This window comes from Streptomyces rishiriensis, from assembly GCF_003112535.1.
Lineage (GTDB): Bacteria > Actinomycetota > Actinomycetes > Streptomycetales > Streptomycetaceae > Streptomyces > Streptomyces rishiriensis.
Genome location: NZ_BEWA01000028.1, coordinates 1 through 55548 on the forward strand (window position 1 = coordinate 1; position 55548 = coordinate 55548).

Sequence of the window (55548 nt, forward strand, 5' to 3'; positions counted from 1 at the left end):
TTTCGGGGTCCCCGTTCCGGGGTCGTTTAGGGTTCAGGCATGCGCTACGACCTGGTGATCTTCGACAACGACGGTGTCCTCGTGGACAGTGAGCCGATCTCCAACAGGCTGTTGGCCGCCTATCTCACCGAGCTGGGGCATCCGACGTCCTACGAGGACTCGATCCGGGAGTACATGGGCTCCGCGATGCACCGGATCCACGACCTGGTCCAGGAGCGCACGGGGCAGCGCCTGCCGGCGGAGTTCGACGACACGTTCCACCGGCGGGTGTTCGCGGCCTTCGAGCGGGAGCTGGAGCCCGTTCCCGGGGCGGTGGACGTCCTGGCGAAGCTGGCCGCGGACGGAGTGCCGTACTGCGTCGCTTCCTCGGGGAGCCATGAGCGGATCCGGGTGGGGCATCGCAAGACCGGGCTGGACCGCTGGTTCGGGGAGGACCGCGTCTTCAGCTCGCAGGACGTGGGGAAGGGGAAGCCGGCCCCCGATCTGTTCCTGTACGCGGCCGAGCGGATGGGGGTGTCGCCGGAGCGCTGTGTGGTCGTCGAGGACAGTCCGCTGGGCGTGCAGGCGGCTGTGGCGGCGGGGATGGACGTGTACGGGTTCACCGCGATGACGCCTGCCGCGAGGCTCGCGGGGGCCACCCAACTCTTCTCGGAGCTGGGTCAGTTGGCTGACCTGCTGGTCTGACGGGCGGTACCCCCGCGCACTGACAACTGTCATGCATAGCTCCGGACGATCGTTTCTACCGGGGGACCCCTCCCGGCGGCGAAGCTGTGGGCATGACGACGAACCAGCACAAGAAGCTGAACGCCTTCGCCCCGCTCATCGTGGACGTGGCGGTGCCGCTCGGGTCGTACTACCTGTTCAAGGGCGCGTTCGGGATGAGCACGTTCGCCGCTCTCGCCTGGAGCAGCGTGGTGCCGGCCGGGCGCACGATGTGGAGCGCGCTGAGGGAGCGGGCGGTCAACGGTCTCGCCGGGCTCATCCTCGTCGTCAACGTCGTGGGTCTGGTGCTGAGCTTCGTCTCCGGTGACCCGCGGTTGATGCTGGCCAAGGACAGCGGCGTCAGCAGCACCGTCGGGATCGGGATCCTGGTCTCCGTGGTGCTGGGGCGGCCGATGATGACGGCCGGACTGAAGCCGTTCCTGGTGAAGAGCGACGCGGTCCGCGAGGCGGCCTGGGCGCGGCTGGAGAGCGGTGCGGCGGCCGCGTCGGCGGACTTCCGCAGGCGCGAGCGGGCCTTCTCGCTGGTGTGGGGTGCGGTGCTGCTCGCCGAGTGCGCGGTGCGGATCGTCGGCGCGTACACGGTGCCGGTGGACACCATGGTGTGGCTGGGGTCGGTGGTCATGGTGGTGGCGATGGGACTGGCGGTCGTGGTCGGCGGGGCGCTGGGCGCCGGTCCGATGGAGGCGATCGTCTCCGCGGAGGCGAGGGGCGGGGAGCCGGTGGAGGCCGGGGCCGAGGTGCTGGAGGTCGCCCTCGCCCGGTGACGCCGGCAAAGCTGAGGAGAACTCATCTTTGGCTGGATCTACCCACGAGTACCTCGGGGCCCTACGCTCGCCGCCATGACAGATGTGCTGCGGCGCGGTAGGGCCTCCTTGGCGTTCAGTTTCTTCGCGCAGGGGGCCGCGTTCGCTCTGCTGGTGACCCGGATCCCGGCCATCCAGGACCGGTACGGCGTCTCGGACGCGCTGTTGCCCGCCTTCCTCGCGGCCGTGCCGGTGCTGGCCGGAGTGGGGAGCGTGACGACCGAGCAACTGGTGAAGCGGATACCGCCGAGTCTGCTGCTGCGCTGGTCCCAGCCGGTGGTGCTGCTGGCCCTGGTGGGGGTCGGGGCGGGGCGCGGGATGGCGGAGCTGGGGGCCGCGCTGGCGGTGTTCGGGCTGGCCGTGGGGGCGCTGGACGCCTCGATGAACATGCTCGGGGTGAGTCTGCAGCGGACGTACGGGCGCAGCATCATGCTCAGTTTCCATGCCGTGTACAGCCTGGGCGGCATCGTGGGGGCCTCGCTGGCGTGGGCGGGGGCGCACTGGCATCTCGCGCTGTGGGTGTCGTATCTGCCGGTGGTGGCGGTGTTGCTGCCGGTCGCTCTGGTGGGGAGCCGTTGGTACGTCGACGGTGACGGGGACTCCGGTGCGGGGGACGGGGCCGGCGAGGACGGGAGGGCGGAGGGCGGCGGCTCGGGTGTCGTCTTCAAGATGCTGCTGCCGCTGTGTCTGGTGATGTCCTTCGCGTACATCGGGGACTCGACGGTCTCCAACTGGAGCGCGAAGTATCTGCAGGACGTGCTGGGGAGTTCGGAGCAGCTGGCGACCGTCCCGTACAACGTCTACATGGTGACCACGCTGCTCGGGCGGGCCATCGGGGACTTCGGGGTGCGGCGGTTCGGGGCGGCGGCCGTGGTGCGGGTGGGGGCGCTGGTGGCGGCCGGCGGGTTCGCGGTGGTGGCGGGTGCGCCCGGGGCGTGGGTGGGGATGCTGGGGTTCACGTTCGTGGGGCTGGGGCTGTGTGTGCTGGTGCCGCAGACGTTCGCGGCGGCGGGGCGGTTGTTCCCGGGGGCCTCGGATGCGGCGATCGCGCGGCTGAACATCTTCAACTACGTCGGCTTCCTGGTCGGTTCGCCGTTGGTGGGGGCGCTGGGGGACGCGTGGAGCTACCGGGGCGCGATGGCGGTGCCGATGGTGTTGGTGCTGGTGACGTTGGTGTACGCCCGGTCGTTCGCCGCTCAACCGGACCGATACGGTGTCGGGCATGAGCGGCCGCGCACAGCTGATGTGGGACGAGGCAGTAACGGGCTATGACTTCGGGCCCGAGCATCCGATGGATCCGGTCAGGCTGGATCTGACCAGGAGGCTCGTGGGCGCCCTGGGACTCGACCGGGCGCTGGACGTCGTCGCGGCGAAGCCCGCCGGGGAGTCGACGTTGCGGCTCGTGCACCGGGAGGACTACGTCGACGCGGTGAAGGCGGCGTCGGCGGATCCCGGGGCGGCGGACCAGGCCTACGGGCTGGGGACGCTGGACGATCCGGCGTTCGCGGGGATGCACGAGGTGTCGGCTCTGATCGCCGGGCTGTCCGTCGGGGCCGCGGAGGCCGTGTGGCGCGGGGACGTGCTGCACGCGGTGAACTTCTCGGGCGGGCTGCATCACGCGATGCCGGGCGGCGCTTCGGGGTTCTGCGTCTACAACGACGCGTCGCTGGCGATCGCCCGGCTGCTGGAGCTGGGGGCCGAGCGGGTCGCGTACGTGGACGTGGACGTGCATCACGGGGACGGGGTGCAGGCGGCGTTCTGGGACGATCCGCGGGTGCTGACGATCTCGCTGCACGAGCATCCTCGGACGTTGTTCCCGCAGACGGGCTGGCCGGAGGAGACCGGTGGGGACGCGGCGCGGGGTTCGGCGGTGAACGTGGCGCTGCCGGCGGGGACCGGGGACGCGGGGTGGCTGCGGGCGTTCCACGCGGTGGTGCCGGAGCTGATCGCCGATTTCCGTCCGGATGTGCTGGTGACGCAGCACGGGGCCGACACGCACTTCGAGGATCCGCTGGCTCATCTCGCGGTCTCCCTCGACGCGCAGCGGGCCGTGCAGGTGGCCTGCCACGAGCTGGCGCACGGGTACGCGGGGGGGAAGTGGGTCGCGCTGGGCGGGGGCGGCTACGCGGTGGTGGAGGTGGTGCCGCGGTCCTGGGCGCATCTGGTGGCGGTGGCGGCGGGGACGCCGGTCGCGCCGGAGACGGTGATCCCGGAGGGATGGCGGCAGGAGGTCTTCGCTCGTACGCGGCAGTTGGGGCCGATGCGGATGACCGACGGGCGGTGGCCCGTGCGGTGGGCGGAGTGGGAGGCGGGGTACGACCCGGCTGACCGGCTGGACCAGGCCGTGCTGGCCACCCGGCGGGCGGTGTTCCCCCTGCGGGGGCTGCTGGCGTAGGACTGCTTACGCCAACCGTGCGGTGTCGGCCGGGTTTCTGCCCCCGGACCGCTCGTCGTCGGGCAGCATCGCTTCGTGTGGAGTACCGCGGCCCTTCGGGCGCATCTGCTCGCTGCGGGACTGGCCGGGGTGGTGGCCACCACCCGGGAGGAGAGCCTGCGCAGCTACCGGCTCTTCGCCGCCCGGGACCCGCGGGCGCTGCTCGGGCTCGATCCGGAACGGAGTTGGGGGCAGCGGGATCTGATCGCGTTGATGGCGGACAGGTGCGGGGTTTCGGCCGATCCGGAGTGCGTCTCGGGGCATGATGTGATCGATCCCGGACGAACGCTGGCCGCCCTGGACGCTTTCGCGGATCGACTCGCCGCGGTCGCCCAGCGTGGCGCCCGGGTGCTTCTCGGCACCGGGCATCCGCATCGGCTGCTGGGGTTCTACGCCGCTCTCGCGGACGCTTTGTCGACGGCAGGATGTGATGTCCTCACCCCGGCGCAGGGTCACTGTGTCGACATAACGACCCGGTTCGGCCTACGCACGCACCGTCTCGCGTACGTACGGGGCGTCGCTGTCGTCCGGGAGGCCGGGGTCGAACGCGCCGGTTGTGCGACCGGTGTGCACAGCCATTCTCCGCTGCCGGTTCGGGTGGCGCTCGCGGCGGCGGCGGAAGACGGCGGACGGCTCCCCGAGCTCGTGATCGGGGACCACGGGTGGGTCTGCGGGGCAGGTCAGCTGGGGTTCGAAGCCATCGGGCTGGCGGACACCGACGACCCCGCGCCGTTCGTCGGGGAGGCCGAGGGGACCGTGTCCGTGGCCGTTCCACTTGATGACGCCGTGCGATCCGCTTACTACCGGCCGCTGACCCGCTACGTACTCAATCGAGCGTGTCTGTCCGAGTAGGCCGCTGATGGGTGCACCTCTTCCCCACTCGCATCACCCGCCCCTACATTGGGGAGTGAGCACGCAGCGACGAAGAGTCACCGGAAGGGGAAGCCGGTGGCCGTCGAGTCGAGTGCGGAAGGTTCAGGTGTGTCATGGCTGCAGCTGGCGAGAGGCCTCTGAACGAGGTTCAGTTCCTTACCGTGGCGGAAGTCGCCTCGGTGATGCGAGTGTCGAAGATGACCGTGTACCGACTGGTGCACAGCGGTCATCTGCCCGCGATCCGGGTGGGGCGGTCCTTCCGCGTCCCCGAGCAAGCGGTTCACGAGTACCTCCGCGAGAGCTATGTGGGGGTGGAAACCGCCTGACGGCCGGGCCTGTCCGCAGGGCAGGCCGCAGGGCGGAGGGGTCCGGCCGCAGGGCCGTCCCGGGCCCCTCCGGTCCCTCGATTACGACCTCAGCGCTCGGGCGGGTAGGCTAGCCCCTCGTAGGTCGTATGGGCCCATGGCGCCCAGCACCGAGTGATGAGAAGTGAGCGAGGGTAGTCGTGGGCTCTGTTATCAAGAAGCGGCGCAAGCGGATGGCCAAGAAGAAGCACCGCAAGCTGCTCAAGCGCACGCGCGTTCAGCGTCGCAACAAGAAGTAGAACGTACTTACTTCTTCGCGACGCGAGCCGCGTAAGCGTCGTGTGGCCCCCCACCGTGTTATCGGTGGGGGGCCACACGTATGTCCGGGCCGCGTGCGCCCGGCTGAACGCCGTGCGTATGCCTGGACGTGCAGCGTGGCCGGTCCGGTCGTACGACCGGAGGTTCCCGTCACCTCGGGCATCGGCCGGTCACCACAGCGCAATATCGACCCGCTAAGTTGGCCCGCAGACGGGGAACGCGGCAGGGTAGCCAGGGCGGTTCCAGGACGGAAGGAAGGCGCTGATCTTGGGAAAGGTCGTGCTCGTTACCGGAGTGGCCCGTCAGCTCGGGGGCCGGTTCGTACGACGGATCCAGCGTGACCCACAGGTCGACCGGGTCGTCGCCGTGGACGCGGTACCCCCCGAGCACCATCTGGGCGGCGCCGACTTCATCCAGGCCGACATCCGTCAGCCGACCATCGCGCGGGTGCTCGCCGAGACCGGCGCCGACACGGTCGTCCATCTGGACGTGACGGGCACCGCGTTGGGCGGCGGCAGCCGGACCACGGTCAAGGAGACCAACGTCATCGGCACCATGCAGCTGCTCGGCGCCTGCCAGAAGTCGCCGAGCGTGAAGCGGCTGGTCGTCAAGTCCAGCACCAACGTCTACGGGTCCGCGCCGCGTGATCCCGCCGTGTTCACCGAGACCACGTCCGCGAAGTCGCTGCCCAGCGGGGGCTTCGCCAAGGACGCCGTCGAGGTGGAGGGCTATGTGCGCGGGTTCGCCCGGCGGCGGCCCGACGTCGCCGTGTGCGTGCTGCGGTTCGCCAACATCCTCGGGCCCACCGCCGAGACGCCGCTCGCCGCGTACTTCTCGCTGCCCGTGCTGCCCACCGTGTTCGGTTACGACCCCCGGCTGCAGTTCGTGCACGAGGACGACGTCATCGAGGTGCTGCGGATCGGCTCGCACGAGCCGGAGCGGGGCACGCTCAACAGCGGCACCTTCAACATCGCCGGGGACGGGGTGCTGTTGCTGTCGCAGTGCTCCCGGCGGCTCGGGCGGCCCACCGTGCCGCTGCTGCTGCCCGCCGTCACCTGGGCGGGCTCCCTGGTGCGTACGCTGGGCATGACGGACTTCTCGCCCGAGCAGATCCGGCTGCTCACCCATGGCCGGGTCGTGTCGACGGTCCAGATGCGCGAGACGCTGGGGTTCCTGCCGCGTTACACCACGGCCGGGACGTTCGAGGACTTCGCGCGCAGCCACGGGCCCGGGCTGTTGCCGCCCGAGGCCGTCGCCGGGGCCGTCGACCGGATCGCCGCGCTGCCGCTGCCGGGCGGCGGCCACGCCCCGGCCCACCCCCCGACGCCGAGCGCCAACTGAGGAGCGCATCAACGATGGCGGACGCCAAGGTCATTCCGTTCGACGACGACCGGTCCCGGGGGAGCGCCGTGACGCGGCCGCCCCGGCGCCGGGGGGCGGCGAGCCGGCGCAAGAACGGCGAGCCCGCGCCGGTCCGGGAGATCGGCGAGGCCGGGGAGGTCCAGCCCCTGCCCGCCAGGGCGGCGGGGCAGGATGATGCTGTGGTGACGGGTGAGGAACAGGGGCGCCAGGACGGGGGCGGCGGTGGCCTGGAGCGGCGGATCGCGGGCGGCCTGTCCTTCCTGCGCCGGCGCCTCACCGGCGACTACGAGGTCGACGACTTCGGCTACGACGAGGAGCTCACCGACCAGGTCCTGATGTCCCTGCTGCGGCCGGTGTACGAGAAGTACTTCCGGGTCGAGGTGAAGGGCGTCGAGAACATCCCGGCCGAGGGCGGTGCGCTGATCGTCGCCAACCACTCCGGGACGCTGCCGTTGGACGGGCTGATGATGCAGGTCGCCGTCCACGACCACCACCCGGCGGGCCGGCATCTGCGGCTGCTGGCGGCCGACCTCGTGTTCGTGCTGCCGGTGGTCAACGAGCTGGCCCGCAAGCTCGGTCACACCCTGGCCTGTGCCGAGGACGCCGAACGGCTGCTGGGCCAGGGCGAGCTGGTCGGGGTGATGCCGGAGGGGTTCAAGGGCATCGGGAAGCCGTTCAGCGAGCGGTACAAGCTGCAGCGGTTCGGCCGGGGCGGCTTCGTCTCCACCGCGCTGCGCCAGGGCGCTCCGATCATCCCCTGCTCGATCGTCGGGGCGGAGGAGATCTACCCGATGATCGGCAACGCCAAGACCCTGGCGCGGGTGCTGGGTTTCCCGTACTTCCCGCTGACGCCGACGTTCCCCTGGCTGGGCCCGCTGGGTGCGATCCCGCTCCCGACCAAGTGGACGATCCAGTTCGGCGAGCCGATCCCGACGGACGGCTTCCCCCCGGAGGCGGCCGAGGATCCGATGCTGATGTTCAACCTGACGGACCAGGTCCGCGAACAGATCCAGCACACGCTGTACAAACTGCTCGTGCAGCGGCGGTCGGTGTTCTTCTGAGCGCTTTCCCCCGGTTCCGGGGTGGTCCCGGCGCACGGCGGTGGGGGCGTTCCTCCTGAAGAGGAACGCCCCCACCGCCGTGGAGCTCGCTAGCCCGCGTCCTCGCTGTCGATGCCCAGGCCCGGGAGCAGGCCGGGCAGGAGGGGCGGGAGGGTGACGTCCGGCCGGGTGCTGGGAGTGCTGGTCGGGGCGGTGCTGCCGTTGTCCTTCGGGGGGTCGAGCAGGCCGCCGGTGTCGCCGCCGAGCAGGCCGTCGTCGTCTCCGGTGGCGCCGGAGGAGGACTTGCCGGGGGTGCCGGGCGTGGTGCCGCCGCCCGCGGACGACTCCTTGCCCGGGCCGGCGCCGGGGGTGGTCGAGCGGCCGGTCTCCGAGGCGCCGGTGGACGCCGGGCCGGAGCCGTGGCGGGCGCTGCCGCTCGGGGCGGGCGGCTGCGGCAGCAGGGACTGCAGCGGCGCGACCTCCTCGTCTATGGCTTCGAAGACCGACGAGACCTGCTGACTGACGTCGCCGAGCTGGACCGGCAGGCGGTCGCGCAGGGCGCCCCAGGCCTCGCGGTGCGAGCGGGTGAACGCGTCGAGAGCCTGGATGGGGCCCAGGGAGTGGGGATCGCGTTGGTACGCCTCGTGGAGGAGGCGGTGGCCTTCCGTCGCGTCGTGCTGCATGCCGTTCAGGGCGCGGCGGATCTCGCCGAGGGACTCGTGGTCGAGGTCGCCGCTGCGGCCCCGTTCCATGAGGCGGCGGGCTTCGCTGAGCCGGGTGGAGGCCTGGTCGAGGTAGGTGCGACCGCGTTCGTCGTCACCGTCGGCCAGGTAGTTGAGTTTGAAGTCCTCGATGCCGCGCTTCAGTCCGTAGAGCCCGTCGCCGGGAAGGGCGTCGGAGCTGGCCGCGGCGACGCCGCCGAAGGCGCCGGCCGCGACGCCGACGCTGAGGCCGCCCGCGGTGAGGCCCTTGGCCAGACGGGAACGCGGTCGCAGTTTGCCCAGGGGACCGGCCCGGTGTGTGCCCTTCGCCCGGTGGGAGCGCGGCTCCGGCACCGAGGGTCCCGCCGCTTCGCCTCCCGCGGTGCCCGCCTGCAGCATGGCCTCCATGGCGGCGACCAACTGGGCCCGCTGGACGACCTTGACCTCGGGGTCGAGTTCCGGCTTGGGCAGCTCGGCGAGACTCGTGGCGAGGGCCAGAATGCGGCCCTGCTCGGTCTGGTCCGCAGCGGCCGGCGTCGGCGGTGATCCTTCGGTCTGCTCGGCCGCCGTGTCCTGGTCGGAATGCTCCTCCAGGGCCTGGGCGAAGGCGTTCGCCCGCCGGTGTGCCGATACGTTCGCGATCACAGGCGGCACCTCCTCTCGTCATGACGGTCGACTCCCGGGGGGTCCTGAGGGTTGCACGCCCTCGGCCGGTTCCACACGATCGAGTGATCGGGGTCGGCCGGGACGTGACCACAGGGAGCCTGTATCCCGCACAACGACTGGCGCGGCACTTGGGTTACGGACGGCGGATGATGGGATCGGGAAGTCAACGGACTTTCACTGAAAGTGAGTTGGGGATGGCTGACGGTAGGCCGCCGACGGGTCGGGTCAGCGGGCGTCTTCCGGCAGGAGGCGGGCGAGGGTGCGGACGGCCCGGTACTGCAGCGTCTTGATGGCGCCCTCGTTCTTGCCCATCACGCGAGCGGTCTCGGCGACGGAGAGGCCCTGCAGGAACCGGAGTGTCACGCACTCCTGCTGCTGGGGGTTGAGTCGGCGCACCGCGTCCAGCAGTGCGGCGTTGGAGAGGGACTCCAGGACGGAGTCCTCGGGTGAGCGCTCGACCTCGTTGGCGTCGAGCATCTCGCCGGTGGTCACTTCCAGCCGGAAGCGGCTCGACTTGAAGTGGTCGGCGACGAGGTTGCGGGCGATGGTGACGAGCCAGGCGCCGAAGTCGCGGCCCTGCCAGGTGAACGTCCCGATGCGGCGCAGGGCGCGCAGGAACGTCTCGCTGGTGAGGTCCTCGGCTGTCGCCTTGCCGCCCACCCGGTAGTAGATGTAGCGGTACACGGTGTCGCTGTACTGGTCGTACAGCCGCCCGAAGGCGTCGGCCTCGCCGGCCTGTGCGCGTTCGACGAGATCCATCATCCGGGCGCTGTCGCTGTCGGCGGCCGGTCGGCGGGTGGCGGTGGGCGCGCCGGTCGCGCGTCCTCTTCTGCCGACCGCGGCGCTGCCTTCCGCCAGTGCATAGCACGGGCCCGCCGGAGTGGCGGCGGCGAAGGCGGGGACGGCGTACGCGGTGGGGACGAAGCCGCGCAACAGGTCCTGGACCGTAGCGACCGTTGCGCGCAGCGTAGCCAGGCCCGAGGTGTCAACCCCGACGTGTGGGTACACGGGACTCCCAGAGGCAGAGCTTCCATCACGTGCAGTGCGGAACCTTTCACCCGTCGTAGCGACGGGAGGGGTGCCGGATTGCGTCTGAGGAGAATAACGCTTCGTACAGGCCCTGCTACACCGAGTTGCTCAAATCATCGATTACGTCGCTTCTGTGGCCTATTGGCGCTCGATCAAGTTACGCAGGATGACCGATTGATGATCGGAAGGGTTCGAGTTTCGGGTCGGTCCGGGGCGGGTTGTGGCTGTCCGCGGACAACAGGACTGCGTGTGGGGTTACGGGGGTACGACCGTTGGATTGGCCGGGTTTCCTCGTGGGTGTGGAGTGTCGTCGGGCGGCATGACGGAGCGGCCGGGCGATTGTCGTACCGCCGCGGCCGCTGTCCTCGCGCCTTCGCGCCTTCGCGCCTCGCTGTCCTCGTGCTTTCGGGCCTTCGTGCCGTCGCGTAGTGCGCCGTCGGGCCTTCGCGCCGTCGGTTCTCGCGCCCGCGTGGGGCCGGCCCCTACCGCCGTCGCCGGTGCAGGGCGATGGCCGCCGCGGTGCCGCCCGCGACCGCTCCCACGCCCGCCGCCGCCGGGATGCCGACCTTCGCCGCCTTGCGGCCCGTGCGGTAGTCGCGCAGCCGCCAGTCGAGGGTGTGCGCGTGCCTGCGCAGCTTGGCGTCGGGGTTGATGGCGTAGGGGTGGCCGACCAGGGACAGCATCGGGATGTCGTTGTGGGAGTCGCTGTAGGCGGCGCAGCGCGAGAGGTCCAGGTTCTCCGCGGCCGCCAGCGCGCGCACCGCCTCCGCCTTCGCGGGCCCGTGCAGCGGCTCGCCGACCAGCTTGCCGGTGTAGACGCCGTCGACGGACTCCGCGACGGTGCCCAGCGCGCCGGTGAGGCCGAGGCGGCGGGCGATCACCTGGGCGATCTCCACCGGGGCGGCCGTGACCAGCCACACCTTCTGGCCGGCGTCGAGGTGCGCCTGGGCGAGGGCGCGGGTGCCCGGCCAGATGCGCTCGGCCATGTACTCGTCGTAGATCTCCTCGCCGATCGACATCAGCTCGGAGACGCGGTGGCCCTGCACGATGGACAGCGCCGAGTCGCGGGCCTCCTGCATGTGCTCGGGGTCCTCGACGCCGGCCAGCCGGAACCAGGCCTGCTGCCAGGCGAAGCGGACCAGGTCGCGGGTCTCGAAGAACTTCCGTTTGTAGAGGCCGCGGCCGAAGTGGAAGAGCGCCGCGCCCTGCATGACGGTGTTGTCGAGGTCGAAGAAGGCGGCGGCCATCGCGTCGCCGTGCACCGGGAACTGCGGTTCCCGGGGGGAGACGTCCAGGGCGTCCTGGGAGTCCAGGGCCTGGGTGGACTTGCGGGCTGCCTCCGCCGAGGCCTCGCCTGCCAACACGCTCCGCGCCGTGGCGGAGCGCCTACGGGGAGTGAGCCATCCTAGAGCGGCCATGGCGTGAGCATAGCCATTCTGTGCGGTGGTTCCGGATCCGAGAGGTTCGAAGGGTGTGAACTCTCCGCGGCCCTGCCGTGAAAGAAGGGCGAGAATGGCGGCATGAGTCCCCTCTTTCGACGTAAGGCCGGCCCGGGCGGGCGGTCGGTCACGCTGATCCGCAAGTCCGGCTGCCATCTGTGCGACGACGCGGAGCGTGTCGTCGACAAGGTCTGCGGGGAACTCGGCGTGCCCTGGGAGCAGAAGGACATCGCCGACGACCGGGAACTGTACGACCGGTACTGGGAGCAGATCCCCGTCGTCCTCGTGGACGGCAGGCAGCACACCTTCTGGCGGGTGGACGAGGACCGGCTGCGCAGGGAGCTGACCGGCCGATGAACTGACTGATCAGTACAAGGACACGCCGAACGTCGCTTAGGATCGATGGCGGTTCGGTCTCGGGGGCGGGATTCACGAGGAGAGTGGCGGTTTTGCCCCCTGGAATGACGCGCGTGACCCCGGTCACGTTGGCCGGGCAAATCGGACACCATCTTTGTGCACGCGTTCACAAAGACATAGCCTGCTGTCGACGGGGCGGTCTGGGAACGTACGACCGCCCACAGCCCCGCTCTACCCGCAGGAGCACCGTGGCAACTGGCCGAACTCACCGACCGGCGACCCGTAGCCGAGGGATTCCCGAGGCCACCGTCGCCCGCCTTCCGCTGTACCTTCGCGCGCTGACCGCACTGTCGGAGCGCTCGGTGCCCACGGTCTCCTCCGAGGAGCTCGCGGCCGCGGCGGGAGTCAACTCCGCCAAGCTGCGCAAGGACTTCTCCTACCTCGGTTCCTACGGGACGCGGGGCGTCGGCTACGACGTCGAGTACCTCGTCTACCAGATCTCCCGTGAGCTGGGGCTCACCCAGGACTGGCCGGTCGTGATCGTCGGCATCGGAAACCTCGGCGCGGCGCTCGCCAACTACGGCGGTTTCGCCTCGCGCGGCTTCCGGGTCGCGGCGCTCATCGACGCCGACCCGGCCATGGCCGGCAAGCAGGTCGCCGGGATCGCCGTCCAGCACAGCGACGGCCTGGAGAAGATCATCTCCGACAACGGCGTCTCCATCGGCGTCATCACCACCCCGCCGTCCGTCGCCCAGCAGGTCTGCGACCGGCTCGTGGCCGCCGGCGTCACCTCCATCCTGAACTTCGCGCCGACCGTGCTGTCCGTGCCCGACGGTGTCGACGTGCGCAAGGTCGACCTCTCCATCGAGCTGCAGATCCTCGCCTTCCACGAGCAGCGCAAGGCAGGCGAGGAGGCCGCTCTGAACGAGGCCGCCCTCGCCGCGCCCGCCGGCCGTGGCGACTCCACCGACCAGGGACCCGACGGGGACGTGCCCGCCGTGATGCCGGCATGAGTCTCCTCGTCGTCGGGCTGAGCCACCGCAGCGCCCCCGTGAGCGTGCTGGAGCGGGCGTCGCTGTCCACGGACGCCCAGGCCAAGCTGCTCCAGGACACCGTCGCCGCCGAACCGGCCGCCGAGGCCGCCGTCCTGGCCACCTGCAACCGGATCGAGCTGTACGCCGACGTGGACAAGTTCCACGCGGGCGTCGCCGAGCTGTCCACGCTGCTCGCCCAGCACAGCGGGGTCGGCCTGGAGGAGCTCACTCCCTATCTCTACGTGCACTACGAGGACCGTGCCGTCCACCACTTCTTCTCGGTGGCCTGCGGGCTGGACTCCATGGTCGTGGGCGAGGGCCAGATCCTCGGGCAGATCAAGGACTCGCTGGCGCGGGCGCAGGAGCTGCACACCGCCGGACGGCTGCTGAACGACCTGTTCCAGCAGGCCCTGCGGGTCGGCAAGCGCGCCCACTCCGAGACCGGCATCGACCGCGCCGGGCAGTCCCTGGTCACCTTCGGCCTGGAGCAGCTGGCCGCGGGCGAGGACGTGCGGGGCTGGGCACGGGGCAAGCGCGCCCTGGTGATCGGCGCGGGATCCATGTCCTCACTGGCCGCCGCGACCCTGGCGCGCGCCGGGGTCGCCGAGGTCGTCGTCGCCAACCGCACCCTCGACCGCGCCGAGCGGCTGGCCCAGATACTGGCCGAGGCCGACGGTGGGCACGTGTCGGCCCGCGCGGTACCGATGGAGTCGGTGCCGGCCGAGCTGACACGTGCCGACGTGGCCGTCTCCTGTACCGGGGCGACGGGCCTGGTCCTGACCGCGGAGTCGGTCGCTTCGGCGGTCGAGGGCCGCACCGGCGCGCCCGCCGCCTTCGACGAGGGGGACGCGCCGACGGACGTACGGCCGCTGCCGCCCACCTCCCTCGGCAGCGACGACAACTGTCCTCTCGACCTGGCCGCCGTGCAGCAGTCCGGCGTGCGGCAGACGGGGTTCTCCGTGATCGGGGAGGCCGCCGTCGCCGGGATGGACGCGGCCACGCTGGAGCAGCACGCCGCCTGGGTCGACAACGCCACCGTCGACCGGCGGCTCGCCGGCCGGCGCGGCCCCGAGGCCGACGCCGAGCTGATCGTCGCGCTCGCCGCGACCGCCGCGACCGTGGGACGCATCCCCGAGCGGCGCGTCCCCGAGCAGGTCGCCCCGCTCGTGCGGCCGCAGCCCGTGCTCTTCCTGCTCGACCTCGCGATGCCGCGGGACGTCGACGCGGCCGCCCACCGGCTGGCCGGAGTACGACTGGTCGACATCGAGTCGCTCTCCGAGGCCTCCGCCGACGCGCCCATGGCCGCCGACGTCGACCAGGTGCGGCGGATCGTCGCCGACGAGGTCGCGGCCTTCGGCGCGGCACAGCGGGCCGCGCACATCACGCCGACCGTGGTCGCGCTGCGTGCCATGGCCGCCGACGTCGTGGCCGGCGAGATCGCCCGGCTCGACGGGCGGCTGCCCGGCCTGGACGACAAGCACCGCGCCGAGATCACGCAGACCGTGAAGCGCGTCGTCGACAAGCTGTTGCACGCGCCGACCGTGCGGGTCAAGCAGCTCGCCGCCGAACCCGGCGGCGCCGGGTACGCGGACGCGCTGCGGACTCTGTTCGACCTCGACCAGGAGACGGTGGCCGCCGTGTCCCGGGCCGAGGACAGCACCGAGAAGACATCAGAGAACCGAGGGCCGGCATGAGCGGCATGAGTACGAAGGCACTGAGACTGGGGACCAGGCGGAGCAAGCTCGCCATGGCCCAGTCCGGGCAGGTGGCGGACGCCGTGAGCCAGGTGACCGGACGGCCCGTGGAGCTCGTCGAGATCACCACCTACGGTGACGTCTCCCGTGAGCACCTCGCGCAGATCGGCGGCACGGGCGTCTTCGTGACCGCGCTGCGCGACGCGCTGGCCCAGGGCGAGATCGACTTCGCGGTTCACTCGCTGAAGGACCTCCCCACCACGCAGCCCGAGGACCTGGTCCTGGCCGCGATACCCGTGCGCGAGGACCCCCGGGACGTGATCGTCGCCCGGGACGCGCTGAAGTTCGCCGACCTGCCGCGCGGGGCGCGCATCGGCACGGGCTCGCCGCGCCGCATGGCGCAGCTGAACGCGTACGCGCGCAGCCACGGGCTGGACATACACGCCGTGCCGATACGCGGGAACGTCGACACCCGCATCCGGTACGTGCACGACGGCGAGCTGGACGCGGTGGTGCTGGCCGCGGCCGGCCTGAGCCGCATCGGCCGCCTCGACGAGGTCACCGACTTCCTGTCGATAGACACGGTTCTGCCCGCTCCCGGCCAGGGAGCACTGGCGATCGAATGCGCCGCGCACGACGCAGCGCTGATCGCCGCCCTCGGTGAGCTCGACGACCCCTTCACCCGGGTCGCCGTGACCGCCGAACGGTCCCTGCTCGCCGCCCTGGAGGCCGGCTGCAGCGCCCCTGTGGGCGCGCTGGCCGACCTTCCCCCGCTCTCGGCTCCGCTCGAGCGGGGAAGCGCCCGGGGCGACGGGCAGATTGTCAACGAAATGCGCCTGCGGGGCGTCGTCGGGACCACCGACGGCTCTCGCATGGTGCAGCTGTCCACCACCGGTCCCGTGCCCGAGACGCACGACGGGGCAATGGCGCTCGGTCGCGAACTCGCCGCCGAGATGCTCGCCCAGGGCGCGGCCGGTCTGATGGGGGAGCAAGCACAGTGAGCCCCACCGCCCTTCCAGCCGCTGGCCTCGAACACGGGCACGTCACCTTCCTGGGTGCCGGACCCGGGGATCCGGGACTGCTGACTCTGCGCGCCGTGGAGGCGCTGGCGCACGCGGACGTCCTCGTCGCCGAGCACGAGGTGCTCGACGTCGTACGGACGCACGCCAGGCCAGGCGTCGCCGTCGTGAACGCGGAAGCGGGTCCTTCGTCGGACCCTCTCCCGGGCACGGGCACGCCGTTCCCCACGGTCGTTGACGGCACGTCAACAACCGCTGAGGCACCCGCTGTGCGCGATGCCGCACATCTTGTCATGGAGGCCGCGCGGGGCGGCAGGCGGGTCGTCCGTGCGGTGTCCGGAGACCCCGGACTCGACGCGTACGCGGCGGAGGAGATGCTCGCGTGCGCCGCCGCCGGCGTTCCCTTCGAGGTCGTGCCCGGTGTCGCGGCCGCCGTCGGCGTGCCCGCGTACGCCGGTGTGCCCCTGCGCGACGCGCAGGGCGCCGACGTCCGCTTCGTCGACGCGCGCACCGCCTCGGACCGCTGCTGGACCGAGGTCGGCGCGTCCGACGGGACGGTCGTGGTGTCGACGACCCTGGACTCCGTGGCCTCGGCCGCCGGAGAGCTGGTCTCCGCGGGCCGCAAGCCCGACACCCCGATGACGGTCACCGTGGCCGGCACGACGACCCGGCAGCGGACCTGGTCGGCGACGCTCGGCACGATCGCGCAGACCCTGAAGCAGGCGAAGGTGCTGCCCTCGCCCGAGGGCGGCCGGCCCGTGATAGTCGTGGTCGGCGAGCGTTCCGCCCCCGCCCAGCGCGACCAGCTGGCGTGGTTCGAGTCCAAGCCGCTGTTCGGCTGGAAGGTGCTCGTGCCGCGCACGAAGGAGCAGGCGGTGTCGCTCTCCGACCAGCTGCGGTCCTACGGGGCCGTGCCGCACGAGGTGCCGACGATCGCCGTCGAGCCGCCGCGCACGCCCCAGCAGATGGAGCGCGCGGTCAAGGGCCTGGTGACGGGCCGCTACGAGTGGATCGCCTTCACGTCCGTCAACGCCGTGAAGGCGGTGCGGGAGAAGTTCGAGGAGTACGGGCTCGACGCGCGTGCCTTCGCCGGCATCAAGGTCGCGGCGGTGGGCGAGCAGACGGCGAAGGCGCTGGTCGCCTTCGGCGTGAAGCCCGACCTCGTGCCGAGCGGCGAGCAGTCGGCCGCCGGGCTGCTGGAGGACTGGCCGCCCTACGACCCGGTCTTCGACCCGATCGACCGGGTGTTCCTGCCGCGCGCCGACATCGCCACCGAGACCCTGGTCGCCGGCCTCATCGAGCTGGGCTGGGAGGTCGACGACGTCACCGCCTACCGGACGGTGCGGGCCTCGCCGCCGCCGGCCGAGACGCGGGAGGCGATCAAGGGCGGTGGCTTCGACGCCGTGCTCTTCACGTCGTCGTCCACGGTGCGCAACCTGGTCGGCATCGCCGGCAAGCCGCACAACGTCACGGTGATCGCCTGCATCGGCCCGGCGACCGCCAAGACGGCGGAGGAGCACGGGCTGCGGGTCGACGTCATGGCCCCCGAGCCGTCCGTGCTCAAGCTGGCCGAGGCCCTGGCCGACTTCGGCCTGCGCCGCCGGGCGGCCGCGCAGGAGGCCGGAGACCCGGTGACCCGGCCGAGCGAGCGGCGACCGGGAGCCCGGCGGCGGCGCGCGACGTAGTCGCCGCTCGCTGCCCGTCCCGAGGGCGCTCGCCTCGGGGGCACGTTGCGCGCCCCGTCGTCTCCGTGGGAGACGGCGGGGCGTTCTTCTTGAGCGAAGGCGGGGACTGGAGCAGAAGTTTCGACTGGCGGACGGGATCACCGTGCCCTACGACACCCCGGCGGAGAGCCTCGCCTGGATCTCCGGCCGTGCTTCCGTCCGGGGCGGACGAGCGGGAGCCCGGCCAGCGGTGGCGTCAGTGGTCGGACGCGTACGGCAGGAAGGCCGTCCAGGCGGTGGGGGCCAGGGTGAGCCGAGGGCCTTGGGGGTCCTTGGAGTCGCGGACCAGGATGCGGGCGGGGGCCGCGGCCACTTCCACGCAGTCGGGGCCGTCAGGCGTGCTGTAGCTGCTCTTTATCCACTCCAGAGCCGGTCCGTCTTCCCTTGCAGGCTTGCGGATCATGTCTCTCCCAGCACAGTCTCGATGAAGGCCAGCGACTCCCGAGGAGCGAGAGCCTGTGCCCGGATGATCCCATAGCGAATATCCAGGATCTGAACCTCCTTGGGGTCGGTGATCACCCGGCTGATGAGCTGGACCTCGTTGTGCCCCACAGTGCTTCCGTCCCGCAACCTGAGCAGTCTGAACGACCCGGCCAAACCGGCGTTGTCCTCGCGTTCCAGCGGCAGCACTTGCAGGTCGACGTTGCTCAACCGGCCCACGTTCAGCAGGTGTTCGAGCTGCCTGCGCATCACCATTCTGCCGCCGATGGGACGGCGCAGCGTCGATTCGCACTGCACGAAGCTGAAGACACGCAGTGGTGCCTGCCCGCCGACGATGTCCTGTCGGGCCAAACGGGCCGCCACGTGTTGCTCAAGCTCGTCGTCGGAGAACGGAGGACGGCGCGTGGCGACCGATGCTCGAATGTACTCCTCGGTCTGCAACAACCCGTGAATCACCGAGTTGTTGTACGCGCACAGCTCGACCGCCTCCGCCTCCAGCCTCTTCAGGTCCCGTACCTTCTTCGGGTACCGGACCTCCGCGAGGTCCTCCTTCAGCGCCGCGATCCTGCCGCCCGCCGACAGGACCTCGTCCGCGCGGTCCAGGTACTCGGGCCGGGGAATCCGCCGTCCCCGTTCCACCGACGAGACCTGCTCCTCGCCGTATCCGATGGCCGCGCCGAACTCGGCCTGGGTGAGGCCGGCCGACTCCCGCCACAGCTTCAGCTGGCGCTGGACGGTCCTCATGACCGCCCCGGCTTCCTCGTCGGCCTCTGGTCCCGCGTCCCACTCGTTCACGTCCGCCGTCCTCCCCGCCGCGCCCTTTTCGGTCCAACCCCGGATGCCTGCGTCCCGTCACCCCGTACGGCCCGGACGGAACCGGACGCCACACGGACAGACGCCGTCCGCACGGGCCGCCTTTCTTCACAGGTTACGTACGAATGGACACGCTGGGTGACGTGAATCAGCAAACCGTGCGCGCACCGCTCCACCAGTTCTCCGTACCGCTCTCCGCCACCCGGCGCGGCGCCCGTCTCGCCCGCCTCCTCGCGGCCGAGCAACTCAGCTCCTGGGGAGCGCCGTTGGATCCGGCCCGGATCGTCGTCGCCGAACTCGCCGCGAATGCCGTCCTGCACGGCCGTGTCCCCGGCCGGAGCTTCCGCCTCACGCTCTCCGTCGTCAGGGCCGGGACCTTGCGCATCGAGGTCGCGGACACCCGGGGGGATCACCTGCCTGCCCCGGCCCGAGCGGGCGGCGACGTCCTCGCGGAGTCCGGCTACGGTCTGCTGCTCGTCGAGGAGTTGGCCGACCGGTGGGGTGTGCGGTGCGGGCCGGTGCCGTGCAAGACCGTGTGGGCGGAACTGGATTTCGACCCATGCCGGTGAACTCCGCACCGGAGCCCGGAAACACGGGACCCGGTGGGGTGAAGGCCGGTGCTGCTGGCCGTAAAAGACTCAAGAAACCGGGGAAAAAACCCTTCCAACCAAACCAAACCCCGTGTTTGTCACTCGGGTGGGTGAAACGGGTCGCTGTGGCTGGCGTAGGGGTCGTCCCGCCGTGCACGCTCGGCACGAACGACCCCACACATAAATCGGCCCCCGCCGGGACTGCAATTCCCAGTGCGAGGGCCTGACCATCCAGGAAGAGAGCAAGTCTTCCCCATGGCTGCCACGAAGCCTATCGCTGCCCCGGGCCCGACGTCGGGCGTTCGGCGGAACGCCACCCGCTCCGGTGTCACCCACGTACGTGCGTACCAGTCGAGCCATTACACGATCATCGGCAACCACCTCGCCCAGCACCGGGCGTTGTCCCTGGTCGCGATCGGACTGGCCGTCCACACCCTGTCGCTGCCGCAGGGCGCTCCCGTCGACATCCGCAGCCTCGCCGACCGCTTCCCGGAAGGGCGGGACCGTATCGCCTTCGGGCTGCGGGAGCTGGAGGCGCACGGCTATCTGGAGCGGGTGAGGGAACGCACGGACGGGGGCCGTTTCGTCACACGGACGTACGCCCACAACGCTCCGGCGCTCACCCGGAGGCGGGCGGAGGCGGCCGAGGTACAGGAGGAGCCGGCCGTTCCCGCCGTAACCGTCGCGTCCATCACCCCGGTCGTGTCCGTGGCCCCTGCCGTGCCGGTCACGACCGTGGACGCCGTAGGGGTCGAGGCGGCAGGCGACCCCGTCGCCGAAGAGGCTCCTTCGCCGCCGTCCGACGTCTCTGAGCGGGAACCGCTCATGAGCGGGCACCGCGACAAGGCCTTCGCCCTGCTCGCGGGCCTGCGCCGCATCGACGACCGCTTCACGCTCTCCCGGAAGGACGTGGAGAGCCTCACGCCCGCCGTCGTCGGCTGGTTCGACAACGGCGCCTCCCGGGCCGCCGTGATCCACGCCATGACCGCCGACGTTCCCGTCCTTTTGAAGTCTCCCGCCGGATTCCTCGCCCACCGGCTCCGGGAAGGTCTCCCGCCGCCCCTGTCGGCGCTTCCGCCGTACGCCGATCTTCCCGGTGACCCGCCAACCGCCGCCGCGTCGATCCCGCCGAACCCCTGGTCGGATCCATGGACTGACTGCGAAGGCGGCTGCACGCGCGTATTCCGGGAGTCCGCGCCCGTCAAGTGCTGTCGGGACTGCCGTGCGCGCAGAGTGGCAGCGTCTTTGAAGTCGCCGGTTCGCACCGTCTGAGTTTCGCGCAGCCGCAATCGCAGCCACCGGTCCCCGACTCCCCTCCCCCCCCCCGAGGAGACAACCCATGCCCGAGGACACGAGCCACTCCGCCTACGCGCGCGTGTACAGAGTCCTGCTCGACGCGGCCGACGACCTCGAGACCTTGAAGCAGGAGGGCGCGGAGGTCGGCGTGGAGCCCCACGCCGGTGCCGCGCTGATGGCGGTCAGGCTCGCCGCGGCCGTGCTGTTCCCCGCCGTGCCCTGTCAGACTCCGCCCTGGTCCCAGGACACCGACCGGTTGCTGGACCTGTGCGTCAACTGGCGTGACGCGGCCTTCGAGGTGGGTGAGTTCGCGCCGGAGGCCGACCTGCGTCTCGTGCAGGGCGGAGAGGACCGGTGAGGGCCGACGGGGCGTCGGCAAAGGGGCTGCCGGGGCGGGCGTAGCGTAGGAGCCATGTCGAAGTACGGATCCTTTCCCGGTACGCGTCCTCGGCGGCTGCGCACCACCCCCGTGATGCGGCGCATGGTCGCGGAGACCCGGCTGCACCCGGCCGACTTCATCCTCCCCGCGTTCGTGCGGGAGGACGTGAGCGAGCCGGTGCCGATCCAGGCCATGCCGGGCGTCGTCCAGCACACGCGGGACAGTCTGAAGAAGGCCGCGCTGGAGGCCGTCGAGGCCGGGATCTCCGGGATCATGCTGTTCGGCGTGCCCGAGGAGTCCAAGAAGGACGCGCTGGGGACGCAGGGGACCGACCCGGACGGCATCCTCCAGGTCGCCATCCGCGACGTGCGCGCCGAGGTCGGGGACGACCTCCTCGTCATGTCCGACCTGTGCCTGGACGAGACCGCCTCTCACGGGCACTGCGGCGTGCTGGACGACCAAGGGCGCGTCGACAACGACGCCACCCTGGAGCGGTACGCCGAGATGGCGCAGGTGCAGGCCGACGCCGGAGCCCATGTGGTGGGGCCCAGCGGGATGATGGACGGGCAGATCGGGGTCATCCGGGACGCGCTCGACCAGATCGGGCGCGAGGACGTGGCGATCCTCGCCTACACCGCCAAGTACTCCTCCGCGTTCTACGGGCCGTTCCGCGAGGCCGTCGGGTCCTCGCTCAAGGGCGACCGCAAGACCTACCAGCAGGACCCGGCCAACTTCCGAGAGTCGATGCGCGAGCTCGCGCTCGACCTGGAGGAGGGCGCGGACATGGTCATGGTCAAGCCGGCCGGCCCCTACCTCGACATCCTCGCCCGGGTCGCCGACGCCGTGGACGTGCCGGTCGTCGCGTACCAGATCTCCGGCGAGTACTCGATGGTCGAGGCGGCCGCCGAGAAGGGCTGGGTCGACCGCGACCGGGCGATCTTCGAGACGCTGACCGGCATCAAGCGGGCCGGGGCGCGGAGCATCCTCACCTACTGGGCCACCGAGGCGGCCCAAAAGCTGCGGTAGCGCGCGGGCCGACGCCGACGCCGGCACTGTTCCGCACGGGCGGCGACGGCGGTCCCCGGCTACGCGTGCGTGTGCGCAGGCTTCGCGGCGGCGCCGGTCAGGGTGCCGGCCCTCGACGGGCCCTCGTCGCGCAGGCCCTGCCCGTCGTGGCAAGCGGTGAGGGCGAGCACCGCGACGAGGGTCAGCGCGGCGCCCGCGAGCAGACGGGCCCTGCTCCGGACACCGCGGCGGACACCACCGCGGACGGGGCGGGTGGGCAGAGCGAGGAGAGCGGCGGGAGTGGGGCGCGTGGACATGGGGCAAGCCTGTGTCGTGCAGCCGCCCTCCTTCCACAGTCCTCGGGAAAGCCGGGACGACCTGCCGGTCCCATAGCCTCTGACCTGTGGAAACAGTGGCCTCGTGGGACGCTGTTCGGGACGCGGCACGGGACGGCCGCCCGGTCGGGGAGCCGCCCGCCGGAGCGATGTCCACATGCCGAAAAGGCCGGTGTACACACCATCCATGTCTCTAGGGTGCGGTCATGACGCCCGCATCCGCACCCACGCCCGCGCCCGCCTCCCCGCCCTCAGACGCGCCCGCAGCCGCCTCCCCGTCCGCAGGCGCGCCCGCATCCGCGCTCCCGCCGCTCGCCGCCCGCGCCCGGTCGGTCGGCGGCTCGCCCGTGCGGGACATCCTCGCCGTCACCGCCCGCCCCGGGGTGATCAACTTCGCGGGCGGGCTGCCCGCGCCGGAGCTGTTCGACCGCGAGGGCGTCGCCGCCGCGTTCCGGCACGTGCTGGAGGAGGCCCCGGCCCGCGCCCTGCAGTACTCCACCACCGAGGGCGCACCGGTGCTGCGGGAGCGGCTGGCCACGCGGACGACGGCCCGCGGACTGCCCACCAACGCCGACGACCTCCTCGTCACCACGGGTTCCCAGCAGGCGCTGTCCCTGCTGGCGACCGCTCTCCTCGACCCCGGCGACACCGTCCTCGTCGAGGAGCCCTGCTACCTGGCCGCCCTGCAGGTCTTCGGCCTTGCGGGAGCGAGGGTCCTCGCCGTGCCCGGAGACGCGGACGGCCCGGACCCCGAGGCACTCGCGGACCTGGTGGTCCGTGAGCGGCCCAAGCTCCTCTACACCGTCCCCACCTTCCAGAACCCCACCGGCCGTACCCTCCCCGCCGAGCGCCGCGCCGCCGTCGCCCGCGTCGCCGCCCGGCACGGGCTGTGGATCGTCGAGGACGATCCCTACGGCGAACTCCGCTATGAGGGGGAGCGCGTCCCCTGGATCGCCGCCCACCCCGACGCCGGCGACCGCACGGTGCTGCTCGGCTCCTTCTCCAAGGTCATGGCTCCCGGGATCCGGCTGGGCTGGCTGCGGGCTCCCGCCCCGCTGCGGCGGGCCTGCGCGATCGCCAAACAGGCCGCCGACCTGCACACGCCGACCGTCAACCAGCTCGCCGCCGCCCGCTACCTCGCCGTCCAGGACCTCGACGCGCACGTCACGCGGGTGGCGGCCGTCTACCGGGAGCGACGGGACGCCATGCTGGCGGGGCTGGGCGAGGCGCTGCCGGACGGCTCGGTGTGGAACCGGCCCGAGGGCGGCATGTTCCTCTGGGCCCGCCTCCCCGAGCGGTACGACACCACGGCCCTGCTCCCGCAGGTCGTCGCCCAGGACGTGGCGTACGTCCCCGGCGCGCCCTTCTACGCCGGCGAGCCCGACCGCCGGGCGCTGCGGCTGTGCTTCGTGACGCAGACGCCGCAGGAGATCGCGGAGGGGCTGCGCCGGCTGGGCCGGAGCCTCGGGGACCTCAGGTAGCAACCGGTGGGCCGGCGGTCAGTCCCACCAGAAGGACCAGACCGGCTCGTCGACCAGCTCCTCGGCGTAGGCGCGCAGGGTGTCCGGGCCGTTCTGGGCGACGGTGTCCGGGCAGAACGCGAAGTGCTCCGCCGCCACCCACTCGGCCTCGGCCGGAGTGGCCGGCGGAGCCGCGACCGACACGACCAGGGTGTCGAAGCCGAGCGCCACCACGCGTATCCCGAAGCGGTCCTCCCAGGAGCGCAGCACCGTGCAGAGACGGGCGACGTCGTCCTCGTAGTTCAGCGGTCCGGTCCAGCCGATCGCCGCCGGTATGTCGGCGGACCGGCGCGCCGGGACCAGGGCGAGGTGCGGCTCCTTCAACCACGCCCGGGAGCCGTCCGTCAGGGAGTCCGCGACCTGGCCCGCGCGGGCGTCCGGAGTCGCGGTCGGGGAGGCGGCGGGCGCGAGGCCGGGCCATTCGGGGCCGAACGGCTCGATCCCTTCGGCCAGTTCCTCCTCCGCGCCGTCCTCCCAGTACTCCGCCAGGACCTCGTCGGCGTCGTGATCCCCCGGGTACGACGTCTCGCCGGGCGTCAACTCCCAGTCCGCGGGCCCGCCCTGGGCGCCGCCCATGTCCACGAGCACCGGAAGCAGCCCCGCCCGGGCGGCTTGCGCCCCCATGGCCTGCCACGTGCCGGGCGAGGCCACCTTCTCCGCATGCCAGAGCAACGGCTCGTGCCACGGCCCCTCGTCGGTGGTGTCGATGAGTCTCCCGGGCGGGAGCCGCAGCCCCAGGGTGCGGCCGCTCGGATCGGTCGTCAGCTTGGGCAGCGGATTGGGAAGTGTCGCCATGCCGGTGACTCTAGAGGCAGGGTCTGACAGCGGGGCCCGGTCCTGTCCGGCGTCCGGCGTCCGCGTGAACGGCCGGGGCCCCGTCCCGCTCCGGGAGGAGCAGGACGGGGCCCCGGGTGCGCGTGGTCTCGTGGCCGCCCGGATCAGAGCCGCTCGGGCGTCCTGATGCCCAGCAGCGCCATGCCCCGCCGCAGCGTCCGGGCCGTGAGATCGACCAGGAGCAGCCGGTTCTCCACGACCTCGGGCGCGTTGTCGGGCGACAGCACGTGGCACTGGTCGTAGAACGTCGTCAGGTGCGAGGCGAGCTGGTACAGGTAGGCCGCCAGCTTGTGCGGGGCGTACTCCGCGGCCGCCTCCGCCACCGTCTCGCCGAACTGATCCAGGTGCAGGCCCAACGCCCGCTCCGCCGGGGCCAGTTCCAACTCCGGGTGAGCGACCGGACGGGCCTCGCCGGCCTTGCGCAGGATCGACTGGACACGCGCGTACGCGTACTGCAGGTACACGGAGGTGTCGCCGTTCAGCGACACCATCTGGTCCAGGTCGAACTTGTAGTCGCGGACCGCGGACGTCGACAGGTCGGCGTACTTCACCGCGCCGATGCCCACGTACCTGCCGTTCTCCTCGATCTCCTGCTCGGACAGGCCGACCTTCTCGGCCTTGTCCCGGACCACGGCCGTCGCCCGGTCCACCGCCTCGTCGAGGAGGTCGACCAGCTTGACGGTCTCGCCCTCACGCGTCTTGAACGGCTTGCCGTCCTTGCCGAGGACCGTGCCGAAGGCGAGCTGGTGCGCCTTGACCTGGTCGTTCAGCCAGCCGGCCCGCCGCGCCGTCTCGAAGACCATCTTGAAGTGCAGCGACTGCCGGGCGTCGACGACGTAGAGCAGCGTGCTCGCCTTGATGTCGAAGACACGGTCGCGGATCGCCGAGAGGTCCGTCGCCGCGTAGCCGTAGCCGCCGTCGGACTTCTGCACGATCAGCGGGACCGGGTTGCCGTCCGGGCCCTTGACGTCCTCGAAGAACACGCACAGCGCGCCCTCCGAGCGGACGGCCACGCCCGACTCCTCCAGCAGCCGGCAGGTCTCCGCCAGCATGTCGTTGTAAGCCGACTCGCCGACGATGTCCGCGTCCCGGATCTCCATGTCCAGCTTCTCGAAGACGGAGAAGAAGTAGATCTTCGACTCGTCGACGAACTTCTGCCAGATGGCCAGGGTGTGCGGGTCGCCCGCCTGGAGGTCGACCACCCGGCGACGGGCCCGGGTCTTGAACTCCTCGTCCGCGTCGAACAGCTTGCGCGCGGCCTTGTAGAGGCGGTCCAGGTTGGACATCGCCTCCTCGCCGCTGACCTGGGTGTCCTTGTGGTCCAGCTCGTGCGGGTGCTCGTCCAGATACTGGATGAGCATGCCGAACTGGGTGCCCCAGTCGCCGATGTGGTGGCGACGGACCACGCTCTCGCCGGTGAACTCCAGCATCCGCACCGTCGCGTCGCCGATGACCGCCGACCGCAGGTGGCCGACGTGCATCTCCTTCGCCACGTTCGGCTGGGCGTAGTCGATGACCGTCGTGCCCGGCTGCGGGGACCGGGGCACGCCCAGCCGCTCCGTGTCCGCGTACCGCGCCGCGAGGTTCTCGGTGATCGCCCGGTCGGTGATCGTGACGTTCAGGAAGCCGGGGCCCGAGACCTCGATCTCCTTGATCACGTCACCGGCCACCACGTTCGCCACGACCTGCGTCGCCAGCTCCCGCGGGTTCGCCTTCGCCTTCTTGGCCAGCGCGAGGATGCCGTTGGCCTGGAAGTCGGCCCGGTCGCTTCGTCGCAGCAGCGGGTCCGCGGAGGCCTCCGGAAGGGTGGCGGAGATGGCGGACGACAGGTGCTGCTCGACGGAGTGACTGAGGGACGTGACCGAGGCCATAGGAGTGGGTGCCGTTCTCCTCGTGGGTGGGTTGGGCACGGCCAGTATCCCATGGGGGGTAAAGCGGTTTTCCCGGGCGCGGGGCCGTCTGGGACAATGGAGCGCACTTCAAACCCGGAAGCCTTCAGAACAAGAGGACGTGCCGATCGTGGGGCAGAGCACCGAGACCACCGACTGGGTCTCCCGTTTCGCGGACGAGGTCATCGAGGAGTCGGAGCGTCGGGCCCCCGGGAAACCGGTCGTCGTCGCGTCCGGGCTCTCCCCGTCCGGCCCCATCCACCTCGGCAACCTGCGCGAGGTCATGACCCCGCACCTCGTCGCCGACGAGATCCGCCGCCGCGGCCGCCAGGTCCGCCACCTGATCTCCTGGGACGACTACGACCGTTACCGCAAGGTCCCCCAGGGCATCGCCGGCGTCGACAAGTCCTGGGCCGAGCACATCGGCAAGCCGCTGACGTCCGTCCCGGCCCCGCACGGCTCGGCGCACCCGAACTGGGCCGAGCACTTCAAGGCCGCGATGGTCGAGTCGCTGGCCGAGCTCGGCGTGGAGTTCGACGGCATCAGCCAGACCGCGCAGTACACCACCGGCGTCTACCGCGAGCAGATCCTGCACGCCGTCAGGCACCGCGGCGACATCGACGCGATCCTCGACCAGTACCGCACCAAGAAGGCCCCGGCGAAGCAGCAGCAGAAGCCCCTCGACGAGGCCGAGCTGGAGGCCGCCGAGGGCTCGGGTGCGGCCGCCGAGGACGACGGCTCGTCCGGCACCGCCGGCTACTTCCCGTACAAGCCCTACTGCGGCAACTGCGAGAAGGACCTCACCACGGTCACCTCGTACGTCGACGACAGCACCGAGCTGTCGTACACCTGCACCGCCTGCGGCTTCGCCGAGACCGTCCGGCTGAACGAGTTCAACCGCGGCAAGCTGGTCTGGAAGGTCGACTGGCCGATGCGCTGGGCGTACGAGGGCGTCGTCTTCGAGCCGTCCGGCGTCGACCACTCGTCGCCCGGGTCCAGCTTCCAGGTCGGCGGACAGATCGTCGGCATCTTCGGCGGCAAGCAGCCCATCGGACCGATGTACGCCTTCGTCGGCATCAGCGGCATGGCGAAGATGTCCTCGTCCAAGGGCGGGGTGCCCACCCCCGGCGACGCGCTGAAGATCATGGAGCCGCAGATCCTGCGCTGGCTCTACGCCCGCCGCCGCCCCAACCAGTCCTTCAAGATCGCCTTCGACCAGGAGATCCAGCGGCTCTACGACGAGTGGGACAAGCTGGACGCCAAGGTCGCCGAGGGCTCCGCGCTCCCGGCCGACGTCGCCGCGCACTCCCGCGCGGTGGGCACCGCGGGCGGTGAGCTGCCGCGCACGCCGCGGCCGCTGCCGTACCGCACCCTCGCCTCCGTCGCCGACATCACCGCCGGGGAGGCCGAGCAGGCGCTGCGGATCCTCAGCGAGCTCGACCCCGAGAACCCGATCGCGGCACTGGACGAGGCCCGGCCCCGGTACGACAAGGCCGAGGCCTGGATCAACAACCACGTCCCCGCCGACCAGCGCACCATCGTGCGCGAGGAGCCGGACACCGACCTGCTGAAGTCCCTCGACGAGGCCTCCCAGCAGTCCCTGCGGCTGCTGCTCGACGGGCTCGCCGAGCACTGGTCGCTGGACGGGCTGACGCACCTGGTCTACGGCGTTCCGAAGGTGCAGGCGGGGTTCGCCGCCGACGCCACGCCCAAGGAGCTGCCGCCGGAGATCAAGACCGCCCAGCGGACCTTCTTCGCGCTGCTCTACCACCTGCTCGTCGGCCGCGACACCGGCCCGCGCCTGCCCACGCTGCTGCTCGCGGTGGGACAGGACCGGGTGCGGGCCCTGCTCGGGGAGTAGACAGGACGCACGCGAAGGGGCCCTCGTACCGCTGGTCGGTACGAGGGCCCCTTCACGCGTTCCGGCCCGCCTCGGCGGGGATCCGCTCCGCCCGGGCGCGCTCCGGTTCCGCCTTCGCGTGTTCCGGTCCGTCCAAGAGATCCGCTGTGCCCGTCGACCACCGATCCGGACACCGCGTCCGTCAGGCCTCTAGGCGATGTGGTCGTCCTGCAGTTCCGCCGTGTGGCGGTTGGTGAAGCGGTTGACCATGCGGTCGGCCTCGCGCTGCGGGAGCATCACGCCGTACGTCGCCTCCACGTCGTTCCTGAGCTGGCCCGACGTGGGGTAGCTGCCGTCTATCGACTTCTTGAAGACCAGGTAGTAGTCGTCCTCGGTCGGCTCCGGGCTGCCGCCGCCCTCGCCGAGCTCACGGCTGCGGCCCGGCACCACCGGGATGGGGAACGAACCGGTCTCCTCCGGCGAGGGCTCCTGCGCCGGCGGCTCCTCCTGGTACTGGTCCGCGTACTGCTCGGCCCGCTGCTGCTCCTCGTACCACTGGGCGTACTGCTCCGAGGGGTCGTAGGTGGGGTCGTAACCCCCCTGGTACTGCACCTCGAGCGGCGACTGGAACCAGGGGTTCTGGTCGTCCTCCGGGGGCACGGGCGGCTGCACGGCCTGCGGGACCTGCTGACCCTGCGCCTGCTGAGCCGTCCCCACGCCCTGCCCCTGCCGGCCCTGCTGTGCCTGCTGTGCCTGCTGCTGGGGCTCTTGCCGCAGCTGTTGCTGCACGGGAGCCGCCGCCAGCTCCTGCAGCTCCTGGGGAGGCGCGAGGGCCGCCCCCTGGGACCGGTCCTGCGCCTGCGCCTGCAGCGGCATGGGGGGCAGCAGTGCGGGTTCTATGCCCGCCGCCGACAGACCCGCCGGGGCCGTCTCCGCCAGCGGGACGCCGTAACGGGCCAGCCGCAGCGGCATCAGCGACTCCACCGGAGCCTTGCGACGCCACGCCCGGCCGAAGCGGGAACGCAGCCTCGCCTGGTAGACGAGACGTTCCTGCTCCAGCTTGATCACCTGATCGTACGAGCGCAGCTCCCACAGCTTCATCCGGCGCCAGAGCAGGAACGTGGGCAACGGCGAGAGCAGCCAGCGCGTGATGCGCACGCCCTCCATGTGCTTGTCCGCCGTGATGTCCGCGATCCGGCCGATCGCGTGCCGGGCGGCCTCGACGGCCACCACGAACAGGATCGGGATCACCGCGTGCATGCCCGTGCCCAGCGGATCCGGCCAGGCCGCCGCCCCGTTGAAGGCGATCGTCGCGGCCGTCAGCAGCCACGCCGTCTGCCGCAGCAGCGGGAAGGGGATGCGGATCCACGTCAGCAGCAGATCCAGGGCCAGCAGGACGCAGATGCCCGCGTCGATGCCGATCGGGAACACATAGGAGAAGTTGCCGAAGCCCTTCTCGATGGCCAGTTCCCGGACGGCGGCGTACGAACCGGCGAAGCCGATGCCGGCGATGATCACGGCGCCGGTCACGACCACGCCGATGAGAACGCGGTGCATCCGGGTCAGCTGTATTGGCGCGGCCACCCGCACTCCCCTCCCCTTGCGTGTTCTTGCGCGCAACAGGGTGGCACATGTGTGCGGCGCACGCTGTGCCGGACCGTCAGCTCTTCGCGGACGCGGACGCCTTCGGAGCCGCCGCGTCCGCCTTGGACGCCGACGCCGACGGAGCCGTCGAGGGGGCCGCCGACGACGAGGCGGAAGGCTTCGCCTTCGCCGACGACGAGGGCGACTGCGAGGGGGCCGGGGCGGTGCCCGAGTCCGAACTCCCGCCGCCGCCCGCACCGTTGGCCGACCGCACCGCGGCCACCGCCTCCTTGGCCGCCTTCTCCGCAGCCGTCGTCAGAGCGTCCGCGGCGGGCGTCTTGTCCCCCGCCAGACCGGCGCCGTTGTAGTCCAGCGTGACGACGACGTTCTCCACCCGCGCCACGACCGTCTGCTGCTTGAAAGCGCCTTCGGCCTTCTTCAGGTCGTACCGGACCAGCGTCGCCTCGTCGCCCGTCCCCGCGGCCGGCGTCGCCTTCGTGTTCTTCGCGCCGGCCACCGCCTGCGCGTCCTTGACCTGCTTCGCGTAGTACGTCCTCGCCTGCGACGCGCCGTCGCCCGTGGTCGCGTCCGACTCGAAGCGCAGCAACGACACGTTCAGCCAGCGGAACTGCGACCCCTTCACGCCGTTGTTGGCCAGGCTCGACCACGAGCAGCTCGCCCGCGCGCCCGTGTCGCTGGACGTGCCCTCCTTGCCGGCGGCCGCCCCCTTCGGCACCAGCTCGGTCAGCGTCTTCTTCGACACCACCGCACAGGCCTCCGGCAGCGTCTTGTACGCCGCCGGCTGCACGGACGGCGCGGCGCTCGCCGCCGAGTCCGTGCCCGTGCCGCCGGTCGCGGCCGTGTCCTGCGCCTTGTCACCGGAGCCGGAGCCGGAGTCCGAGCCGGAGTCCGACGAGCAGCCCGCGGCGATCAGCATCACCGGGACGGCAACCGCCGCGGCGAGGAGGCGGTTCAGACCTCCGGCACGCCTCGCTCGCTCGTCACGCTGCTCACGCTGGTCAAACTGGCCGTCTCGCTGGGCTCGTCGCTGCATGGTTCCTTCACTCATGACGCTCGTGGTTCCTGCGGTCGGATCGGGTCCGAGGGGCCACGGTACGCGGTGAAGAAGCTGTGCGGTTCCGGTTCGAGGCCTTCGCGGACCGGGTGCGAACGAGGCCGAAGTGGCCTCAGGCGGACAGGGAGTCGACCAGCTGCGCGGCCAGTTTCCGGGCCTTGTCCTGCATTTCCTCACTGTCCGGCGTCACGCCGACGGTCGCCGACTGCTCCTCGTACTCGATGGTCACGATGACGTTGGACGTGCGGAACGCCACAGTCACCGTCCGCTGCTTGGCCGTCGAACCGGAACTGCCGAGCACGTCGTCGACGAACGCCTCGTCGCCCAGATCGTCCAGCAGCCGGGGTTGCAGGTCGGCCGACGTCGCAGTGGACGAGGCCGAGGCCGAGCCAGAGGCCGAGGCCGGGGCCGAAGGGGTGGAAGAGGCGGAGGCGGAGGCGGAGAGGGGGGTAGGCGCCGAGGACGGGGGACTCGCGCTGGTGGACGGGGAGGCGGAACCCGTCGCGGACCCGGCCGTCGCCGACGCGGCCGGCGCCGGCAGGTCGGCCGCCGTCACCTTGCGGGCGAACAGCGCCTCGGCCTGGTTGTCGTCGCTCACCGCGTTGTCGTAGGAGACGACCCGCTCGAAGTCCACGAGGAGATGGTCGGTGGCGTCCGCGGACTCCACCTTCCAACGGCAGCCCACCTTGCGGTCCGTGTCGTACGTCAGCGTCGCCTCGCCCGCGTAGGCCGTCTCGCGCTGCGTCTCGTCGGGAAGCTGCTTGACGCCGGGGAGGAGCGCGTCGAGCGTGGACCGGCTCACCACGCCGCACGCCTCCGGCAGTGTGGTGTACCGGCCGGGCTGCGCGGCTGCGGAGGCGGTGCCGGCCTGGCCCGGATTGGAGTCGTCCGTCGAACCGCCGTCGTCCGAACCGCCGGTGCAGCCGGCCAGCAGCGCGGCGAGGAGCGCCACGGCGCCGGGTACGTACGCCTTCCGCTGCACGGTCGGCTCCTCTCGACGGTCACTTCAGGATCTTCGGGCCGGTGTCCGCGCTGGTTATTCGCTTGCCGGACGGGGGCGGCCCCTGCAGACAATGTGTATCGCACGCGACACCGTGGATGCCGGTCCGTCGTCCCTTTTCGACGACCTTGGCACCGGTTTTGCGGCTTGATACTTCTGTAGTGGTTCCGGGGGAATGAGGGCGTTATGTCGTACGTGGAGATGCCGGGCGCGAAGGTACCCATCCGCATGTGGGCCGACCCGGGGTCGGTCGAGGAGGGGGCGCTGCAGCAACTGCGCAACGTCGCGACGCTGCCCTGGATCAAGGGCCTGGCGGTCATGCCGGACGTCCACTACGGCAAGGGCGCGACGGTCGGCTCGGTCATCGCGATGCAGGGAGCGGTGTGTCCCGCGGCGGTGGGGGTCGACATCGGGTGCGGGATGTCGGCGGTGAAGACGTCGCTGACCGCGAACGACCTGCCCGGCGACCTGTCCCGGCTGCGCTCGAAGATCGAGCAGGCGATCCCGGTGGGACGGGGCATGCACGACGCCCCGGTCGAACCGGGCCGCTTCCACGGGCTGGCCACCGGGGGGTGGGACGACTTCTGGGGGCGGTTCGCCGGGGTTGCCGAAGCGGTCAAATTCCGTGCAGAACGCGCCGCCAAACAAATGGGAACGCTCGGATCCGGCAACCACTTCGTCGAAGTGTGCACGGATACGACCGGTTCTGTTTGGTTGATGCTGCATTCCGGTTCCCGCAACATCGGCAAGGAACTCGCGGAGTTCCACATCGGGGTGGCGCAGAAGCTGCCGCACAACCAGGGTCTGGTCGACCGCGACCTCGCCGTCTTCGTCGCGGACACCCCGCAGATGGCGGCCTACCGCAACGACCTGTTCTGGGCGCAGGAGTATGCCAAGTACAACCGCACCCTGATGATGGCGCTCCTGAAGGACGTGGTCCGCAAGGAGTTCAGGAAGGCGAAGCCGTCCTTCGAGCAGGAGATCAGCGCGCACCACAACTACGTCGCCGAGGAGCGCTACGAGGGAATGGACCTGCTCGTGACCCGCAAGGGCGCGATCCGCGCGGGCTCCGGCGAGTACGGCATCATCCCGGGTTCGATGGGCACGGGCTCGTACATCGTGAAGGGTCTCGGCAACGAGAAGGCGTTCAACTCCGCCTCGCACGGCGCGGGTCGGCGCATGAGCCGCAGCGCCGCCAAGCGTCGCTTCTCCACGAAGGACCTGGAGGACCAGACGCGGGGCGTGGAGTGCCGCAAGGACTCCGGCGTGGTGGACGAGATCCCGGGCGCGTACAAGCCGATCGAGCAGGTCATCGACCGGCAGCGGGACCTGGTGGAGGTCGTCGCGAAGCTGAAGCAGGTCGTCTGCGTGAAGGGCTGAGGGCGGGCCTGACGGAAAGGTTCCTGACGGGCGGGCCCCCGAGACCGGGGGCCCGCCCGGCGTTCAGCCGAGGTGTTTCTGCAGCAGGGTCACCGCGTAGGGGCTGCCCGGGCCGCCCTGTTTGGCTCGTTGTTCGCCGACGACCGTGTAGCCCGCCGACTCGTAGTAGGCGCGCAGGCGGAGGTTGGCGGAGAGGCAGTCCAGGCGGGCGTAGGGGCGGCCGGTCGCGGCGATGCGGGACTCGGCCTGTGCCAGCATCCTGCGGCCCGTTCCGGGCGGGGCGGTGTGCGGGGTCGTCATCAGGCGGTGGATGTAGCCGGCGTCCGGCGGGCGGGGGCCCCAGGCCGCCGGGTCGTCCCACCAGAGTTCGAAGGCGCCGGCCGGCGCCGTGTCCGTGTGCGCCAGCCAGACCTCACCCTCGCGCATCCGGTCGAGGAAGTGGGCCTCGTCCTTCTCGCCGGGCCGCCACTGCTCGATGCCCCGGGCCAGCTGCCACAGGGCCGCCGTGTCGCGCAGGCGGACCAGGAGCGGGGCGTCCTCGGGAGTGGCTCTGCGGTAGACCGGCTCCGGCCAGGCGGTGGGGAGGGGTTCCAGGAGCCGGGCGCGCAGGGCGGCGGTCAGGCTCTCCGCGTCGAGGCCCAGGGCGTGCGTCACATACGCCTCGACGGAGCCGTGGCGGGCGCGCAGGGCCCGCAGGAACAGGCGCATCGCCGCCTCGGGGGCGCGGCCGAAGGCCGGCCAGGCCGGGGAGCGGCCGTCGTGGCGGGCCCGCCAGTCCTCCAGCAGGGCCCGGGTCGCCAGTTCGGTCAGGGTGAAGTCCTCGATGATCGTCTCGTCCGGGACGCCGAGGAGGGCGAGGATCAGGGCCGCGAGCTGACCGGTGCGGTCCTTGCCGGAGGCGCAGTGGAACACCAGGCCGCCTTGCGCCTCGGCCACCAGGCGCAGCGCCGCGGCGATCTCCTTCGTGCCGTCCTCGGCCACCTCCAGATAGCGGGCGCTGAGGTAGGGGCCGGGCTCCACGTCCGGCGTCGCGGCGGCTTGGTCGTAGGGACGGTGCTCGATGCTGAGGTTGTGGTAGGCGAAGGAGTCGTGCTGCGGGATCCGGCCCGCGGACTCGGCCTCCCAGGGGTGGCGCAGGTCCACGACCGTGCCGATGCCCAGGGCGAGGAAGCGGTCCCAGTCGGGGGTGCCCGGTGTCAGTCTGCCGAGGGAGTCCGCGCGGAACAGGAGGCCCGGGCGGATCCGGTGGCCGGTTCCGGCCGGGTAGCCGCCCAGGTCGCGGAAGTTGTGCAGGGTCTCGAACGGTATGTGTCTGTCCACGAGCAGGACCTTAGGGGAGCCGGGAGCGGGAACCGGGCGGGCCGTCGCGCTGTCTTCAGCTGAGCGGTCGAGCGCGCTCGAACGGCGATGCGAGGACCGGGCGCGGGGACGCGCAGGGACACACAGGGACACACAGGGATACACGGGGACACGGACACGGGGGTCTGCGATGGATCGTGGGCGGAGAAGAGTACGGATGGCCGTCTGGGGCGCGGGGCTGACGCTGCTGGCCGTCGGCGCGCTGGCCGGCTGTTCCGACGAGTACAACGACGAGCGGGGCAAGGGGGACGCTCCCGTGCAGGGGAAGGCGGGGGACGACACTCCCGCCGAGGTGTTCAACATGCCCGACGGGTTCGGGAACCTGGCCACGAAGTGCGTCGGGCACGGGTTCCGGGCGTATGTGACGACCAATGCGACGGGTCCGTCCAACGTGCAGATCGTCGAGGACAAGTCGTGCGGCGGCTGACGGCCGTCGGCGCCGCGCTCGCCCTCGCCGTGCTGCTCGGCGGGTGTTCGCAGAAGTACTACGACGAGCGGGGGAAGGCCGACGCCCCGGTGGCGGGGAGGGCGGGGGACGACACTCCCGCCGAGGTCCACAACTTCCCGGACGGGTTCGGGAACCTCGCCACGAAGTGCGTCGGGCCCGGGAAGCGGGGCTATGCGACGACCCGGGACGTCCACGCGGAGCGGGACGACGGCGGCGACACCGAGATCGTGATCATCCCGGCGAACGCCGTCGTCGTCGACGACCCGGGCTGCACGGGGCCGTAGGCGGGTCGGTCGTCCCTCACCCTTCGCGGTGGATCTTGGTGTTGGACGCCTGGGCGCGGGGGCGCAGGACGAGGAGGTCGACGTTGACATGGCTGGGGCGGGTGACGGCCCAGGCGATGGTCTCGGCCACGTCGGAGGCCGTGAGGGGTTCGGCGACGCCTTCGTAGACCTTGGCCGCGCGGTCCTCGTCGCCGCCGAAGCGGGTGAGCGCGAACTCGTCGGTCTTGACCATGCCGGGGGCGATCTCGATGACGCGGACCGGGCGGCCGACGATCTCCAGGCGGAGCGTCTCGGCCAGGACGTGGGCGCCGTGCTTGGCGGCGACGTAGCCCGCGCCGCCCTCGTACGTGCCGTGACCGGCGGTGGAGGAGACGACGACCACGGTGCCGTCGCCGCTCGCGTCGAGCTTGGGCAGGAGGGCCTGGGTGACGTTGAGGGTGCCGAGGACGTTCGTCTCGTACATGGTGCGCCAGTCGGCGGGGTCGCCGGTGGCGACGGGGTCGGCGCCGAGCGCGCCGCCCGCGTTGTTGACCAGCACGCCGATCGTCTTGAAGGCCGTCGCGAACTCGTCGACCGCGGCACGGTCCGTCACGTCCAGCTGGTAGGCGGCCGCCGAGCCGCCCGCCCGCGTGATCTCCTCGGCGAGTGCCTCGATGCGGTCCTTGCGGCGGGCCGTGAGGACGACCCGGTAGCCGGCCGCGGCGAGTTGCCGTGCGGTGGCGGCGCCGATCCCGCTGCTCGCACCGGTGACGACGGCGATGCGGGAGGCGGCGGACGGTGCGGCGGTGGCCATGAGCTGCTCCTCGGACGGGGCGGGTCGGTGCCGCCAGGATAGGCGGGCGGGGCGACGGGCCGGCCGGTGGTCTCGTCCAGTGGGCGGGCGCAGGGGACGGGGACGGTCCGTCCTCGGGGTTCTCAGGGGGCGCCGGGGTTCTCGGGGTCCTCGGCGCCCGGGGGGATCGTGGCGTCCCCGGGGTTCTCGGGGTCCTCGGGGGTTGTCACCTGACGGGGGGCCTCGTGGGGTGACCGTGATCGGTCCAACGACCGGCGGCAGGTGCTGGACACCGGCGACGCCTACTCCTTCTGAACCCTCGTGTGTCCGGTGCGTCGTACGATGCGCGGACGGCGCTGACGGAGGCGCCGACTAAGGGGTGCGATGTCCGGGAACGTGCGGTCGCGGCTGCTGGACGAGCTGTCCGTGGTCTCCCGCCGGTACATGGCCGCCTACGCCCTGTTCAACCAGGCGCTCGCCGACCGTCTCGGGCTGCATCCCACGGACCTGCAGTGTCTGAACCTGCTGGTGCTGGAGCGCGAGCCGGTGACGACGGGCCGGGTCGCCGAGCTGACGGGGCTGACCACCGGGTCGGCGACCCGGCTGGTGGACCGGCTGGAGAAGGCGGGCTATGTGGTCCGGGAGCGCGACGACGCGGACCGGCGGCGGGTGCTGGTGGCGACGGTGCCGGAGCGGGCCGCGGAGTTCAAGCGGATGTGGGAGCGGCTGGGCGGCGACTGGATGCCGCTCTTCGAGGATCTCGCGGACGCCGAACTCGCCGTGATCGTCCGGCACATGCGGCGGACCGTGGAGTTCGGGGCGGAGCAGGTCGTGCGATTGCGGGAAGGCCGGGTCTAGGGGCGGATGCAGGAGACGGAGATACGGCCGTCCGCGGTGGCGGCCGACGGAGCGCGGGGCGCCGGTGCGGGGCGCGGGCTGCCGCGGCACTGGCCGCTGATGCTGCTGGGCGCGGCGGTGGCGCCGGGCGCGGTGCTGGTGCTCGTCGGGCGGACGCTCGAGGTGCCCGCGGTGCAGGCGTGGCGGACGGTGTGTCTGGCGGTGACCGTGCAGGCGCTGCCGTTCCTGTTGCTGGGCACGGCTCTGTCGGGGGCGATCAACGCGTTCGTGCCGGCGAGCGTCTTCAGCCGGCTGCTGCCGAAGCGGGCGGCGCTGGCGGTGCCGGTGGCGGGGGTGGCGGGGGTGGTGCTGCCGGGGTGCGAGTGCGCGTCGGTGCCGGTGGCGAGCAGCCTGATCGGGCGGGGGGTGACCCCGGCCGCGGCGTTCGCGTTCCTGCTCTCCGCGCCCGCCGTGAACCCGGTGGTGCTGACGGCGACGGCGGTGGCGTTTCCCGGCAGCCCGGAGATGGTGCTGGCCCGCCTCGTGGCCTCGCTGGTGACGGCGGCGGCGATGGGCTGGCTGTGGCTGTGGCTGGGCCGGGAGGAGTGGTTGCGGCCGGTGGTGCGGCACTCCGGGCACCGGCCGGGGCACAGCCGCTGGACGGAGTTCCGGCGCGGTTTCCAGCACGACTTCCTGCACGCCGGGGGCTTTCTGGTGGTGGGGGCGATGGCGGCGGCGACCTTCAACGTGGCGGTGCCGCGGTCGGTGCTGGACACGTTCTCCGGTTCGCCGTGGCTGTCGGTGCTGTTCCTGGCGGCGCTGGCGATCGTGCTGGCGGTGTGCAGCGAGGCGGACGCCTTCGTGGCGGCGTCGCTCAGCGGGTTCTCGCCGGTGGCGCGGCTCGCGTTCATGGTGGTGGGCCCGATGGTCGACCTGAAGCTGATCGCCCTGCAGGCGGGGACATTCGGGCGGGCCTTCGCGGTGCGGTTCTCGGCGGCCACGGCGGTGGTCGCGGTGGTGTGCAGCGCGGTGATCGGAGGGGTGCTGCTGTGAAGCGGTTCGCGCAGGTGGGGCTGTTGGTGCTCGCGGGTCTCGGGTTGCTGCACACCTCGCTCTTCACGGACGAGTACCTGCGGTTCGTGAAGGCGGGGATGCGGCCGCTTCTGATCGCGTCGGGGGTGCTGCTGATCGGGCTGGGAGCGGCGGAGGCCTGGCCCGGCCGTCGCCCCGGCGGCGGGGACGCGCACGGCCACGATGAGGATCACGGCCCCGGTCACGGTCGCGATCGTGCAGACGATCACGGCCGCGCCGAAGCGCATGCCGACGCGCATGCCGACGCGCAGGCCTACGGCGACGGCGGCCGGCACGAAGGCGATGGCCATGGCCATGGCCATGGCGATGGCCGCGACGACGGCGTGCGCGTCGGCGATGGCGATGGCGGCCACGGGCATGATCACTCCCGGGTGCCGCGGGTCGCCTGGCTGCTGTTCCTGCCGGTGCTGAGCCTGCTGTTCTACGCCCCGCCCGCGCTCGGCTCGTACACCGCGTCCCGGGAGCCGGCCAAGGTCGTCGCGGTGCAGGAGGACGCCTTCGATCCGCTGCCGGCTACCTCGCCGCTTCCGATCACGCTCACCGAGTTCACCCAGCGCGTGCAGCAGGACCGTTCGCGGGCGATCAAGGGGCGCACGGTCCGGATGACCGGGTTCGTGACGTCCGCCGACGGGGACGGCTGGTATCTCACCCGCATCGTCATCAGCTGCTGTGCGGCGGACTCGACCACGCTGAAGGTGCGGGTGTACGGGCCGGCGGCGCCGAAGGCCGACACATGGGTGACCGTCGAGGGGACCTGGCATCCGGGCGGGGCGCTGGGGACGTCGTCGGCGGAGGTGGCGGTGGACGCGCGAGGTGTGACGAAGGTGGACAAGCCGTCCAACGCGTACATGGACGCCGTGCCGCTCGCCTCCTAAGAGGCGTTCCGGGCCTCGGTGTCGTCCCGGTCGTAGCGTTCGCGGGCCGCGTGGACCTCGTCACGGGGGCGGTCGGCGGTTATGCCGTCCAGCTCGTCGCGTGGCAGGGCGTGAAGGTCGCCGCCCTGTCCGGGCGCAGGACGAAGGAGTTCGCGGGACCGGGACAGGGACAGGGACCGGGACCAGGGGTCGGGGGCTGGGGTCGCGCGGGGCGGAATAGGGGTGGCGGCGTCGCTGTTAGGCCGTGTAGTTTAACGGTCAACAACTTTGGAGGGTGAGCGACCATGCAGTTCGGGATCTTCACGGTGGGCGATGTCACGCCGGACCCGACGACGGGCCGTACGCCGACCGAGGCCGAGCGGATCAAGGCCATGGTCGCCATCGCGCTGAAGGCCGAGGAGGTCGGCCTCGACGTCTTCGCGACCGGCGAGCACCACAACCCGCCGTTCGTGCCCTCGTCCCCGACGACGATGCTCGGCTACATCGCCGCGCAGACGCAGAAGCTGATCCTCTCCACCTCCACCACCCTCATCACCACCAACGACCCGGTGAAGATCGCGGAGGACTTCGCGATGCTCCAGCACCTGGCCGACGGACGCGTGGACCTCATGATGGGGCGCGGCAACACCGGGCCGGTCTACCCCTGGTTCGGGCAGGACATCCGCGAGGGCATCAACCTCGCCATCGAGAACTACGCCCTGCTGCGCAGGCTGTGGCGCGAGGACGTCGTCGACTGGGAGGGGAAGTTCCGCACCGCCCTGCAGGGCTTCACCTCCACGCCCCGCCCGCTGGACGACGTGCCGCCGTTCGTCTGGCACGGCTCCATCCGCTCGCCCGAGATCGCCGAGCAGGCCGCCTACTACGGCGACGGGTTCTTCCACAACAACATCTTCTGGCCCGCCGACCACACCAAGCGGATGGTCGAGCTGTACCGGGCCAGGTACGCGCACTACGGGCACGGCACCCCCGAGCAGGCCATCGTGGGGCTCGGCGGACAGGTGTTCATGCGGAAGAACTCGCAGGACGCCGTCCGTGAGTTCCGGCCGTACTTCGACAACGCTCCGGTCTACGGGCACGGACCCTCCCTGGAGGACTTCACCGACCAGACCCCGCTGACCGTCGGCACGCCCGGGCAGGTCATCGAGAAGACGCTGAAGTTCCGCGAGTACGCGGGCGACTACCAGCGCCAGCTGTTCCTCCTCGACCACGCGGGGCTGCCGCTGAAGACCGTGCTGGAGCAGCTCGACCTGCTCGGCGAGGAGGTCGTGCCGGTGCTGCGCAAGGAGTTCGCCGTCGGACGGCCGGCCGACGTGCCGGACGCGCCCACCCACCCGTCGCTGCTCGCGCAGAAGGAAGCCAAGGAGGTCGTGGCATGAAGCTCGTCGTCGTCTCGGCGGGGCTGAGCGTCCCGTCGTCGACCCGGCTGCTGGCCGACCGGCTGGCCCAGGCGGTGCAGCGGCAGACGGCCGTCGACGTCGAGGTCGTGGAACTGCGCGACCTCGCCGTCGAGATCGCCCACAACTTCACCAACGGCTTCGCCGGGGGGAAGCTGGCCGCCGCACTGGAGGCGGTGACGGACGCGGACGGGCTGATCGTCGTGACGCCGGTGTTCTCCGCCTCCTACAGCGGTCTGTTCAAGTCGTTCTTCGACGTCCTGGACCAGGAGGCGCTGGCGGGCAAGCCGGTGCTGATCGCCGCGACCGGCGGCAGCGCACGCCACTCGCTCGTGCTGGAGCACGCCCTGCGGCCGCTCTTCTCCTATCTGCGTGCCGTGGTCGTCCCGACCGCCGTCTACGCGGCCTCGGAGGACTGGGGCGCGCAGGGGCTGCCCGGCCGGATCGAGCGGGCGGCGGGCGAGCTGGCCTCGCTGATGACCGGCCTGTCCGCGCCCGCGTCGCCGTCCGGACCGGCCGGGACCGCCAAGGCCGACGAGACCGCCAAGGCCGACCAGGCCGACGAGACCGCCAAGGCCGACCAGGCCGGGTTCACCGTGGTGCCCTTCGCCGAACAGCTGGCGGCACTGGCCGGACGGTGACCCCCGGGCGCCGGGCGGGTGCACACGACCCGCCCGGCATATCGGTGAGAGCCGAGTAAGAAGGGTGATCGTAGGACCGTCCCCACCGCCCCGGCCGGCAGGGACCAGGGCAGACTGGGCGGGTGCCTCCCACCGTTCTGCTCGCCGAAGACGACCGCGCCATCCGCCATGCCCTGGAACGGGCCCTGGCCCTGGAGGGCTACCGGGTCACCGCGGTCGCCGACGGGGTCGAGGCACTGGCGCAGGCCCACAGGAACCCGCCGGACGTGCTCGTCCTCGACGTGATGATGCCCGGGATCGACGGCCTGCAGGTCTGCCGGGTGCTGCGCGCCGAGGGCGACCGCACGCCCATCCTGATGCTGACCGCGCTGGTGGAGACCGCCGACCGGATCGCGGGGCTGGACGCGGGCGCCGACGACTACGTCGTCAAGCCGTTCGACGTCGAGGAGGTCTTCGCCCGGCTGCGGGCGCTGCTGCGCCGCACCGGCGCCGAGACCGCGCCGCCCGTGCCGCCTGTGCCGCCCGCGCCGCCGGAGCCCCCGAGGCAGTCGCCCGAGCGGTATGTGGAGGCGGCCGGACTGCGGATGGACCCGCAGGCGCGGCGGGTGTGGCGGGGCGCGCGGGAGCTGGAGCTGACCCGGACCGAGTTCGAGCTGCTCGAACTGCTGGTGCGCAACGCGGGGATCGTGCTGGACCACTCCACGATCTACGACCGCATCTGGGGCTACGACTTCGGTCCCGGTTCCAAGAACCTCGCCGTCTACGTCGGTTATCTGCGCCGCAAGCTCGACCAGCCGGGAGCCCCGCAGCTGATCCACACCGTGCGCGGCGTGGGTTACGTGCTGCGGGAGGACTGAGGGGCGCGGGCGTGAGCCGTCTGCGCCGGCTGCTGTCCCGGCCGCGGCCGAAGCTGGTGTCCCTGCGCACCACGTTCGCGGTGTCCTTCGCGGCCGTGACCGCCGCCGTCACCGTCCTCGTCGGCGTCCTGTCGTACTCGGCGGCCGCCCGGCTGGTGCGGGTGGACCAGGAGTCGGTGTTCGACGAGGTCGTGCAGGACCTGCGGGACGAGGTGCGCAACCACCGGATGGCGCCCGAGGACTTCTCCTCGGCCGCGCCCGGCCACGACATCGTGCGGCCGGCCCGCACGGACGTGCAGGTCCTCGGAGCGGACGGCTCGGTCGTGGACAGCGGCAGCCCCGGGCTGCCGGTCGTGGCCGCGGACCGCACGGTCGCGTCCGCCCCGACGGCCGGGCGTATGACCGTCCACAAGGACGTGGACGTCGGCAGCGACGTCTACCGCATCGCGACCGTCTCCCTGGGCGGCGGCCGGGGCGCGGTGCAGGTGGCGCAGGAGTTCAGCGACACCGAGGACCTGCTGCGGGCGCTCCAGCAGCGCACCCTGATCCTGATGATCGCCGTCGTGACGGCCGCCGGGCTGTTCGGCTGGTGGCTGGCGCGGCGCATCACCCACCGGCTGGTCATCCTCACCACCGCCGCCGAGGACGTCGCCCGCACCCGCCGCCTGGGGGTGCAGGTGCCGGTCACCGGACACGACGAGGTGGGCCGCCTCGGCCGTGCCTTCGACCGCATGCTGGGCCGGCTCGCGCAGTCGGAGGAGGACCAGCGGCGGCTCGTCCAGGACGCGGGGCACGAGCTGCGCACGCCGCTGACGTCGTTGCGGACGAACATCTCCCTGCTGCGCCGTATCGACGAGCTGCCGCCGGACACCCGTGACGAACTGGTCGCGGACCTCACCCTGGAGGCCCGCGAGCTGACCGACCTGGTCAACGAGCTCGTCGATCTCGCGGCCGGCCAGTCCGACGCCGAGCCGCCGCGCAGACTGGACCTCGCCGACCTCGCGGAGGAGGTCGCGGGCCTGGCCCGGCGCCGCACCGGGCGGCAGGTGCTGATCCGGGCGAGCGGCGACACCACCGTCCACGGGCGGCAGGGCATGCTCCAGCGGGCCGTGTCCAACCTGGTGGAGAACGCGACCAAGTTCGACCGTGACGGCTGCGCGCCCGTCGAGATCGCCGTCACCGGGCCCGCCCGGCCGGGCGTCGTCCGCGTCGAGGTCCGCGACCGCGGACCCGGCATCGCCGAGGCCGATCTGACCCGCGTCTTCGACCGCTTCTACCGGGCCCCGGACGCGCGCTCCCTGCCGGGCTCCGGCCTCGGCCTGTCGATCGTCCGCGAGGTGGCCCTGGCCCACGGGGGAGCGCCGTTCGCCTTCCGCCGCGCGGGCGGCGGCGCGGTGATCGGCTTCACCGCGGGCGGCGGCCTCCCGGACCGCACACGCGACGACGACCACCCCCGCGGTCACCGCGCCTGACGCGCCGGACGCCCACCGCGGCGGGCCCGTGGTCACCTCGCTGTCGCCTTCGACCGGGTGGGGGTGGCGGGCTTGAGGTGCGAGGTGGGGGGAATAATACGAATTGCGTGCTTTGTGCGGGAGAGCGAGATGAGTATGTGAGTGAGGCATCGGACGTCGTCGGTGAGCCGCTCACCGCGCGCGTCACCGTCGACGAACAGGGCGCCGTGACCGGCTGGAACGACGGAGCCGCACGGCTGCTCGGATACGCCCCGCGGGAGATCCTCGGGCGGCCGGCGGCGACGCTGCTCGCCGGGGAGCCCGGCGGGGCCGACCTTCGGCCGTCGGCCGGGCTTCCCCTGTGGCACGGCACGCTCGCCCTGCGCCACCGGGACGGCCGCCGCCTGGAGGTCAGGGTCCTCGCGCACCGTCGGACGGGGGACGACGGGGTCCGCGGCTGGCTCCTGGTCGCCGCCCCGGCCGGGCCGCCCCGGCCCGAGGACGACGCGCTCATGCGATGGGGCTTCCTGCAGTCGCCGTCCTGCGCGACCTCCGTGTACGACACCGACCTGCGCTACCGCCGCTCCAACCGGGCCGCGCAGGCCGCGCTGGGCATGGGCGAGGAGGATCTGCGCGGGCTGCGGATGACGGACGTGCTCCCCACACCGCTGTCGCAGGAGGTCGAGCGGCGGATGCGGCAGGCCCTGGAGACCGGTGAGCCGCAGTACGTGGAGAACCACGCGCACGCCCCCGGCGAGTCCCGTGAGCACGCCTGGTCGGTCCACCTCTACCGGGTGCGGGACCCGGACGGCCGGGTGCTGGGCGTGGCCGCCACCGGGCACGACATGACGGAGCAGCACCGGGCCCGCGAGCGCCTGCAGCTGATCGCGGAGGCCAGCACCCGGATCGGCAGCACGCTCGACGTGAGGCGCACGGCGCAGGAGCTGGCCGACGTGGCGGTGCCGGGCCTCGCCGACTTCCTCAGCGTGGACCTGCTGACCTCGTTCGAGCAGGGGCGGGAGGAGCCGGTGACCGGCGGCCCGCTGCTGCTGCGGCGCGTCGCCCACCAGTCGGTGCTGCCGGGCGCCCCCGAGGCGGTCCTCGCCCTCGGTGACGTGGACGAGTACCCGGAGGGCTCCCCGCCGGTGGAGAGCCTGCGCTCGGGGCGTTCCGTGCGACGCCGGATCGACCGGGAGACGGTGCCCGAGTGGATCGCCGGGGATCCGCTGCGCATCGCCCGCATCCGTGACTACGGCTTCCACTCGCTGATGGCCGTGCCCCTGTCGGCGCGCGGGACCACGCTGGGCGTCGTCGTCTTCGCGCGCCACCGGCGCCCGGACCCCTTCGAGGCGGACGACCTCGTCCTCGCCGAGGAGCTGGCGGCCAGGGCGGCGGTGTGCATCGACAACGCCCGCCGCTACACCCGCGAACGCGCGACGTCGGTCGCCCTGCAGCGCAGCCTGCTGCCGCAGCGACTGCCCGACCAGTCCGCGGTGGAGGTGGCCTCCCGCTATCTCCCGGCCGACGTGCGGGCCGGGGTGGGCGGCGACTGGTTCGACGTCATCCCGCTGTCCGGGGCGAGGGTCGCGCTGGTCGTCGGCGACGTCGTGGGGCACGGCATCCACGCCTCGGCGTCCATGGGGCGGCTGCGCACGGCCGTACGCACCCTCGCCGACATCGATCTGCCCCCCGACGAACTGCTGACCCACCTCGACGACCTCGTGGGCCTGCTGGCCACCGAGACCGACGCGCTGGGCGACCAGGAGACGGCGGGGGACGTCGGGGCGACCTGTCTGTACGCCGTGTACGACCCGCTCGCCCGGCGCTGCACCCTGGCCAGGGCCGGTCATCCGCTGCCGGCGGTGGTGACTCCGGACGGGGAGGTCGAGCTGCTGGCGCTGCCGGCCGGGCCACCGCTCGGCCTGGGCGGGCTGCCCTTCGAGTCACTGGAGATCGACCTGCCCGAGGGCAGCCTGCTCGCCCTCTACACCGACGGCCTGATCGACTCCCGCTCCCGCGACAGCGACGTCGACGACGGCGCCGCCCGGCTGTGCCGGGCCCTGGCCGCGCCCGCCGCCTCGCTGGACGCGGTGTGCGACACCATCCTCGCCGACCTGCTGCCCCGGCTGCCCTCCGACGACGTGGCGCTCCTGGTCGCCCGCACCCGGGCGCTGGAAGCCTCCCGCTTCGCCACCTGGGAGGTGGCGTCGGACCCCGCCGCGGTCGCCGAGGCCCGCAAGTGCGCGGTCGACCGGCTGGAGGCCTGGGGGCTGACCGACGCCGCGTTCGTCACCGAGCTGATCGTCAGCGAGCTGGTCACCAACGCCATCCGGCACGGCGAACCGCCGGTGCAGCTGCGGCTCATCCACGACCGGACGCTCATCTGCGAGGTCTCCGACGGCGGTGGCACGGCCCCCCACATGCGCCGGGCCCGCACCTACGACGAGGGCGGCCGCGGCCTCCTCCTGGTCGCCCAGCTGAGCCGGCGCTGGGGCACCCGTCCGGGCGCCAAGGGCAAGACGATCTGGGCCGAGCAGACGATCGACGGGCGGCCCGACGGCTCCTGGCTCTGAGCCCCGCCCGTACGGCCCGGCCGCGAGCCAATGTTGTGCACTTTATTGACGGCGGTAAGAAGAGGGCCTAACTTCGCGGTGTCATTCCCCCGGTCAAGGGAGACCGCGATGTCCCCGTCCCCCGTCGCACCACCGTCCACGACCAGCGACCGGAAGCGGCAGCTGCGCGTGGTCGCCGCCTCCGGACTGCTCGGCACCGCCGTGGAGTTCTACGACTTCCTCGTCTACGGAACCGTCGCCGCCCTCGTGTTCGGCGAGCTCTTCTTCCCCGGCGCCGACCCGGCCGTCGGAACAGTCGCCGCGTTCGGCACCTTCGCCGCCGGCTATGTCGCCCGCCCGCTCGGCGGCATCCTCTTCGGGCACTTCGGCGACCGGCTGGGCCGCAAGTCGATGCTGCTGCTCACCATGGGCCTGATGGGCGGCGCGAGCTTCCTCGTCGGACTGCTGCCCACCTACGACACGATCGGCGTGTGGGCGCCGGTGCTGCTGATCGCCCTGCGCGTCGTCCAGGGCGTCGCCATCGGCGGCGAGTGGGGCGGCGCCACGCTCATGGTCGTCGAGCACGCGGGCGAGCGGCGGCGCGGACTGTGGTCCAGCTTCACGCAGATGGGAGCCCCGCTCGGCTCCCTGCTCTCCACCGCCGTCGTCACGCTCGTCGTCGCGCTCCCCGAGGACGAGTTCGCCGCCTGGGGCTGGCGGGTGCCGTTCCTGCTGAGCGTGGTGCTGCTCGGCGTCGGACTCTTCGTCCGCCTCAAGGTCGTCGAGAGTCCACTGTTCGCCGAGGTCAAGAAGGGCGGCGGCGCATCGCGGCTGCCGATCCTCGACGTGCTGCGCCGTCCCCGCCCCGTCCTGCTGGCCTGCTGCGTCGGCATCGGCGCCTTCACCGCCCAGTCGCTGCTGACCAGTTACCTGATCGCGTACGCCACCGGCATCGGCTACGCCCGCCCGCAGGTGCTCACCGCGCTCACGGTGTCCGCCTCCGTCGCGCTGGTGGTACTGCCCTGCGCCTCCGCGCTCTCGGACCGGGTCGGCCGCCGTCCGGTGGTCCTCGCCGGGGCGATCGCGTCGGCCGCGCTCGCCTTCCCCGTGCTCGCGCTGGTCGACTCGAAGTCGCCGGGGCTGCTGATCCTCGCCGTCGTCCTCGGGCACGGCATCGCCCAGTCCACGATGTACGGGCCGCTGGGCGCCCTGCTCACCGAGATGTTCGGCACCAAGGTCCGCTACACCGGCGCCTCACTCGGCTACCAGGGCGCCACCCTGATCGGCGCCGGGTTCTCCCCGATGATCGCCGGCAGCCTGGTGGCCGGCAGCGGCGACAGCACCCCCGTGTCGCTGCTGCTGTGCGGCGGGGCCGTCGTCACGGCGGTCACCGTCTTGTTCGTGCGCGAGACCAGCCGGGACTCCCTCGGCGGCGCCTCCGACGCCTCCGGCGTCCCGCGCACGCAGGAGGTCTCCGCGTGAGGGGCGGCGCCGCCGGCCGTGCTCCCCACCGGCCGGCGGCGCGCCCGCACCCGCACGCTCCCGCCCGCCCCGCCGCCGACGGCCGCTGACGTGCCACGACCGCCCGCCGCACCGCCGACGGGCGGTCGTACCCTTTCCCCCGTGGAGGACGACGACATCTCGGACAACATCCCCGACGGCGCCCCGGACGCCCCGGACGGCGCCCCGCAGCTGCGCCCGCAGTCGCTGATGCTCGCCTTCTTCGGCAACCACGTCCTCGAACAGGGCGACCTGTGCGTCTACTCGGGCAGCATCATCGACGTCCTCGGCCGGGTGGGCGTGGGCGAACAGGCCGTGCGGTCCACGCTGACCCGCATGGTCAGCCGGGGCCTGCTGCGCCGGCAACGGGAGGGCCGCCGGATGTACTTCGGCCTGACCGGGCAGGCCACCCGTGTCCTGGAGGACGGCCGCACCCGCATCTGGCGCGAGGGCGCGGTCAACGACGACTGGGACGGCGACTGGACGCTGCTCGGCTTCTCGCTCCCCGAGTCCCGCCAGCGCGAGCGCCACGACCTGCGCTCACGGCTCGCCTGGTCCGGATTCGGCGCGCTGTACAGCGGGCTGTGGATCGCGCCGGGCCGGGTGGACGTCGCCGCCGTGGTCGCCGAGCTCGGGCTGACCGGCCACGTCAAGATCTTCCACGCCTCGGCCGACCCGGCCGTCGACATCGGCCTGATGGTCCGCGAGACCTGGGACCTGGAGAGCATCGCCGCCCGCTACGTCTCCTTCGACAAGCGCTGGACCGCCCGCCTGAACGCGGGACCGGGCGACGACCCGATCGGCACCCGCCTGCGCCTGGTGAGCGAATGGCTCTGGACGATCCGCGCGGATCCGCGGCTCCCGGCCCGCCATCTCCCCCCGGAGTGGCCGGCCCGCCCCGCCCAGGACACCTTCCGCCGGGTGGCGGAACAGACCGCGGCCCCCGCGGAACGCCTGGCCGCCACGGCCCTGGAGACGACCCGCCTGCGCTGACCGCGCCTCGCCGTAGGCCGGATCAGCCGTTCTTGCGGCCCACGCCGCCGTAGATGCCGATCGGCGGGGCGTCGTGCGGCTCCGGCTCGTCGGGACGCCAGTCCGGGACGAGGACCAGGCCGGGCTCGGTCAGGGTGAGGTCGCCGAAGAAGCTCAGCACGCGGGCGTGGCTGCGGGGGTTCATGGTGGCGGTGGCGTTCCGGTAGACGTTCACCGCGTCCTCGCGGGCGTCGTCGTGGATGTCGACCGTCGCGTGGGAGAGCACGAGGTGGGATCCGGTGGGCAGCGCCTCGAGCAGGGTGGCGACGACGCCGTCCGGGTCCTCCTCGTCGGTCACGAAGTGCAGGACGGCCACCAGCAGCAGCGCCACCGGCTCGTCGAAGTCGATGACCCTGCGCACGTCGGGGTGGCCGAGGACGGCCCGCGGGTCGCGCAGGTCGGCCAGGACGACGGAGGTGTGCTCGTCGTCGTCCAGCAGGCTGCGCGAATGGGTGCTGACGATCGGGTCGTTGTCGACGTAGGCCACGCGGGTGTCGGGGGCGATGGCGCGCGCTATCTGGTGCACGTTGGGCTCGGTCGGCAGACCCGTGCCGATGTCGAGGATCTGCCGGACCCCGCCCTCGGCGACGACGTGCCGCACGGCACGGTGCATGAACCGCCGGTTCGCCCGCACGGCCTGCCGGACCTCCGGCGCCGCCTGGATGAACCGCTCGGCGGCTTCCTGGTCGACCTCGTAGTGGTCCTTGCCGCCGAGGAAGTAGTCGTACATCCGGGCGGGGTGGGGCTTGCTCGTGTCGATCGTCGATGACGTGCCGACGGCGACGCCGTCGGCGTCGCCGCCGCGAGGAGAGGTCATGCTGCCTGGCTCCGCCCTGGACTTCGTGTCCTGCCGCCGGATGAACCGATGAGGGGTGACTGTCGGATCACCATCCTGGCATGTCCTCATCGGCGTCCAACCGCGGGCCGGGTCACGGCAGTTGTCCGGCCTCGCCGTCCGGTCGCGGCTCAGCCCAGGAGCCGGCGCTTCTGCTCCGCGAACTCGGCCTCGGTGAGCACTCCTTGCTTCCTCAGCTCGCCCAGCTGCTTGAGCTGCTCGATCCTGTCGTCGAAATCGTCGGTCTGCTGCGGCGCGGCCTGCGGTGCTGCGGCCGGCTGCTGCTCGTAGGGCTGCGGCGGGGGCTCCCGGTAACCCTCCTGCGCCGCCCAGCGTCCCTGCTGACGGCGTGACACACGGTTGGAGACGGCGGTCGCCGTGCCCGCGACGACCGCGGTGCGGGCGACTCCGCGAAGAAGACCCGGCATGGCCCATCCCCTTTCGTCCATAGGTCATTCCATTGGACCACCGTGCGCGCTGTTCCGCGAATTCCCGCCCGATCTGCCGATTACGCCGACTGGTGGCACGCTGGAGTTGTGTCCACGACCGGGCGGACGTCCCGGCGTCGAGGCCCAGTTGAAGGAGCCCGCAAAATGGCCACACAGAGCACCGGAATGCACCGGACAACCGCCCGGGGAATGGGCGAGGTGTCCGGCTGGACGGTTTTCGCCGCGATCATGATGATGTTCGGCGGCGTCCTGGCGATATTCGAGGGAATATCCGCCATCGCGAAGGACGACGTATTCGTCTCCACCCGAAATTTCACCTTCCAGTGGAGCCTGACCAGCTGGGGCTGGCTGCACCTCTCCCTCGGCATCGTGGTGGTGCTGGCGGGTATGGCCCTGTTCACCGGAGCGATGTGGGCCCGCGTCGTCGGTATCACCGTGGCGGGTCTGAACCTGATCGCCAATTTCGTGTGGCTGCCCTGGTATCCGTTCTGGGCCATCACGCTGATGGTCATCGACGGATTCGTGATCTGGGCCCTGTGCGTCGGCCCGCGAAAGGAACGTGCCATCTGACCTCATGCCTGCGGGCATCGCGCCGTCCGGCCCCGGCCGCACCCCTCGGGTGCGGCCGGAACCCGTCCCGGCGGCATTCGTGAGCCGACGGAATTCAATTCCGGTGCACGCGAGGACGTCCGCGGTCAGTCGACCGGTCCCGCTCCGGATGCCGACGGCCGCGGGGCCCGGCAGCCTGGTGCGCAGAGGGCCCGGCTCCTCGCCGGCCTCCCACACAGACGAGGACCCGTCGCCATGATCTGTCGCAGTCGTGCCCGCCGACGGGCAGGAGGCGCCCTTCTCCTGCTTGCCGTCGCCGGTTGTAGCAATGGTTCCGCCCTCGGCACGATCCAGTACACGACCCCCGCCGGACAGATCGTGAAGATCCAGAGCCCGGACGACGACGGATGCCACCGGCTGCCGGGCGGCGCCCGCAGCGTGCGCAACTACACCGTCGACGACATCCGGCTCTACGTCGACGAGCACTGCGTGCTGACGAAGGCCGGTGACGACCAGAGCGGCCGGACCGGCGGAGAGAGCTTCTACCTCGGGACCCAGGCGTCCGTCGCGTTCACGCCCGGCCAGTCCCCGTGGCTGAGCTACTCCGTCGTCGGCGGCGGCGCCTGAGCCCACGGCGCGGCGGCCCCCGGCCGCGCCGTTCAGGAAGCGTTCTCGGTCGCCTCCAGCGCGGCGAGGAGCGCCTGGACGGGCAGCCGTCCGGAGGCGACCAGCTGGGCCCCGCCGCGGCGCAGGGCGGCGGCGAAGGGCGCGGCCCACCGGTTCTCGTAGACCAGCAGCGCGGCCGAGTTGCCCGGTTCGACGGCCGCGGCGGCCGCCTCCAGGTCGTCCTGGCCCAGCAGCCCGGACTGCGCGCCCTCGAAGACGGCGAGGTCGAGCCGGCCGTCGCCGGTGAGGTCGGCGATCTCCAGAGCGGTCACCGCGCCGTTCGCGTCCTTCCCGACGAACGTCAGGTCCAGGATCCGGATGATGCCGCGGTCCACCAGGTCGACCAGCAGCGGGAAGCCCTCGCCCGTCATCCGGTTGCCGGGAAACTCCACCACCACGTAGTCGACGGGGCCCATCTCGTCGATCGGCTCGCCCAGCTCGTCCGGCTCGGTCCGCGGGGTCTGCGGTGTCTGCTGCGTCAGGTCGCTCTGCTCGCTCACGGCTTCACCTCTGATGCTGGTGCGGCGGCCCCCTGACTGCCATTGCATCACCCGGCTGGGGCCGCCGCACCCGGTGCCCGTTCACCCGACCGGACCGTCCGGGTCGCCGGTCCGCCCCCTCGGCCGTCTCCTCGAAGACATGACCGGCAGCGCCCCGCCCCCGCCCCTCCCGGAGGACCCCGGCGGCTCCGGCGAGGAAGCCCGGATCGCGCAGGACGGCCCTAACCGGTGGACGTCAGCTGGTGGATGCTGCGGCCCACCAGGAACAGCCCCACGCCCAGCAGCAGAACGACGAGCGCCTGGTCCTGGTGCGTCTGCAGCCGGACCCGCAGCCTCCCCAGCCGGACCCGGGAGGCGTCCGGGGCGAACGCCGCGTACACCTCCATCGCCAGCAGGCTGCTCGTGGCCAGCAGGCAGTAGCCGAACAGCACCGCGAACGAGGACGCGTGGGACAGGTCGGCGTCCACCACGGTGGCCGCGCCCGCGGCCACGAGCCCCCACGGCTGCAGGAGCGGTCCCAGCGCCGCGGCCTCCCACAGCGAGATCCGGTCGAGCCGCGCCGTCATCCCGCCCGCGGCCGCGGGCCGGGGACCCCTGTGATGACGGTGCACCCCGTACCAGACCAGCGCCACGCCGACGGCGAGCCTGACGGCCGTCGAGGCGGTGGAGGGCGCGGACCGGGGAGCCGGAGGCTTCCCGCCGGTCGTCAGCAGCACCGCGGCGAGCACGGCCACGAAACAGGCCAGCCAGGCGAGGACGAACGCCAGGCCCTTCCACAGGCCCCGGCGGGCCGCCAGCATCAGGACGAACGCGGTCACCGACAGCGGGAAGACGGCGATCGCCAGGGCGATGACCACCAGGTCAAGGACCATCGCCGCCCCTGGGGCCGCCCACGCTCATCTCCTCATCGTCACCGGCCGGTTCGGGACCCACAACTTCGCGCAGCGTGCGGGTGCGACTGGACGGCGGGCGCCGCGCCCCGGCGTGCCGCACCGTTCCGCGCGCCGGCGGGCCTCACCCGTTCGGCCCCCGCCGGGCTCCCGCCACGGGCCGGAAGGGCCCGCTCCGGGCACGCTGGCAGCATGCAGCCCGGCGCAGGACCCCGACGGGACCGCCCGGCGCCCCCGTCGCGCCGCGAGCGGTGGCGGGCGCGGGGTGCGGCCGTCGGGGCCGGGGCGCGCGGCGTACGGGCCCGGGCCGAGCGGCGGTTTCCGGTGATCACGCATCTCGTGACCCATCTGATCTCGGTCAACGTGCTGGACTCGGCGACCCGCCTGGCCGCGCAGACGTTCCTCACCGCCGTGCCGCTGCTGTTCGTGGTGGCGGCCGTGGCGCCGCAGGCCGTGCGCGATCATCTCGCCGACTCCCTGAGCAACGCCTTCGGACTGACCGGAAGCTCCAAGAGCCAGCTGGAGCAGGTCTTCCAGGGGGACACGAACGATCTGCGCCAGACCACCGGCGTCGTCGGCGGGCTGATGGTGCTGATCTCGGCCACCGCCTGCAGCCGCGCCACGCAACGGCTGTGCCAGCGCGCCTGGAGCCTGCCGAAGGCGGCCGCGCGGACGGCCGCCTGGCGCTGGATCGTGTGGCTGCCCGTCTGGCTGGTCATGATCGTGGTGCAGGGCGTCCTGCGGGACGGCTTCGGACTCGGCCCGTGGCTGGGCGTGCCGCTGCTGCTCGTCGCCGACACCCTCCTGTGGTGGTGGACCCAGCACCTGCTGCTGGCCGCCCGCGTGCCGTGGCGGCCGCTGCTGCCGGGCGGCCTCTTGACGGGAGCCGCCCTGACCATGCTGACGTCGGCCGCGCACCTGTACGTGCCACGCGCGCTCAACCACAGCCTCGAGAGGTACGGCTCGCTGGGCGCGGTCTTCACGCTGCTGTCGTGGCTGATCGCGCTGTGCGTGGCCGTCACGCTCTGCATCACCGCCGGCGCGGTGTTCGCCCGGGAACCCGCGGTGGCGCGGCGCCTGGGCGGACCCGAGTCGCCGGGCCCTGCCACCGGCGATACGTTGGAGGACGGACAGCGGTCGACCCGTCCTCGGCCGCCTCGGGACGCGTGAACCTGTCGGCCGCGCACGAGTTCGCCGGCCATGAGTGAATCCGCCGGCTGCGTGTGGACTCGCCGGCTGCCGCCGTACGGCGTCCGCAGCGACCACCGCTCCCTGCGCCTCGGCGACCACACCGTGGAGCGTCTGCCATGAGCGAGAACCAGCCCACCGGCCACGAGCTGCGCCACCGCACCCCGAAGGAGCGCGCCGAGCGCGGCAAGGCCGCCCGGTCCGCCGTACCGAGATCCGCGCACGCCGAGTTCTCGCCGCCGCCCAAGCGGACCGACCCGGTGGACCTCATCGACGCGCAGTCGGCGAAGCGCGTCCCCGAACTCGTGCCGATCCGCTACGGGCGGATGAGCGAGTCGCCGTTCCGCTTCTACCGGGGAGCCGCCGCCATCATGGCCGCGGACCTCGCCGAGACGCCCCGCACCGGCATCCGGGTCCAGTGCTGCGGCGACGCGCACCTGCTGAACTTCCGGCTGCTCGCCTCCCCGGAACGCCGGCTGATGTTCGACATCAACGACTTCGACGAGACCCTGCCCGGCCCGTGGGAGTGGGACGTCAAACGGCTCGCGGCGAGCCTGGTCATCGCGGGCCGCGCCAACGGTTTCAGCGCCAAGGAGCGGGCCTCCGTGGTGCGGACCGGCGTCGGGTCGTACCGCGAGCGGATGCGGGAGTTCGCCGGCATGGGCAACCTCGAGGTCTGGTACACCCGCTTCGAGGCGGACGAACTGCAGAAGGCGTTCGCCCCCGGCCTCGACGCCGACACCCGCCAACGCTGGGAGGCGACCCGGGAGAAGGCCCGCGCGCACGACACGCTCCAGGTCTTCGACAAGCTCACCCACGTCGTCGGCGGGCAGCGCCGGATCGCCGACGACCCGCCGCTCCTGGTCCGCCTCGAAAGCCTGCTGCCGAAGGCCCAGAGCGGCGCGCTGGAGACCGAGATCAGCCGCCTCGTCGAGCGGTACAGCCAGTCGCTCCAGTCCGACCGCCGCTTCCTGCTGGAGACCTACCGCGTCGCCGACATCGCCCGCAAGGTCGTCGGCGTCGGCAGCGTCGGCACCCGCTGCTGGATCGTGCTGCTGCTCGGCAAGGACGACGAGGACCCGCTGTTCCTCCAGGCGAAGGAGGCCGACGAGTCCGTGCTGGCCCCCTACGCGGGCGCCTGCGCGTTCCGCACCCAGGGCGAGCGGGTCGTCGCCGGCCAGCGGCTGATGCAGGCGACCAGCGACATCTTCCTCGGCTGGGAGCGCACCACCGGCATCGACGGCCGGCGCCGCGACTTCTACGTCCGCCAGCTCAGGGACATGAAGGGCATCGCCGTCACCGAGAACATGTCGCCGAAACGGATGTCCATCTTCGCGTGGCTCTGCGGCGCCACCCTGGCCCGCGCCCACGCCCGCTCCGGCGACCGCATCGCGATCGCCGCCTACCTCGGCGGCGGCGACGTCTTCGACCGCGCCCTGGCGACCTTCGCCGAGCTGTACGCCGACCAGAACGAGAAGGACCACCAGGCCCTCCTCGACGCCGTCAAGGCGGGACGCGTCCAGGCCCAGTCGGCGTGAGAGGACGTCGGGCGACCCGAGGGAGACGATGAGATGGACCGCTATCCGCCCATCGCCGAGCACGGGCTGATCGGAGACCTCCAGACCGCCGCCCTGGTGACGTCCGAAGGGGTGATCGACTGGTTCGCGGCCCCGCGCTTCGACTCGCCCAGCGTCTTCGCGTCGCTGCTCGACCACGCCGGCGGCGGCCACTTCCTGTTCGCGCCCCTCCACTCCGAGGTGACGCGCCGGCAGATCTGCTACCCCGACAGCGCCGTGGTGGTGACCCGTTTCCTGTCCCCGGACGGGGTCGGCGAGGTCATCATGCCCGTCATCCGCTCCCGGACGCCGTCCGACC

Annotated in this window: 54 protein-coding genes and 1 pseudogene (1 of these 55 only partly in view); 38 read left to right on the top strand and 17 right to left on the bottom strand. The window is 72.0% G+C overall.

The window, feature by feature from the left end; translation table 11 throughout:
- The first annotated feature begins 39 nt into the window (after positions 1-39).
- The 9 genes from Sri02f_RS36275 (at position 40) to Sri02f_RS36315 (ending at position 7879) form a co-directional block, all read left to right on the top strand.
- A complete protein-coding gene (locus Sri02f_RS36275) occupies positions 40-684 on the top strand; it encodes an HAD family hydrolase (RefSeq protein ID WP_109005563.1) in 645 nt (214 codons plus the stop codon).
- Between the two features lie 92 nt (positions 685-776).
- A complete protein-coding gene (locus Sri02f_RS36280; protein ID WP_109005564.1) occupies positions 777-1487 on the top strand; it encodes a VC0807 family protein in 711 nt (236 codons plus the stop codon).
- 75 nt (positions 1488-1562) lie between these two features.
- The gene (locus tag Sri02f_RS36285) at positions 1563-2798 is read left to right on the top strand and encodes an MFS transporter (protein WP_109005565.1); all 1236 of its coding nucleotides are present in this window, start codon (positions 1563-1565) and stop codon (positions 2796-2798) included.
- Complete coding sequence (locus tag Sri02f_RS36290; RefSeq protein ID WP_109005566.1) at positions 2749-3921, top strand: acetoin utilization protein AcuC; 1173 nt, start codon at positions 2749-2751, stop codon at positions 3919-3921. Before Sri02f_RS36285 ends, Sri02f_RS36290 begins: the two co-directional genes overlap by 50 nt.
- Positions 3922-3996: 75 nt before the next feature.
- Positions 3997-4812, top strand: coding sequence for a phosphatase (locus Sri02f_RS36295; protein WP_109005567.1), 816 nt, complete (start codon positions 3997-3999; stop codon positions 4810-4812).
- A 134-nt stretch (positions 4813-4946) separates the two neighbouring features.
- Positions 4947-5159 carry a helix-turn-helix domain-containing protein gene (locus Sri02f_RS36300; protein WP_004984898.1) on the top strand — a complete coding sequence of 71 codons (213 nt, stop codon included), beginning with the start codon at positions 4947-4949 and terminating at the stop codon, positions 5157-5159.
- 179 nt (positions 5160-5338) lie between these two features.
- Complete coding sequence (locus Sri02f_RS36305) at positions 5339-5437, top strand: 30S ribosomal protein bS22 (RefSeq protein WP_003948845.1); 99 nt, start codon at positions 5339-5341, stop codon at positions 5435-5437.
- A 286-nt stretch (positions 5438-5723) separates the two neighbouring features.
- On the top strand, positions 5724-6797 hold the full coding sequence (locus tag Sri02f_RS36310) for an NAD-dependent epimerase/dehydratase family protein (RefSeq protein WP_109005568.1): 1074 nt from the start codon (positions 5724-5726) through the stop codon (positions 6795-6797).
- Between the two features lie 14 nt (positions 6798-6811).
- The gene (locus Sri02f_RS36315; RefSeq protein ID WP_109005569.1) at positions 6812-7879 is read left to right on the top strand and encodes a lysophospholipid acyltransferase family protein; all 1068 of its coding nucleotides are present in this window, start codon (positions 6812-6814) and stop codon (positions 7877-7879) included.
- Between the two features lie 89 nt (positions 7880-7968).
- On the opposite strand, the gene Sri02f_RS36320 is transcribed toward Sri02f_RS36315, so the two are convergent.
- From Sri02f_RS36320 to Sri02f_RS36330, 3 genes are all read right to left on the bottom strand, one after another.
- The gene (locus Sri02f_RS36320; RefSeq protein WP_109005570.1) at positions 7969-9204 is read right to left on the bottom strand and encodes a DUF5667 domain-containing protein; all 1236 of its coding nucleotides are present in this window, start codon (positions 9202-9204) and stop codon (positions 7969-7971) included.
- 246 nt (positions 9205-9450) lie between these two features.
- The gene (locus Sri02f_RS36325) at positions 9451-10233 is read right to left on the bottom strand and encodes an ECF subfamily RNA polymerase sigma factor, BldN family (protein WP_109005571.1); all 783 of its coding nucleotides are present in this window, start codon (positions 10231-10233) and stop codon (positions 9451-9453) included.
- A 503-nt stretch (positions 10234-10736) separates the two neighbouring features.
- Entirely contained in the window at positions 10737-11672 is a 936-nt protein-coding gene (locus tag Sri02f_RS36330; RefSeq protein ID WP_109005572.1) for an HAD family hydrolase, read from the bottom strand.
- Positions 11673-11774: 102 nt separating this feature from the next.
- Between Sri02f_RS36330 and Sri02f_RS36335 the strand changes: the two genes are divergently transcribed.
- The 5 genes from Sri02f_RS36335 (at position 11775) to Sri02f_RS36355 (ending at position 17482) form a co-directional block, all read left to right on the top strand.
- Complete coding sequence (locus Sri02f_RS36335; protein WP_109005573.1) at positions 11775-12050, top strand: glutaredoxin family protein; 276 nt, start codon at positions 11775-11777, stop codon at positions 12048-12050.
- A gap of 248 nt (positions 12051-12298) precedes the next feature.
- On the top strand, positions 12299-13063 hold the full coding sequence (locus Sri02f_RS36340) for a redox-sensing transcriptional repressor Rex (RefSeq protein ID WP_109005574.1): 765 nt from the start codon (positions 12299-12301) through the stop codon (positions 13061-13063).
- Positions 13060-14778 (top strand): glutamyl-tRNA reductase, encoded by a 1719-nt coding sequence (locus Sri02f_RS36345; RefSeq protein WP_109005575.1) that lies wholly within the window; start codon positions 13060-13062, stop codon positions 14776-14778. Before Sri02f_RS36340 ends, Sri02f_RS36345 begins: the two co-directional genes overlap by 4 nt.
- A 5-nt stretch (positions 14779-14783) precedes the next feature.
- Positions 14784-15779, top strand: coding sequence for a hydroxymethylbilane synthase (gene hemC, locus Sri02f_RS36350; RefSeq protein ID WP_109005576.1), 996 nt, complete (start codon positions 14784-14786; stop codon positions 15777-15779).
- Positions 15776-17482, top strand: a complete 1707-nt coding sequence (locus tag Sri02f_RS36355) for a bifunctional uroporphyrinogen-III C-methyltransferase/uroporphyrinogen-III synthase (protein WP_109005577.1) — start codon at positions 15776-15778, stop codon at positions 17480-17482. The genes hemC and Sri02f_RS36355 overlap by 4 nt, the downstream gene beginning before the upstream one ends.
- 235 nt (positions 17483-17717) lie before the next feature.
- Here Sri02f_RS36355 and Sri02f_RS36360 read toward each other — a convergent pair whose 3' ends face one another.
- A complete protein-coding gene (locus tag Sri02f_RS36360) occupies positions 17718-17924 on the bottom strand; it encodes a DUF397 domain-containing protein (protein WP_109005578.1) in 207 nt (68 codons plus the stop codon).
- The gene (locus tag Sri02f_RS36365; RefSeq protein ID WP_109005579.1) at positions 17921-18757 is read right to left on the bottom strand and encodes a helix-turn-helix domain-containing protein; all 837 of its coding nucleotides are present in this window, start codon (positions 18755-18757) and stop codon (positions 17921-17923) included. The genes Sri02f_RS36360 and Sri02f_RS36365 overlap by 4 nt, the downstream gene beginning before the upstream one ends.
- A gap of 143 nt (positions 18758-18900) precedes the next feature.
- Here Sri02f_RS36365 and Sri02f_RS36370 point away from each other — a divergent pair, with 143 nt between their 5' ends.
- The 4 genes from Sri02f_RS36370 (at position 18901) to hemB (ending at position 22066) form a co-directional block, all read left to right on the top strand.
- On the top strand, positions 18901-19344 hold the full coding sequence (locus tag Sri02f_RS36370; RefSeq protein ID WP_109005580.1) for an ATP-binding protein: 444 nt from the start codon (positions 18901-18903) through the stop codon (positions 19342-19344).
- Between the two features lie 276 nt (positions 19345-19620).
- Positions 19621-20637: a helix-turn-helix domain-containing protein gene (locus Sri02f_RS36375; protein ID WP_109005581.1), complete on the top strand. Its 1017-nt coding sequence runs from the start codon at positions 19621-19623 to the stop codon at positions 20635-20637.
- Positions 20638-20704: 67 nt separating this feature from the next.
- Positions 20705-21019, top strand: coding sequence for a hypothetical protein (locus Sri02f_RS36380; protein ID WP_109005582.1), 315 nt, complete (start codon positions 20705-20707; stop codon positions 21017-21019).
- A 54-nt stretch (positions 21020-21073) separates the two neighbouring features.
- Positions 21074-22066, top strand: coding sequence for a porphobilinogen synthase (hemB, locus tag Sri02f_RS36385; protein ID WP_109005583.1), 993 nt, complete (start codon positions 21074-21076; stop codon positions 22064-22066).
- A 59-nt stretch (positions 22067-22125) separates the two neighbouring features.
- Here hemB and Sri02f_RS36390 read toward each other — a convergent pair whose 3' ends face one another.
- Positions 22126-22362 (bottom strand): hypothetical protein, encoded by a 237-nt coding sequence (locus Sri02f_RS36390; protein WP_109005584.1) that lies wholly within the window; start codon positions 22360-22362, stop codon positions 22126-22128.
- Positions 22363-22586: 224 nt separating this feature from the next.
- On the opposite strand from Sri02f_RS36390, the gene Sri02f_RS36395 reads away from it, so the two are divergent.
- The gene (locus tag Sri02f_RS36395) at positions 22587-23861 is read left to right on the top strand and encodes an aminotransferase-like domain-containing protein (protein ID WP_109005585.1); all 1275 of its coding nucleotides are present in this window, start codon (positions 22587-22589) and stop codon (positions 23859-23861) included.
- An 18-nt stretch (positions 23862-23879) separates the two neighbouring features.
- Here the strand turns inward: Sri02f_RS36395 and Sri02f_RS36400 are convergent, their stop codons facing one another.
- Entirely contained in the window at positions 23880-24695 is an 816-nt protein-coding gene (locus tag Sri02f_RS36400; protein ID WP_109005586.1) for a DUF4253 domain-containing protein, read from the bottom strand.
- Positions 24696-24838: 143 nt separating this feature from the next.
- Positions 24839-26605, bottom strand: coding sequence for an arginine--tRNA ligase (argS, locus tag Sri02f_RS36405; protein ID WP_109005587.1), 1767 nt, complete (start codon positions 26603-26605; stop codon positions 24839-24841).
- 139 nt (positions 26606-26744) lie between these two features.
- Between argS and lysS the strand changes: the two genes are divergently transcribed.
- Positions 26745-28484 carry a lysine--tRNA ligase gene (gene lysS, locus Sri02f_RS36410; protein WP_109005588.1) on the top strand — a complete coding sequence of 580 codons (1740 nt, stop codon included), beginning with the start codon at positions 26745-26747 and terminating at the stop codon, positions 28482-28484.
- 189 nt (positions 28485-28673) lie between these two features.
- On the opposite strand, the gene Sri02f_RS36415 is transcribed toward lysS, so the two are convergent.
- The 3 genes from Sri02f_RS36415 to Sri02f_RS36425 all read right to left on the bottom strand — a co-directional run bounded on the left by Sri02f_RS36415 (position 28674) and on the right by Sri02f_RS36425 (position 32104).
- Positions 28674-30047 carry a DUF2637 domain-containing protein gene (locus Sri02f_RS36415; protein ID WP_109005589.1) on the bottom strand — a complete coding sequence of 458 codons (1374 nt, stop codon included), beginning with the start codon at positions 30045-30047 and terminating at the stop codon, positions 28674-28676.
- Positions 30048-30123: 76 nt separating this feature from the next.
- Positions 30124-31116, bottom strand: a complete 993-nt coding sequence (locus Sri02f_RS36420; protein WP_109005590.1) for a DUF3558 domain-containing protein — start codon at positions 31114-31116, stop codon at positions 30124-30126.
- 118 nt (positions 31117-31234) lie between these two features.
- Positions 31235-32104: a hypothetical protein gene (locus Sri02f_RS36425; protein WP_109005591.1), complete on the bottom strand. Its 870-nt coding sequence runs from the start codon at positions 32102-32104 to the stop codon at positions 31235-31237.
- Between the two features lie 204 nt (positions 32105-32308).
- On the opposite strand from Sri02f_RS36425, the gene Sri02f_RS36430 reads away from it, so the two are divergent.
- The gene (locus tag Sri02f_RS36430; RefSeq protein WP_109005592.1) at positions 32309-33502 is read left to right on the top strand and encodes an RtcB family protein; all 1194 of its coding nucleotides are present in this window, start codon (positions 32309-32311) and stop codon (positions 33500-33502) included.
- A gap of 63 nt (positions 33503-33565) precedes the next feature.
- Here the strand turns inward: Sri02f_RS36430 and Sri02f_RS36435 are convergent, their stop codons facing one another.
- Positions 33566-34822, bottom strand: a complete 1257-nt coding sequence (locus Sri02f_RS36435) for a GNAT family N-acetyltransferase (protein WP_109005593.1) — start codon at positions 34820-34822, stop codon at positions 33566-33568.
- Positions 34823-35018: 196 nt separating this feature from the next.
- On the opposite strand from Sri02f_RS36435, the gene Sri02f_RS36440 reads away from it, so the two are divergent.
- Both Sri02f_RS36440 and Sri02f_RS36445 read left to right on the top strand, forming a co-directional pair.
- Positions 35019-35288, top strand: a complete 270-nt coding sequence (locus Sri02f_RS36440; RefSeq protein ID WP_109005594.1) for a hypothetical protein — start codon at positions 35019-35021, stop codon at positions 35286-35288.
- Positions 35276-35593: a hypothetical protein gene (locus tag Sri02f_RS36445; protein WP_109005595.1), complete on the top strand. Its 318-nt coding sequence runs from the start codon at positions 35276-35278 to the stop codon at positions 35591-35593. Before Sri02f_RS36440 ends, Sri02f_RS36445 begins: the two co-directional genes overlap by 13 nt.
- Before the next feature lie 16 nt (positions 35594-35609).
- Here Sri02f_RS36445 and Sri02f_RS36450 read toward each other — a convergent pair whose 3' ends face one another.
- The gene (locus Sri02f_RS36450) at positions 35610-36386 is read right to left on the bottom strand and encodes an SDR family NAD(P)-dependent oxidoreductase (RefSeq protein WP_109005596.1); all 777 of its coding nucleotides are present in this window, start codon (positions 36384-36386) and stop codon (positions 35610-35612) included.
- Positions 36387-36749: 363 nt separating this feature from the next.
- Between Sri02f_RS36450 and Sri02f_RS36455 the strand changes: the two genes are divergently transcribed.
- From Sri02f_RS36455 to Sri02f_RS36500, 10 genes are all read left to right on the top strand, one after another.
- The gene (locus tag Sri02f_RS36455; protein WP_109005597.1) at positions 36750-37223 is read left to right on the top strand and encodes a MarR family winged helix-turn-helix transcriptional regulator; all 474 of its coding nucleotides are present in this window, start codon (positions 36750-36752) and stop codon (positions 37221-37223) included.
- A 6-nt stretch (positions 37224-37229) separates the two neighbouring features.
- On the top strand, positions 37230-38255 hold the full coding sequence (locus Sri02f_RS36460) for a permease (RefSeq protein ID WP_109005598.1): 1026 nt from the start codon (positions 37230-37232) through the stop codon (positions 38253-38255).
- Entirely contained in the window at positions 38252-39169 is a 918-nt protein-coding gene (locus Sri02f_RS36465) for a TIGR03943 family putative permease subunit (RefSeq protein WP_109005599.1), read from the top strand. The genes Sri02f_RS36460 and Sri02f_RS36465 overlap by 4 nt, the downstream gene beginning before the upstream one ends.
- A gap of 284 nt (positions 39170-39453) precedes the next feature.
- Positions 39454-40545: an LLM class flavin-dependent oxidoreductase gene (locus Sri02f_RS36470; protein ID WP_109005600.1), complete on the top strand. Its 1092-nt coding sequence runs from the start codon at positions 39454-39456 to the stop codon at positions 40543-40545.
- Positions 40542-41204, top strand: a complete 663-nt coding sequence (locus Sri02f_RS36475; protein WP_109005601.1) for an FMN reductase — start codon at positions 40542-40544, stop codon at positions 41202-41204. Before Sri02f_RS36470 ends, Sri02f_RS36475 begins: the two co-directional genes overlap by 4 nt.
- Positions 41205-41326: 122 nt before the next feature.
- Positions 41327-42061, top strand: a complete 735-nt coding sequence (locus Sri02f_RS36480; RefSeq protein ID WP_109005602.1) for a response regulator transcription factor — start codon at positions 41327-41329, stop codon at positions 42059-42061.
- Between the two features lie 11 nt (positions 42062-42072).
- A complete protein-coding gene (locus Sri02f_RS36485; RefSeq protein ID WP_109005603.1) occupies positions 42073-43533 on the top strand; it encodes a sensor histidine kinase in 1461 nt (486 codons plus the stop codon).
- A 137-nt stretch (positions 43534-43670) separates the two neighbouring features.
- Entirely contained in the window at positions 43671-46085 is a 2415-nt protein-coding gene (locus Sri02f_RS36490) for a SpoIIE family protein phosphatase (RefSeq protein ID WP_245970954.1), read from the top strand.
- A 108-nt stretch (positions 46086-46193) separates the two neighbouring features.
- Positions 46194-47546, top strand: a complete 1353-nt coding sequence (locus Sri02f_RS36495; protein ID WP_109005605.1) for an MFS transporter — start codon at positions 46194-46196, stop codon at positions 47544-47546.
- Positions 47547-47687: 141 nt separating this feature from the next.
- Positions 47688-48557, top strand: coding sequence for a PaaX family transcriptional regulator (locus tag Sri02f_RS36500; protein WP_373865161.1), 870 nt, complete (start codon positions 47688-47690; stop codon positions 48555-48557).
- Between the two features lie 22 nt (positions 48558-48579).
- On the opposite strand, the gene Sri02f_RS36505 is transcribed toward Sri02f_RS36500, so the two are convergent.
- Together Sri02f_RS36505 and Sri02f_RS36510 are read right to left on the bottom strand one after the other, a co-directional pair.
- Entirely contained in the window at positions 48580-49413 is an 834-nt protein-coding gene (locus tag Sri02f_RS36505; RefSeq protein WP_109005606.1) for an SAM-dependent methyltransferase, read from the bottom strand.
- A gap of 149 nt (positions 49414-49562) precedes the next feature.
- Positions 49563-49859, bottom strand: a complete 297-nt coding sequence (locus Sri02f_RS36510) for an SHOCT domain-containing protein (protein ID WP_109005689.1) — start codon at positions 49857-49859, stop codon at positions 49563-49565.
- A 165-nt stretch (positions 49860-50024) separates the two neighbouring features.
- On the opposite strand from Sri02f_RS36510, the gene Sri02f_RS36515 reads away from it, so the two are divergent.
- Positions 50025-50450: a DUF7144 family membrane protein gene (locus Sri02f_RS36515; RefSeq protein ID WP_069769123.1), complete on the top strand. Its 426-nt coding sequence runs from the start codon at positions 50025-50027 to the stop codon at positions 50448-50450.
- Positions 50451-50684: 234 nt separating this feature from the next.
- On the top strand, positions 50685-51056 hold the full coding sequence (locus Sri02f_RS36520; protein WP_159106847.1) for a hypothetical protein: 372 nt from the start codon (positions 50685-50687) through the stop codon (positions 51054-51056).
- A gap of 32 nt (positions 51057-51088) precedes the next feature.
- On the opposite strand, the gene Sri02f_RS36525 is transcribed toward Sri02f_RS36520, so the two are convergent.
- Entirely contained in the window at positions 51089-51511 is a 423-nt protein-coding gene (locus tag Sri02f_RS36525; protein WP_109005690.1) for a DUF6325 family protein, read from the bottom strand.
- A 305-nt stretch (positions 51512-51816) separates the two neighbouring features.
- The gene (locus Sri02f_RS36530) at positions 51817-52467 is read right to left on the bottom strand and encodes a GAP family protein (protein WP_109005608.1); all 651 of its coding nucleotides are present in this window, start codon (positions 52465-52467) and stop codon (positions 51817-51819) included.
- A gap of 357 nt (positions 52468-52824) precedes the next feature.
- Between Sri02f_RS36530 and Sri02f_RS36535 the strand changes: the two genes are divergently transcribed.
- From Sri02f_RS36535 to Sri02f_RS36545, 3 genes and pseudogenes are all read left to right on the top strand, one after another.
- A complete protein-coding gene (locus tag Sri02f_RS36535; RefSeq protein ID WP_245970955.1) occupies positions 52825-53655 on the top strand; it encodes a YhjD/YihY/BrkB family envelope integrity protein in 831 nt (276 codons plus the stop codon).
- Positions 53656-53792: 137 nt separating this feature from the next.
- Positions 53793-55211, top strand: a complete 1419-nt coding sequence (locus Sri02f_RS36540) for a DUF2252 domain-containing protein (protein ID WP_109005610.1) — start codon at positions 53793-53795, stop codon at positions 55209-55211.
- A gap of 33 nt (positions 55212-55244) precedes the next feature.
- A pseudogene (locus tag Sri02f_RS36545) lies at positions 55245-55548 on the top strand (trehalase-like domain-containing protein); its annotated part runs 551 nt beyond the window's last position; the annotation flags it as partial.

Excerpts from the sequence above, each read along its gene's own strand:
- Sri02f_RS36290 (WP_109005566.1), top strand. The coding sequence starts at position 2,749 with ATGAGCGGCCGCGCACAGCTGATGTGGGACGAGGCAGTAACGGGCTAT.
- Sri02f_RS36275 (WP_109005563.1), top strand. The coding sequence starts at position 40 with ATGCGCTACGACCTGGTGATCTTCGACAACGACGGTGTCCTCGTGGAC.
- Sri02f_RS36375 (WP_109005581.1), top strand. The coding sequence starts at position 19,621 with ATGGCTGCCACGAAGCCTATCGCTGCCCCGGGCCCGACGTCGGGCGTT.
- Sri02f_RS36520 (WP_159106847.1), top strand. The coding sequence starts at position 50,685 with ATGATCTGTCGCAGTCGTGCCCGCCGACGGGCAGGAGGCGCCCTTCTC.
- Sri02f_RS36515 (WP_069769123.1), top strand. The coding sequence starts at position 50,025 with ATGGCCACACAGAGCACCGGAATGCACCGGACAACCGCCCGGGGAATG.
- Sri02f_RS36475 (WP_109005601.1), top strand. The coding sequence starts at position 40,542 with ATGAAGCTCGTCGTCGTCTCGGCGGGGCTGAGCGTCCCGTCGTCGACC.
- Sri02f_RS36330 (WP_109005572.1), bottom strand. The coding sequence starts at position 11,672 with ATGGCCGCTCTAGGATGGCTCACTCCCCGTAGGCGCTCCGCCACGGCG.
- hemB (WP_109005583.1), top strand. The coding sequence starts at position 21,074 with ATGTCGAAGTACGGATCCTTTCCCGGTACGCGTCCTCGGCGGCTGCGC.
- Sri02f_RS36525 (WP_109005690.1), bottom strand. The coding sequence starts at position 51,511 with ATGGGCCCCGTCGACTACGTGGTGGTGGAGTTTCCCGGCAACCGGATG.
- Sri02f_RS36450 (WP_109005596.1), bottom strand. The coding sequence starts at position 36,386 with ATGGCCACCGCCGCACCGTCCGCCGCCTCCCGCATCGCCGTCGTCACC.
- Sri02f_RS36345 (WP_109005575.1), top strand. The coding sequence starts at position 13,060 with ATGAGTCTCCTCGTCGTCGGGCTGAGCCACCGCAGCGCCCCCGTGAGC.
- hemC (WP_109005576.1), top strand. The coding sequence starts at position 14,784 with ATGAGTACGAAGGCACTGAGACTGGGGACCAGGCGGAGCAAGCTCGCC.
- Sri02f_RS36455 (WP_109005597.1), top strand. The coding sequence starts at position 36,750 with ATGTCCGGGAACGTGCGGTCGCGGCTGCTGGACGAGCTGTCCGTGGTC.
- Sri02f_RS36390 (WP_109005584.1), bottom strand. The coding sequence starts at position 22,362 with ATGTCCACGCGCCCCACTCCCGCCGCTCTCCTCGCTCTGCCCACCCGC.
- Sri02f_RS36300 (WP_004984898.1), top strand. The coding sequence starts at position 4,947 with ATGGCTGCAGCTGGCGAGAGGCCTCTGAACGAGGTTCAGTTCCTTACC.
- Sri02f_RS36505 (WP_109005606.1), bottom strand. The coding sequence starts at position 49,413 with ATGACCTCTCCTCGCGGCGGCGACGCCGACGGCGTCGCCGTCGGCACG.
- Sri02f_RS36370 (WP_109005580.1), top strand. The coding sequence starts at position 18,901 with ATGGACACGCTGGGTGACGTGAATCAGCAAACCGTGCGCGCACCGCTC.
- Sri02f_RS36335 (WP_109005573.1), top strand. The coding sequence starts at position 11,775 with ATGAGTCCCCTCTTTCGACGTAAGGCCGGCCCGGGCGGGCGGTCGGTC.
- Sri02f_RS36460 (WP_109005598.1), top strand. The coding sequence starts at position 37,230 with ATGCAGGAGACGGAGATACGGCCGTCCGCGGTGGCGGCCGACGGAGCG.
- Sri02f_RS36440 (WP_109005594.1), top strand. The coding sequence starts at position 35,019 with ATGGCCGTCTGGGGCGCGGGGCTGACGCTGCTGGCCGTCGGCGCGCTG.
- Sri02f_RS36495 (WP_109005605.1), top strand. The coding sequence starts at position 46,194 with ATGTCCCCGTCCCCCGTCGCACCACCGTCCACGACCAGCGACCGGAAG.
- Sri02f_RS36530 (WP_109005608.1), bottom strand. The coding sequence starts at position 52,467 with ATGGTCCTTGACCTGGTGGTCATCGCCCTGGCGATCGCCGTCTTCCCG.
- Sri02f_RS36540 (WP_109005610.1), top strand. The coding sequence starts at position 53,793 with ATGAGCGAGAACCAGCCCACCGGCCACGAGCTGCGCCACCGCACCCCG.
- Sri02f_RS36510 (WP_109005689.1), bottom strand. The coding sequence starts at position 49,859 with ATGCCGGGTCTTCTTCGCGGAGTCGCCCGCACCGCGGTCGTCGCGGGC.
- Sri02f_RS36280 (WP_109005564.1), top strand. The coding sequence starts at position 777 with ATGACGACGAACCAGCACAAGAAGCTGAACGCCTTCGCCCCGCTCATC.
- argS (WP_109005587.1), bottom strand. The coding sequence starts at position 26,605 with ATGGCCTCGGTCACGTCCCTCAGTCACTCCGTCGAGCAGCACCTGTCG.
- Sri02f_RS36315 (WP_109005569.1), top strand. The coding sequence starts at position 6,812 with ATGGCGGACGCCAAGGTCATTCCGTTCGACGACGACCGGTCCCGGGGG.
- Sri02f_RS36420 (WP_109005590.1), bottom strand. The coding sequence starts at position 31,116 with ATGAGTGAAGGAACCATGCAGCGACGAGCCCAGCGAGACGGCCAGTTT.
- Sri02f_RS36400 (WP_109005586.1), bottom strand. The coding sequence starts at position 24,695 with ATGGCGACACTTCCCAATCCGCTGCCCAAGCTGACGACCGATCCGAGC.
- Sri02f_RS36470 (WP_109005600.1), top strand. The coding sequence starts at position 39,454 with ATGCAGTTCGGGATCTTCACGGTGGGCGATGTCACGCCGGACCCGACG.
- Sri02f_RS36395 (WP_109005585.1), top strand. The coding sequence starts at position 22,587 with ATGACGCCCGCATCCGCACCCACGCCCGCGCCCGCCTCCCCGCCCTCA.
- Sri02f_RS36285 (WP_109005565.1), top strand. The coding sequence starts at position 1,563 with ATGACAGATGTGCTGCGGCGCGGTAGGGCCTCCTTGGCGTTCAGTTTC.
- Sri02f_RS36360 (WP_109005578.1), bottom strand. The coding sequence starts at position 17,924 with ATGATCCGCAAGCCTGCAAGGGAAGACGGACCGGCTCTGGAGTGGATA.
- Sri02f_RS36430 (WP_109005592.1), top strand. The coding sequence starts at position 32,309 with ATGTCGTACGTGGAGATGCCGGGCGCGAAGGTACCCATCCGCATGTGG.
- Sri02f_RS36380 (WP_109005582.1), top strand. The coding sequence starts at position 20,705 with ATGCCCGAGGACACGAGCCACTCCGCCTACGCGCGCGTGTACAGAGTC.